Annotated in this window: 52 protein-coding genes (1 of these 52 only partly in view); 36 read left to right on the forward strand and 16 right to left on the reverse strand. The window is 71.9% G+C overall.

Annotated features, from left to right (window positions below):
* Positions 1-1,476 carry the beginning of a type VII secretion protein EccCa gene (gene eccCa, locus ACIBK9_RS45915; protein WP_397165323.1) on the reverse strand. 2,517 nt of this gene lie to the left of the window's left edge, so 1,476 of the gene's 3,993 nt are visible here — the first part of the coding sequence; its start codon is at positions 1,474-1,476; its stop codon lies beyond the left edge, outside the window.
* 183 nt (positions 1,477-1,659) lie between these two features.
* Between eccCa and eccD the strand changes: the two genes are divergently transcribed.
* The 8 genes from eccD (at position 1,660) to ACIBK9_RS45955 (ending at position 7,966) form a co-directional block, all read left to right on the forward strand.
* Positions 1,660-3,015 (forward strand): type VII secretion integral membrane protein EccD, encoded by a 1,356-nt coding sequence (gene eccD / locus ACIBK9_RS45920; protein WP_397165325.1) that lies wholly within the window; start codon positions 1,660-1,662, stop codon positions 3,013-3,015.
* A 74-nt stretch (positions 3,016-3,089) separates the two neighbouring features.
* A complete protein-coding gene (locus ACIBK9_RS45925) occupies positions 3,090-3,542 on the forward strand; it encodes a YbaB/EbfC family nucleoid-associated protein (RefSeq protein ID WP_397165326.1) in 453 nt (150 codons plus the stop codon).
* Positions 3,543-3,668: 126 nt separating this feature from the next.
* Positions 3,669-3,995 (forward strand): WXG100 family type VII secretion target, encoded by a 327-nt coding sequence (locus ACIBK9_RS45930; RefSeq protein ID WP_358282492.1) that lies wholly within the window; start codon positions 3,669-3,671, stop codon positions 3,993-3,995.
* Positions 3,996-4,008: 13 nt separating this feature from the next.
* Entirely contained in the window at positions 4,009-4,323 is a 315-nt protein-coding gene (locus ACIBK9_RS45935; RefSeq protein ID WP_357994585.1) for a WXG100 family type VII secretion target, read from the forward strand.
* 52 nt (positions 4,324-4,375) lie between these two features.
* Positions 4,376-4,780, forward strand: coding sequence for a hypothetical protein (locus ACIBK9_RS45940; RefSeq protein WP_397165328.1), 405 nt, complete (start codon positions 4,376-4,378; stop codon positions 4,778-4,780).
* Positions 4,781-4,786: 6 nt separating this feature from the next.
* Positions 4,787-6,220, forward strand: a complete 1,434-nt coding sequence (locus ACIBK9_RS45945; RefSeq protein WP_397165330.1) for a hypothetical protein — start codon at positions 4,787-4,789, stop codon at positions 6,218-6,220.
* Positions 6,221-6,230: 10 nt separating this feature from the next.
* Entirely contained in the window at positions 6,231-6,689 is a 459-nt protein-coding gene (locus ACIBK9_RS45950) for a hypothetical protein (protein ID WP_397165331.1), read from the forward strand.
* A 5-nt stretch (positions 6,690-6,694) separates the two neighbouring features.
* Positions 6,695-7,966: a hypothetical protein gene (locus ACIBK9_RS45955; protein ID WP_397165333.1), complete on the forward strand. Its 1,272-nt coding sequence runs from the start codon at positions 6,695-6,697 to the stop codon at positions 7,964-7,966.
* A 181-nt stretch (positions 7,967-8,147) separates the two neighbouring features.
* Here the strand turns inward: ACIBK9_RS45955 and ACIBK9_RS45960 are convergent, their stop codons facing one another.
* Positions 8,148-9,068, reverse strand: coding sequence for a M23 family metallopeptidase (locus ACIBK9_RS45960; RefSeq protein WP_397165335.1), 921 nt, complete (start codon positions 9,066-9,068; stop codon positions 8,148-8,150).
* A 130-nt stretch (positions 9,069-9,198) separates the two neighbouring features.
* On the opposite strand from ACIBK9_RS45960, the gene ACIBK9_RS45965 reads away from it, so the two are divergent.
* Entirely contained in the window at positions 9,199-10,266 is a 1,068-nt protein-coding gene (locus ACIBK9_RS45965; RefSeq protein ID WP_397165336.1) for a hypothetical protein, read from the forward strand.
* A 13-nt stretch (positions 10,267-10,279) separates the two neighbouring features.
* Entirely contained in the window at positions 10,280-11,038 is a 759-nt protein-coding gene (locus ACIBK9_RS45970) for a hypothetical protein (protein ID WP_397165338.1), read from the forward strand.
* Positions 11,039-11,097: 59 nt separating this feature from the next.
* Here ACIBK9_RS45970 and eccB read toward each other — a convergent pair whose 3' ends face one another.
* From eccB to ACIBK9_RS45985, 3 genes are all read right to left on the reverse strand, one after another.
* Positions 11,098-12,504 carry a type VII secretion protein EccB gene (gene eccB, locus ACIBK9_RS45975; RefSeq protein ID WP_397165340.1) on the reverse strand — a complete coding sequence of 469 codons (1,407 nt, stop codon included), beginning with the start codon at positions 12,502-12,504 and terminating at the stop codon, positions 11,098-11,100.
* 55 nt (positions 12,505-12,559) lie between these two features.
* On the reverse strand, positions 12,560-13,888 hold the full coding sequence (locus ACIBK9_RS45980; protein ID WP_397165341.1) for an alpha/beta hydrolase family protein: 1,329 nt from the start codon (positions 13,886-13,888) through the stop codon (positions 12,560-12,562).
* Positions 13,889-14,286: 398 nt separating this feature from the next.
* Positions 14,287-14,451 (reverse strand): hypothetical protein, encoded by a 165-nt coding sequence (locus ACIBK9_RS45985; protein ID WP_397165342.1) that lies wholly within the window; start codon positions 14,449-14,451, stop codon positions 14,287-14,289.
* 242 nt (positions 14,452-14,693) lie between these two features.
* On the opposite strand from ACIBK9_RS45985, the gene ACIBK9_RS45990 reads away from it, so the two are divergent.
* Both ACIBK9_RS45990 and ACIBK9_RS45995 read left to right on the forward strand, forming a co-directional pair.
* A complete protein-coding gene (locus tag ACIBK9_RS45990) occupies positions 14,694-15,257 on the forward strand; it encodes an ArsR/SmtB family transcription factor (RefSeq protein WP_397165344.1) in 564 nt (187 codons plus the stop codon).
* A gap of 138 nt (positions 15,258-15,395) precedes the next feature.
* Positions 15,396-15,908, forward strand: coding sequence for a hypothetical protein (locus ACIBK9_RS45995; RefSeq protein ID WP_397165346.1), 513 nt, complete (start codon positions 15,396-15,398; stop codon positions 15,906-15,908).
* Positions 15,909-16,438: 530 nt separating this feature from the next.
* Here ACIBK9_RS45995 and ACIBK9_RS46000 read toward each other — a convergent pair.
* Positions 16,439-21,181 (reverse strand): FtsK/SpoIIIE domain-containing protein, encoded by a 4,743-nt coding sequence (locus ACIBK9_RS46000; RefSeq protein ID WP_397165347.1) that lies wholly within the window; start codon positions 21,179-21,181, stop codon positions 16,439-16,441.
* Between the two features lie 351 nt (positions 21,182-21,532).
* Between ACIBK9_RS46000 and ACIBK9_RS46005 the strand changes: the two genes are divergently transcribed.
* The 12 genes from ACIBK9_RS46005 to ACIBK9_RS46060 all read left to right on the forward strand — a co-directional run bounded on the left by ACIBK9_RS46005 (position 21,533) and on the right by ACIBK9_RS46060 (position 31,777).
* Entirely contained in the window at positions 21,533-22,210 is a 678-nt protein-coding gene (locus ACIBK9_RS46005) for a hypothetical protein (RefSeq protein WP_387668954.1), read from the forward strand.
* A gap of 1 nt (position 22,211) precedes the next feature.
* Complete coding sequence (locus ACIBK9_RS46010; RefSeq protein ID WP_352361875.1) at positions 22,212-22,928, forward strand: hypothetical protein; 717 nt, start codon at positions 22,212-22,214, stop codon at positions 22,926-22,928.
* Positions 22,925-24,220 carry a CpaF family protein gene (locus ACIBK9_RS46015; protein ID WP_397165348.1) on the forward strand — a complete coding sequence of 432 codons (1,296 nt, stop codon included), beginning with the start codon at positions 22,925-22,927 and terminating at the stop codon, positions 24,218-24,220. Before ACIBK9_RS46010 ends, ACIBK9_RS46015 begins: the two co-directional genes overlap by 4 nt.
* A 2-nt stretch (positions 24,221-24,222) precedes the next feature.
* Positions 24,223-25,071 (forward strand): type II secretion system F family protein, encoded by an 849-nt coding sequence (locus tag ACIBK9_RS46020; RefSeq protein WP_397165349.1) that lies wholly within the window; start codon positions 24,223-24,225, stop codon positions 25,069-25,071.
* A complete protein-coding gene (locus ACIBK9_RS46025) occupies positions 25,064-25,984 on the forward strand; it encodes a type II secretion system F family protein (protein WP_397165351.1) in 921 nt (306 codons plus the stop codon). The genes ACIBK9_RS46020 and ACIBK9_RS46025 overlap by 8 nt, the downstream gene beginning before the upstream one ends.
* Positions 25,984-26,217 (forward strand): hypothetical protein, encoded by a 234-nt coding sequence (locus tag ACIBK9_RS46030; RefSeq protein WP_357969997.1) that lies wholly within the window; start codon positions 25,984-25,986, stop codon positions 26,215-26,217. Before ACIBK9_RS46025 ends, ACIBK9_RS46030 begins: the two co-directional genes overlap by 1 nt.
* A complete protein-coding gene (locus tag ACIBK9_RS46035; RefSeq protein WP_357969999.1) occupies positions 26,201-26,623 on the forward strand; it encodes a TadE/TadG family type IV pilus assembly protein in 423 nt (140 codons plus the stop codon). The genes ACIBK9_RS46030 and ACIBK9_RS46035 overlap by 17 nt, the downstream gene beginning before the upstream one ends.
* Positions 26,620-27,015, forward strand: coding sequence for a TadE family protein (locus tag ACIBK9_RS46040; protein WP_397165353.1), 396 nt, complete (start codon positions 26,620-26,622; stop codon positions 27,013-27,015). Before ACIBK9_RS46035 ends, ACIBK9_RS46040 begins: the two co-directional genes overlap by 4 nt.
* A 20-nt stretch (positions 27,016-27,035) precedes the next feature.
* A complete protein-coding gene (locus tag ACIBK9_RS46045) occupies positions 27,036-27,422 on the forward strand; it encodes a pilus assembly protein TadG-related protein (protein ID WP_397165354.1) in 387 nt (128 codons plus the stop codon).
* A gap of 70 nt (positions 27,423-27,492) precedes the next feature.
* A complete protein-coding gene (locus tag ACIBK9_RS46050) occupies positions 27,493-30,231 on the forward strand; it encodes a BTAD domain-containing putative transcriptional regulator (RefSeq protein ID WP_397165356.1) in 2,739 nt (912 codons plus the stop codon).
* Positions 30,228-30,848, forward strand: coding sequence for a hypothetical protein (locus ACIBK9_RS46055; RefSeq protein WP_397165358.1), 621 nt, complete (start codon positions 30,228-30,230; stop codon positions 30,846-30,848). The genes ACIBK9_RS46050 and ACIBK9_RS46055 overlap by 4 nt, the downstream gene beginning before the upstream one ends.
* The gene (locus ACIBK9_RS46060) at positions 30,845-31,777 is read left to right on the forward strand and encodes a hypothetical protein (protein WP_397165360.1); all 933 of its coding nucleotides are present in this window, start codon (positions 30,845-30,847) and stop codon (positions 31,775-31,777) included. Before ACIBK9_RS46055 ends, ACIBK9_RS46060 begins: the two co-directional genes overlap by 4 nt.
* 63 nt (positions 31,778-31,840) lie before the next feature.
* Here the strand turns inward: ACIBK9_RS46060 and ACIBK9_RS46065 are convergent, their stop codons facing one another.
* From ACIBK9_RS46065 to ACIBK9_RS46080, 4 genes are all read right to left on the reverse strand, one after another.
* Positions 31,841-32,272: a MarR family transcriptional regulator gene (locus ACIBK9_RS46065; protein WP_352361855.1), complete on the reverse strand. Its 432-nt coding sequence runs from the start codon at positions 32,270-32,272 to the stop codon at positions 31,841-31,843.
* A gap of 433 nt (positions 32,273-32,705) precedes the next feature.
* Positions 32,706-33,218: a methylated-DNA--[protein]-cysteine S-methyltransferase gene (locus ACIBK9_RS46070; RefSeq protein ID WP_397165361.1), complete on the reverse strand. Its 513-nt coding sequence runs from the start codon at positions 33,216-33,218 to the stop codon at positions 32,706-32,708.
* Positions 33,215-34,618: an AlkA N-terminal domain-containing protein gene (locus ACIBK9_RS46075; RefSeq protein WP_397165362.1), complete on the reverse strand. Its 1,404-nt coding sequence runs from the start codon at positions 34,616-34,618 to the stop codon at positions 33,215-33,217. The genes ACIBK9_RS46070 and ACIBK9_RS46075 overlap by 4 nt, the downstream gene beginning before the upstream one ends.
* A gap of 77 nt (positions 34,619-34,695) precedes the next feature.
* Positions 34,696-35,937: an MFS transporter gene (locus ACIBK9_RS46080; RefSeq protein ID WP_397165363.1), complete on the reverse strand. Its 1,242-nt coding sequence runs from the start codon at positions 35,935-35,937 to the stop codon at positions 34,696-34,698.
* 75 nt (positions 35,938-36,012) lie between these two features.
* Here ACIBK9_RS46080 and ACIBK9_RS46085 point away from each other — a divergent pair, with 75 nt between their 5' ends.
* Positions 36,013-37,011: a DUF5937 family protein gene (locus ACIBK9_RS46085; protein ID WP_387668929.1), complete on the forward strand. Its 999-nt coding sequence runs from the start codon at positions 36,013-36,015 to the stop codon at positions 37,009-37,011.
* On the opposite strand, the gene ACIBK9_RS46090 is transcribed toward ACIBK9_RS46085, so the two are convergent.
* The 3 genes from ACIBK9_RS46090 to ACIBK9_RS46100 form a co-directional block, all read right to left on the reverse strand.
* Entirely contained in the window at positions 36,969-37,910 is a 942-nt protein-coding gene (locus ACIBK9_RS46090) for an NYN domain-containing protein (protein WP_352361843.1), read from the reverse strand. The genes ACIBK9_RS46085 and ACIBK9_RS46090 overlap by 43 nt on opposite strands.
* A 107-nt stretch (positions 37,911-38,017) precedes the next feature.
* Positions 38,018-38,218, reverse strand: a complete 201-nt coding sequence (locus ACIBK9_RS46095) for an acyl-CoA carboxylase subunit epsilon (protein WP_352361841.1) — start codon at positions 38,216-38,218, stop codon at positions 38,018-38,020.
* A complete protein-coding gene (locus tag ACIBK9_RS46100; RefSeq protein ID WP_364325929.1) occupies positions 38,215-39,804 on the reverse strand; it encodes an acyl-CoA carboxylase subunit beta in 1,590 nt (529 codons plus the stop codon). The genes ACIBK9_RS46095 and ACIBK9_RS46100 overlap by 4 nt, the downstream gene beginning before the upstream one ends.
* 36 nt (positions 39,805-39,840) lie before the next feature.
* On the opposite strand from ACIBK9_RS46100, the gene ACIBK9_RS46105 reads away from it, so the two are divergent.
* The 3 genes from ACIBK9_RS46105 to ACIBK9_RS46115 all read left to right on the forward strand — a co-directional run bounded on the left by ACIBK9_RS46105 (position 39,841) and on the right by ACIBK9_RS46115 (position 45,040).
* The gene (locus ACIBK9_RS46105; protein ID WP_397165366.1) at positions 39,841-40,698 is read left to right on the forward strand and encodes an ABC transporter ATP-binding protein; all 858 of its coding nucleotides are present in this window, start codon (positions 39,841-39,843) and stop codon (positions 40,696-40,698) included.
* Positions 40,695-42,350 carry a hypothetical protein gene (locus ACIBK9_RS46110; RefSeq protein WP_397165367.1) on the forward strand — a complete coding sequence of 552 codons (1,656 nt, stop codon included), beginning with the start codon at positions 40,695-40,697 and terminating at the stop codon, positions 42,348-42,350. The genes ACIBK9_RS46105 and ACIBK9_RS46110 overlap by 4 nt, the downstream gene beginning before the upstream one ends.
* A 113-nt stretch (positions 42,351-42,463) precedes the next feature.
* Positions 42,464-45,040, forward strand: coding sequence for a phosphoenolpyruvate carboxylase (locus tag ACIBK9_RS46115; RefSeq protein ID WP_387669271.1), 2,577 nt, complete (start codon positions 42,464-42,466; stop codon positions 45,038-45,040).
* 50 nt (positions 45,041-45,090) lie between these two features.
* Here ACIBK9_RS46115 and ACIBK9_RS46120 read toward each other — a convergent pair whose 3' ends face one another.
* Positions 45,091-46,170, reverse strand: a complete 1,080-nt coding sequence (locus ACIBK9_RS46120; RefSeq protein WP_397165368.1) for an epoxide hydrolase family protein — start codon at positions 46,168-46,170, stop codon at positions 45,091-45,093.
* 161 nt (positions 46,171-46,331) lie between these two features.
* Between ACIBK9_RS46120 and ACIBK9_RS46125 the strand changes: the two genes are divergently transcribed.
* Positions 46,332-48,131, forward strand: coding sequence for a hypothetical protein (locus ACIBK9_RS46125; protein ID WP_397165369.1), 1,800 nt, complete (start codon positions 46,332-46,334; stop codon positions 48,129-48,131).
* Between the two features lie 79 nt (positions 48,132-48,210).
* Here ACIBK9_RS46125 and fdhD read toward each other — a convergent pair whose 3' ends face one another.
* Both fdhD and ACIBK9_RS46135 read right to left on the reverse strand, forming a co-directional pair.
* On the reverse strand, positions 48,211-49,053 hold the full coding sequence (fdhD, locus tag ACIBK9_RS46130) for a formate dehydrogenase accessory sulfurtransferase FdhD (RefSeq protein WP_397165370.1): 843 nt from the start codon (positions 49,051-49,053) through the stop codon (positions 48,211-48,213).
* A complete protein-coding gene (locus tag ACIBK9_RS46135) occupies positions 49,050-51,254 on the reverse strand; it encodes an FdhF/YdeP family oxidoreductase (RefSeq protein WP_397165371.1) in 2,205 nt (734 codons plus the stop codon). The genes fdhD and ACIBK9_RS46135 overlap by 4 nt, the downstream gene beginning before the upstream one ends.
* An 85-nt stretch (positions 51,255-51,339) precedes the next feature.
* Between ACIBK9_RS46135 and ACIBK9_RS46140 the strand changes: the two genes are divergently transcribed.
* The 7 genes from ACIBK9_RS46140 (at position 51,340) to bfr (ending at position 56,257) form a co-directional block, all read left to right on the forward strand.
* Complete coding sequence (locus ACIBK9_RS46140) at positions 51,340-52,161, forward strand: biotin--[acetyl-CoA-carboxylase] ligase (protein ID WP_397165372.1); 822 nt, start codon at positions 51,340-51,342, stop codon at positions 52,159-52,161.
* 45 nt (positions 52,162-52,206) lie between these two features.
* Positions 52,207-52,725, forward strand: a complete 519-nt coding sequence (locus ACIBK9_RS46145; protein ID WP_397165373.1) for a PH domain-containing protein — start codon at positions 52,207-52,209, stop codon at positions 52,723-52,725.
* 21 nt (positions 52,726-52,746) lie between these two features.
* On the forward strand, positions 52,747-53,727 hold the full coding sequence (locus ACIBK9_RS46150; protein WP_397165374.1) for an adenylate/guanylate cyclase domain-containing protein: 981 nt from the start codon (positions 52,747-52,749) through the stop codon (positions 53,725-53,727).
* Between the two features lie 15 nt (positions 53,728-53,742).
* Positions 53,743-54,828 carry an S-(hydroxymethyl)mycothiol dehydrogenase gene (locus ACIBK9_RS46155; RefSeq protein WP_358282558.1) on the forward strand — a complete coding sequence of 362 codons (1,086 nt, stop codon included), beginning with the start codon at positions 53,743-53,745 and terminating at the stop codon, positions 54,826-54,828.
* Entirely contained in the window at positions 54,828-55,448 is a 621-nt protein-coding gene (locus tag ACIBK9_RS46160; protein WP_352361821.1) for an MBL fold metallo-hydrolase, read from the forward strand. Before ACIBK9_RS46155 ends, ACIBK9_RS46160 begins: the two co-directional genes overlap by 1 nt.
* Positions 55,449-55,569: 121 nt before the next feature.
* A complete protein-coding gene (locus ACIBK9_RS46165; RefSeq protein WP_125632481.1) occupies positions 55,570-55,746 on the forward strand; it encodes a bacterioferritin-associated ferredoxin in 177 nt (58 codons plus the stop codon).
* Between the two features lie 25 nt (positions 55,747-55,771).
* A complete protein-coding gene (gene bfr / locus ACIBK9_RS46170) occupies positions 55,772-56,257 on the forward strand; it encodes a bacterioferritin (RefSeq protein WP_352361818.1) in 486 nt (161 codons plus the stop codon).
* Positions 56,258-56,348 lie beyond the last annotated feature (91 nt).

The following is a 56,348-nucleotide window of genomic DNA, read 5'->3' on the forward strand; positions in this document are numbered from 1 at the left end:
CTCGCTCTTGCCCGAGCCGGTCGCGCCGATGACCAGGCCGTGCGGGCCCATGCCGCCCTGGGCGGACTCCTTGATGTCCAGCTCGACCAGCCGGCCGTCGGCGCCGAGGCCGATCGGCACCCGCAGCCGGTTCCGTCCCGCGCGGGGCCGCCAGGTCACCGACGGCTCCAGGCGGGTCGGGTCGCCGACGCCGAGCAGCTCGGTCAGCGTCGTGTTCACCGCCAGCACGTCCTGGGCGTCGCCGCCCTTGGCCGAGGAGGCGCGCAGCGGCGCGAGCTGGCGGGCCAGCCCCTCGGCGCGCAGGTAGTCCAGCGCGTCGGGGTCGCCGAGCCGGTTGGTGTTCTCGCGGCCCGCGTGGTCCAGCTTGACCATGTGGAAGCCGGCGGCGTCGATGCGCAGCCGCAGCGTGCTGCGCTCCTCGACGGTCCCGGCCGAGTTCGACAGGTCGATCACGGTGACGCCGTCGATGGCGTCCGCGCCGAGCTGGGAGTCCTGCGGCACGTGCCCGCCGTCCAGGATGAGCACGTGGTACGGCAGCGCGTCCGGCGAGGCGCCCGGCTTGAAGCGGGCCCGCTCCTTCAGCTCCGCGCCCACCAGGCGGTCGAGCTGGGCCAGGTTCTCGGCCATGAGCCTGACCTGGCCGGCGCCGTCGGTCTCCTCCGGGTGCAGCGCGTGCGGCAGCCACTTGACCCAGTCCCAGTGGCTCATCCACTCCTTGCTCGCGCACACCATGATCCGCATGTCGTCGGGGGAGTGGAAGACGGCCATCTGCGCGATCATGGCCCGGACCAGGTCGCGGACCAGGGCGGGGTCGCCGTCCAGCTTGATGCGGGAGAAGGAGTGCAGCGCGACGGCGACCGGGAGGCGTTCGACGGTCGAGTGGGTGCGGATGAAGCGGCGCAGCGCGCCGGCCGACAGGGCGTCCAGGTCCTCGACCGGCTTGGAGTCCGGGGGGATGAGCTGGACGGCCAGCTTCTGGATGCCGGTGCCGAGGCGTACCGTGCTGAAGTCCTCGTCGCGGGGGCGGCGCTCCCACAGGCGCGGGCCCATCGCGGTCCACCACAGGGTGTCGGGGGCCGGGCCGCTCCACTCCAGGGCCTCGCGCTGCTGGATGGCCGCCTTGCGCACCTTCTTGCGGATCTGCGCCAGGTAGCGGAAGTAGTCGCGGCGGGCGCCGTTGAGCCGGGCCTTGCGCTCGCCGGCCTGGCGGCCCATCTGGCCGACCGTCATGCCGACCATCGAGAACGCGAACAGGCCGCTGGCGACGTACATGATGGGGTTGGCGTTGGTGCCCCCGGCGGTGAACATCAGGCCCATCGCCGCCGCGCCCGCCACCATCGGCAGGTACGTCAGCACCGCCATCATGCCTTGCGACTGGACCTCTGGGATCTCCGGTGGGGACTCCAGCAGGATCTCACCGCGCGGCGGCTTCGGGCTGGGGCGGCGCTCCGGGCGCCGTACTACGACGATGCTCACCCTTGTGACAGGCCCTTCTGGTGCTCGGAAGAACCTTCTTACCAGATGTGCCTAACGTCCGAGTTGAGGTCTGAGTTAACTCTGTCTCGCTATGTTGTGTTTGTGACATCGCTGGCCGAAATCCCCCCTCCACAGCAGGGCGCGTTGCACCAGGTGCCCGCTCCGCTCCCGCCGCTGTGCCACGTGACGGTGGTAGGGCCGCGCAGGAAGGCCGACCTGGCACTGCCCGCCGACATCCCGCTGCCGCACGTCCTGCCGGGGCTGCTCAGAGCCATGGGCGAGCTGGGCGGCGACATCGCCACCGCGCCCGGCTGGACGCTTCAGCGGCTCGGCGGCCCGCCCTTCGACCTGGGACAGAGCCTCGGCGCGCTGGGCGTGCTGGACGGCGAGATCCTCTACCTGCGCCCGCGCGCGGTGTCGCTGCCGCCGGCCAGGTTCGACGACGTCGCCGACGTGGTCGCCACCGGCGTGCGCGAGGGCAAGGGCAAGTGGTCACCCGACCTGACCCGCGGGCTCGGCGGCGGGGCGGCCTGCGGGCTGCTCGTCGCCGGCGCCGTGGCGCTGGCCTTCGGCGGCCTGACCCCCATGGTGACCGCGATCGTGGCCGGGGCGCTCGCGCTGCTGATCGTCGGCGTGGGGATGGCCATCTCGCGCGCGGTCGGCGACTCCGGCTCCGGCGCGCTGATCGGGTACGCCGCCCTCCCGTACGCGTTCCTGGCCGGGCTGCTGGCCCCGGCGGCGGGCGGCGGGCTGATGACCGTCGGCTCGCCGCAACTGCTCGGGGCCCTGGCCTGCACCGCGCTGGTGGCCACGCTCGGCGGCACCGCGATCGCGGACGGCGTGCCGGGCTTCCTCGGCACGGCCATCGCCTCGATGACCGGCGCGGTCTGCGCGGCCGTCGTCATGGTGACGGGGGCGTCGCCCGCGGGCGTGGCGGCCGTGGGCGCGGCCGTCGTGATGGCGCTCAGCCCGCTGGTGCCCGTGTTGTCGTTCCGGCTGGCCCGCGTGCCGCTGCCGGTGATGCCCACCAACGCCGAGGAGCTGCGCGGCGACAACCAGCGGCTCGACAGCGCCTCGGTGCTGGAGCGCACCGGCGCGGCGCGGCGGTACGCCACCGGCATGGTCGTGGGCGTCGCGCTGGTCGGGGCCGGGGCGCACGCGCTGTTCGTCGCGGACGGCCGGTGGATCTCGGTGGCGATGTCCGTGGTGCTGGCGTTCACGCAGATCATGCGGGCCCGGGTGTTCCAGGGCGTCGGGCAGCGGCTCTGGCTGCTGCTGGTCGGGCTGGCCGCGCTCGGCGCGGTGGCCGTGTCCGTCGGGGTCGGCGTGGGCGGCGTGGCCTCGGTGGCCGTGGTGCTGGGGCTGCTGTGGGCGGCCATGGTGGTCGTCGGCATGGGCGTGTGGCTGCCCGGCGGCAGGCCGTCGCCGTTCTGGGGGAGGGCCGCCGACATCCTCGAATGGGCGCTGATCGTCGCGCTGGTGCCGCTGGCGCTCGGGGTGCTGGAGGTCTACGCCTGGGTACGCGGCCTGGCCGGTTAGCCGGCTCGTTCCCGAAGTGAACATCACGAAGCCCTGATTGTGGTTAACTCGCACCGATGTGCCCTATGGGAGGGATGGTGTCGGTGACGGATTTCGGGGACTTCGGCAACATCGACATGGACCGGCTCCTGAACAGCATGGACGAGCAGCTGAGCAAGTCCGAGGAGCTGCAGAAGGCCATGTCCGCCCTGGTGGGCAGGGGAGAGGACGAAGGGCACCTGGTCGTCGTCGAGTACGCCCAGGAGGGCCTGCGCACCCTGGACATCCACCCGAAGGCGATGCGGCTGAGCGCGGCCGAGCTGTCGGAGCGGATCAAGGAGGCCATCGCGGCGGCGACCGCCGACCTGCAACGCCAGGCCGACGAGCTGCTGACCGAGATCTTCGGCGTGCACGGCAACCCGATGCGCATGCTGGAGAACCCCGACCGGGCGCTGCGCGAGGTCCGCAAGGCCGAGGCCAGCTACGAGCGGGCGTTTGACGACGTAATGGGAGAACTCGACAGAATCCGCCGCGAACTGGACCTGTGATTGACCAGGGCGTTTGCTGACATGTCGAGAAGTTGTTACATCTTGGCCATTGGGTCTGCTGTTACTCATGGGCAGTTTGGTGCTTATATGGTTTAGCGACCGAAATGATCGTTACGGAGGTGACGAGTGTCCGAATTCTTTGGGGCAAGCCCGAGCCAGATCAAGGTGGCCTCTGGCCACGTGGTGGACACCGCCCAGTACATCGAGGGTCTGAGGACGGCGGTGGAGACGACCGCCAACGGTCTTCTCGCGACCGGCTGGCTCGGCCCGGCGGCGGCCCGGTTCAAGAACGCCATGACCAACTGGGACAACTCCATGCGGAACGTACGGACCGACCTGGAGGGGATCGCCGACAAGATGGGCGTCAACGCGGTCGTCTACTCCGCGGCCGACCAGGACGTCCAGGCCGGTATGGGCCGCGTCGAGTCCCTGATCAACGTCGACATCAAGTAGGAGGGGGACCGCGGTGTCCGCTGAGCTCGACTTCACCAAAGTCAACTTTGGGCACATGGAGCTCGCCCAGGGCGACTTCATCAAGATCCTCGGCTCCTTCGAGAAGGCCACCGACGACCTGATGGCCCGGCTGAAGAACGACCTGGCCGGCCATTGGGAGGGCCCGGACGGCGCCGAGACGTTCTTCCGGCAGCACGAGCAGAAGTGGCAGGCCGCGGCCGCCCAGATGCGCGGGCAGCTGGACGAGCTGCAGAAGGCCGTCCAGATCGCGAACGAGAACTACCGCGCGGCCGAGAACCGCAACAAGTCCATCTGGTACGACGGCTGACGTCTTCTGCTCGGCCACCCGCGCGGTGGCCGAGCCTGGTGATGGGAGGATCATGGCCGGGCTCGAACCCGAACCGTGGCCGGGGCTCGACGACACCGACGCCGAGCTCTACTACAACGTGGGCAAGATGCGGGCCATCGCCGACGACCTGGAGATCGCCCTGGCGCTCACGCAGGGCGCCGGCGGCAACAGGGACGGCGTCACCGGCTCGGTCGAGACCCTCACGAGGTACTTCGCGCTGGGCGAGGAGCACATCGGGCGGTGGCCGGCGGCCAGCGCCCTCGCGCACAGCGTGGGCAGCACCGGCGCGGACCCCGGCGGCCAGGTGTCGTTGGAGGGCCGCGGAGCGCTGCTGACCGCCCTGTACCAGGACTACGTCGAGTGCTGCCAGAAGCTGGTCAAGGCCATCAGGGACAGCGCCGACAGTTACGCCAAGACGAACCCGGGCCGAGAGTGAGCAGCGTTGGCTGAGCGCAAGGTCGACATCCGTGACAATTCCCGGCGGCCGAAGAGCGAGCCGGTCACCGCGTCGCGGGAGCAGATCGAGGGATGGCTCAAGGCCACCTCCGCCATGGAGGTGCACGACCGGGGCCTGTCCTACAAGCAGGTGGCCAAGGTCGTCCGCGGGGTGGCCGACGCGCTGCCGCAGATCGGCAAGGATCTGTCCGGCGCCTGGCGGTCGGACACCTCCGCCCAGGCGCAGCGGGCGCTCCAGCTGCTCCACGCCTCCGGGCGCGAGATCGCCGAGGCCATGGACAAGATGTCCGAGGCGCTGATCCTGTACGGGCGCGACTACCTGCCCAAGGCGATCGAGGAGGTCGAGGCCGCCAAGAACCAGAAGACGGCGGTCCCGGCGCCCTCGCCCGGCGCGGCGCCGAAGCCGCCGTCCGCGACGCCGTCGCCGTCGTACACGCCGCCGGTGCTCGGGCCCGTGACCTCGCACAACGTGCCGGAGCCCAAGCCGGGCCTCACCAAGTCGCCCACGGAGATGCAGGCCGACGTGGCCCGGCGGGCGCTGGAGAAGCTCAACAACCACATCGTCGACCTGTACGACTTCCGGATCCCGGAGAGCGTCGTCGTCGAGCTGCCCGAGGTGAAGCCCGCCGAGGCGCCGGCTCCCGAACGGGACATGCCGCTCACCGACCCCTCGCCGTACGGGAAGGGCTCGTACTGGACCGGCGGCGGCCATGACAGCGGCGGCACGGGCGGCTCGACCGGCTCCGGCACGCACGGCGGCTCCGGCGGATCGGGCGGATCAGGCGGTTCGGGCGGTTCCGGCGGTTCGGGCGGCACCGGCGGCCACGACGGCGGCACCGGCACCGACCCCCGCCCCGGGGACCAGACCCCCGGCGGCGACAACCCGGGCACCGACAACCCGGGCACCGACCGGCCGGACACCCCCGGGACGGACACCCCAGGCGCCGACCAGCCGGGCGGCCAGGGCGCCGGATCAGGGACCGGCGGCTCGGCCACCACCGGCGACGGCACCACGCCTCCCGTGCTCGACAACAACACCACCGGTGACCGCGCCACCCAGTCGCAGGACGTGGACGTCCGCGACCCGCGCGCCACCGAGACCGCCGGTTACCACCCGACCACCACCCCCGGGTACCCCGGCACCCCGAACCAGCCGTTCGTGACCCAGCCCGCCTACCCCTCGCCGTCCGCGGGGACGCCCGCGGTGATCGGCGGCCCCGGGTCGTACGTCCAGGGGAGTGCGCCCGCGGCGGCGGCCAGGACGGGCGCGACGGGCGGCGCCGGCATGCCGTTCATGCCGTTCGGCGGCAGCGGCGGGCCGGTCCCCGAGGAGGGACAGGTCGAGACCTCGACCCTCCTGAAGGAGGACAACGACGTGTGGAGCCACCACGAGGGCTCCATCTCACCGGTGATCGGCTAAGGAGGCGGCCATGGCACTCGAACTGGACCCCAACTGGCCAGGTCTCGACGGGGACAAGGACAACTACACCAACCGCACGGAGATCAAGCGCATCGCCGGCGAGCTGAGCGAGCTGCTCAAGAAGCTGAAGACACCCACGCTCCCGCCGGTGACGCAGTTCCTGACCGCGCCGGGGCAGCCGGCCCCCGGGCCGAAGCTGCCCGAGGGCGCCGGCTCGCTGCCCGATCTCCAGCGCTACTGTGCGCTCAGCCAGGACCAGATGGGCGAGTGGCCCGCCGCCATGCACTTCGGGCTGGCGGTCAACTCGGCCTACTCCCAGCTGATCGGCGAGCCGGGTTCCACCAGCGGCCTTTACGCCGCCATGGTCGGGCAGGGCGACAGCACGGTGGAGGCGCTGCTCGACATCTCCAAGACGTCCGACGGCGCCGAGCAGGCGACCGAGGAAGCCGCCGCGCGGCGGGAGGCCTGACACCCATGGCCGAGCCCAAGAAGCAGACGTACAAGCTCGTCTACAACACCGGCCCGGTCGACACCTCCACCCCGGACGTGTCGTTCATGGGCAGCCTGTTCAGCGACACGCTCGACAAGGTCAAGAACTGGATCGACGCCACCGACCCTGAGTCGATCAAGCTCGCCGGCCTCTACTACACGCGGGCCGAGACGCTGCTGAACGGCTTCGCCGGTGAACTGAAGGCCAAGGCGGCCGAGCTGGCCAAGAACTACACGGGCCCGGCCGCCGTCGAGACGCAGAAGCAGCTCCAGACCCTGCACGCCAGCGTGCGCGAGCTGGCCAGGAAACTCGGCGAGATGGGCCGCCCGGTCCATGCGTACGGCGAGACGCTGAACTGGGCGCAGGCCAACGTGGTCGAGTCGATGGACCACGACTCGCGCACGGACCGCGACGTCGACTGGGCCGGGCGGGTGCCGTTCTACCGGTTCTACCGGGGCGACAAACGGGCCGTCGAGCACCTGAAGAAGGTCAACGAGCGCATCGTCGAGCACTACAAGCAGCTGCCCGTCGAGGTCCAGACCGCGCTGCCGGACCCGAGCGTCCCGGAGCTGCCGGACTTCAACAACGGCGGCGGAAGCGTGCCGGGCGCGCCGGACCTGAGCGGCAAGGGCGGGGCGGGCAACATCCCCGTCTCCTCGATCGGGCCGGACGCCGTGCCGGGCGGTCCCGGGTACATCGACGGCAAGGTGCCGGGTGACGGGGGAACGGGCGCCTACCCGGCGGTCCACTATCCCGACGGCTCGGGCACGAACGGCTCCGGCGTGAACGTCGGCGGCGTCCAGGGCTACGACGCCGGGGACAACCCGTACGGCGGGGCCGACTCCTCGGCCCTGAACGGCGCCTCGCTGGGCTCCACGCCGCCGGTTTCGACCGCCGGCCTGCCGTCGGGCACCGGCGACGACACCGCGAACCTGGCCGGGTACGACCCGTCCATGTCGGGGATGCCCAACAGCGCCTTTCCCACGACGACGGGCGGCTCACCCTACGGCGGCGCGGGATCGGGAGCCGGAGGCGGCTTCGGAGCGGCGGGCGTGGGCGGGGGCGGGGCGGCGGGCGCCGCCATGTACGGCACCGGCGGCGGCTCCGGGTTCGTCGCTCCCGGCATGATGGGCGGAATGCCCGCTCGTGGCGGCGAGAGCGGCGAGAAGCACGACAGCGAGAACTCGACCTGGCTCGCCGAGGACGACGACGTGTGGGGCGGCCCGGAGGGCACCACGCCGAGCACGCTCACCTGAGGCCGCGCTGCGCGCTCGTCCGGCGCCCGGAGCCGCCGCACCACGCCTGCGGGCCGATCCTCGCGACCGGCCCGCCCCCGGCGCGCGGCCCACTGCCCGCCCGCAAGCCGCCCCCCGTGCGGGGAGCGGCGGTGCGGGGGGCGCCCGGAGGCGCCGCCCCGCTCATGGACGCGCGCTCGCGTCAGCCGCAGTGCTCGAAGGGGCTGTCGTACGCGGTCGAGCCGATCGCGCCGCCCCACTTGACGCAGGTACGCAGGGCCTTGGCCCGGACCGGACCGGCGTAGTACTGGTAGCTGCCCGCGTCGGTGCTCCTGGCCTTGCCCTTGACCTCCAGGTAGGCCCGCACGGCCGCCTTGCCCGAGCCGCTGTTGCGCAGCGTGGTGACGCAGTTCTGGCCGGTGGAGGCCGAGTACAGCAGGACGACCCGGCCCTGGTTGCCGAGCGGCGCGGAGTCGATCTGCTTGTAGCCAGCACCGCAGACCTGCTCGGCCGAGTACGGGTTGCCGCCGCCGGTGCTGGGCTTGCCCGGGTCGGCGGGCGCGGGCGTGCCGCCGCCGCCCTGGCAGTTGTTCGACTTCAGCGTCTGGTGGCTGTAGCCGAAGGTGGTGCCGTTGAACTTGGCCGGCACGATCTTGCCCGACGACGAGCGCTGCTCGTAGTGCAGGTGGGCGATGATGCCCTTGTACTTGGCCGAGGTGTTGCCCACCTGGCCGACCTGCTGGCCCTGCGCGACGTTCGCGCCCGGGGAGACCGTGCGCTTCTTCATGTGGGCGTACAGCGAGACGCTGCCGTCGGAGTGCCGGATCTTGACCACGTTGCCGAAGCCGTCGGCGGTCCGGTACTCCGACATGATCACCTTGCCGGCCGCCGAGGCCACCACGGTACGGCCCATGTCGGCGTTGCCGTCGCCGTACGAGCCGTTGAAGTCGATCTCGTAGCCACCGGTGTGCGCGCTGCTGTCGTTGCTGTCGCCGGTCCAGGTCTCGCCGCACGGGAACGGAAGCTGGTGGACGACGGCGGCGCTGGCGCTCGCCGCGCTCGTGCCGGTGAGGGGCAGCGCGGCGATGCCACACACACCCACGATCAGGGTCTTGATCCGCATGCGGGAAAGGCTGCCATCCTGATCAACGGTCAGTCTAGATCATTCGCAAAGTGTTCACGCTAAAAGTTGATATTTGTCGATATCGTAGCCAGGACTGTGCAAAACGCAGTTTTCGGACAGGGAGGGTCAGATGGGCGCAGGAGAGAACTCCGCCGCCAGCCTGGGACTATCCCCGGCGGGCCTCGGCGGGGCCACGATCCGGTTCACCGACAAGAAGATCAGCAAACTGGGCAGCGACATCGCCGACCAGGAACCGGGCATGGGCAAGATCGAGACGAACACGAAGGGGATCACCATCGAATCCCCCGGGTTCGGCATCGTCGGCCTCGGCCTCTCCTACGCCCACGAGCAGATCAAGAACGGCGCCGGCGACACGGTCGCCATGGCCAGGTCCGTCCTGAAGGACTACAAGACGGCGCTGGAGCAGCTGGAGAAGAACTACGAGAAGGTCGACAAGGACAACGACGGCCTGATCAAGGAGTACGGCGACGGCCCCGGCCCCGGCCCCGGTCCCGGCCCCGGCCCCGGCGGCATCGATCCGACCAAGCTGGGCGGTGGCGGTGGTGGCGGCCTGCCGCCGATGAACATGCCCGACGACAAGCTCCCGGACGACAAGCTCCTGGACAACAAGTTGCCCGACAACAAGCTGCCTGACGACAAGTTGCCGGACGACAAGTTCCCGGACGACAAGCTTCCTGACGACAAGCTGCCGGACAACAAGCTCCCGGACAACAAGCTCCCCGACAACAACCTGCCCGACCCCAACGCCATCAACGCGAACCTGCCCAAGACGCCGTCCATCGAGGATCAGCTCAACCACAACACCGACGTCCCGGACCTCAAGAGCGCGCTCCCGGACCCGTCCCAGACCAAGCTGTCCGGTCTGGACCCCAACGCCCTGAACTCCGCCATTCCCAGCACCGGCAACCTGACCGGCCGTCCCATCGATTTCCCCACGTCGGGCGGCTACGGCAGTTCGTCGGGCCCCGGCGGGACCACCACGGGCGCGGGCGCGGCCGCGGGCGGCCTGCGCGGCGCCGGCGCGGCCGGCATGTCGGGCATGCCGTTCATGCCCATGTCGGGCGGCGCGGCCGGCAACGAGCAGAACCGCGAGCGGGAGAAGCCGGAGTACGTGCGCGGCGACGAGAACGACTGGCTCGACGACATGGACATCGCACCGCCGGTCCTCGGCGAGTGAGAAGGAAGACGACATGGCATACGAAGAAGACCGCTGGCTGATCCTCGCCGCGGCCGGCGTGGCGACCGCGAACGCCGCGGTGCTCTTCGAGTACCCGCTGGCCAGGAACGTCGCGATCATGGTAGGCGCCCTCGTGTCCAACCCCGGCGCCGTGGCGAAGGCGGCCGTGGAGTGGTTGGCGCCCGTCGTCGGCGAGGACGGGTTGGACTTCCAGGCCATCGGCGGTGCGATCGTCAAGCTCTCCGAGGAGGTCGCCAGCAAGGAGTACTGGACGGGGCCGGCCTGGGAGGTGTTCAAGAAGTCCGCGGACGACTTCGCCCAGCAGGTGAAGGCGGCCTCGGCCTACTTCCAGAACGTCTCCAGCGGCATGGACACGATCGCCACGCTCTACCACTATGCCGTCTACGTCGCCTGTCTGGTGGCCGCGATCACGACGGCCCTCGCCGCCGCGAAATGGCTGACCTTCATCGTCCCCATCTTCGTCGCGGTGGTGATGCGGGGGCAGATCAACGGCATCCTGATCGCGCTCGCCCAGATCCTCAGGGGCATCGTCGGCAAGAACGTCAAGTCAGCCGCCATGCTCGCGGGCATCCTGGCCACGGTGAACGGCATGTGCGCCATGATGACCCAGGTCATCGACAAGGGCCGTCCGAAGGCCAACTTCGGGCCCAGCGACCTCGAGTACGTCGGCAACGGGGAGGAGAAGCCCGGCACCCTGCAGCGCAAGAACGGCGGCATGCCTGACCTGACGACGGCCGGCGGCCTCATCTGACCCCGACCCGCACCTCGTCCCGGCGCCCCGGCCCGGCTTCCGCCGGCCGGGTCCGTCGCTCACTGGGCCGTGACCTGCACCGGTGAGCGCGCCGCCGTCGGGTCGAGCGCCGGGCCCTCCGGGATCAGGTGGACGAGGTTGTAGGGCACCGGCGTGACGTCCTCGGCGCCGTACCCCAGCTTGTTGATCTGGTCCCCGGTCTGCAGCGGGAACCTCCTGCCCTGGTCGGTGAGCAGGAAGTAGGTCTGCACGAACGCCTTCTGGCCGTCCCCGGGCAGCAGGCCGCCCAGGGCCGCGCCGCCGGCGGGCAGCAGCACCTGGTCGAAGTGCTCCTGGTCGCTCCGGGACGTGGGCGCAGGGATGGTCATCGTCGCGCCGACCGTGATCTTCGCCTGCGCTGAGCCGTTCTGCGTGTCGGCGTACACCGCGCACAGCGCCGCCGAGGACGTGACCGTTCTGGGCAGGCTCGTCGGCAGGCCGCCGACCGTGAGGGTCTGGCGGGAGGTCCTGCCGTTCGCGGTGGCGGCGTCGATCTCCAGTGGGACGGCGGCGCGCCTGCCGTACGCGGCCTTGGTCTTCGGGTCGGCGAGCAGCAGCGTCGCCTGGGTGAGGTTGACGGGGGCGAGCCCGTCGGCGAGCAGCACGTACCAGCGGTCGGGAGCCCCGCCCATGCCCTTCACGGTGTAGACCTGACCGACCGCCCCCTTGCCGCCCCCGGGGGCGACGGCGCGCCGGCCCAGGCCGGTGATGGGCGGCGGCATGAAGTCGGGGCCGGGAGGGATCGCGTTGATCCAGGTCGAGGGCACTCTTCTGGGATGGGCGTTGAGCGCGCGCACACCCGTCTCGGTCACCTTCATGCGCCGGTCGTTCCAGACCACCCAGCCCTGCTGGCCGTCCGTGACGACCAGCGCGTCGCCGCCCACGGGTGTCCCGCCGACGTCCTGTCCGCCCACCAGCGTGACGTACGGCCCCCGCGCCCCGGCGGCCTGCGCCGGCTCGGTCACGCACGCCGACCACGGGCCCTTCACCAGCTTCTCGCGGGCCGGAAGGCTGTCCGGCGCGCCCGCGATGCCCACCAGCGGCCCGCGCGGCAGCGTCGCCAGCGACGCGGCGGAGACGTTGCGCACCTTGAAGTCGGTCGCGTCGAGCAGCAGCAGCGCCGAGACGTAGTTGGCGGTCGGCAGCAGCCGCCCCTGCTCCTGGCTGTAGACGTAGGTAGCGCCCGTCTCCTCCTCGACCAGGAGCTGGCCGGCCTCGGTCAGGTTCGTCGCCCCGCCGGGCTTGAGCAGCCCCCAGATCCCGAACACCGCCGCGATGAGCACGCCCACGAGCACGCCGCAGAACATCGCCACGTTGTGCCGCCGCATGGGCGTCTCCGGCACATCGGGCTCAGCCTGCAGCAACGCCATGCCCAGGCGCTGCTGCATCAGCCGATGAGCCTGGTAGAGGTCCTTCCGGGTCTGCATCTCACCTCTCCCGTATCGCAGGGATCAGCATAGAACGCTCTTGTGTCATGAACCCCTACGGAAGTAGCAAACCCCAATAGAACGCCCACGGAACGAAGGCCACACCCGCCGCGACGAGCAGGCCCAGCCGTACCCGCTCGCCGGTCGCGCGTTCCCGCCGCCACGTGCGCGCTGCCGGCGCCGTCGCCACGACGGTGGCCACCGCGACGGCCTGCAGCGCCAGCCAGACGAGCGGCCTGCCGAGGAGCATAGGACCGGGCGCGGCCAGCTTCCCGCCGGTGGACATCAGGTAGAACAGGTAGGCGAACCCGCCCAGCGCCGCCACGAGCCCTCCGGCGCTGCCCACCCGAGCCGCCGCCGTCCCCTTGACCGACGTGCCCCGGACTGCTGCCGTTTCCGCGGTCGGCGTGCCCCGGACCGCTGCCGTTTCATTGGTCGGCGTGGCTTGGGCGGCTGTCGTTTCTCTGGTCGGCGTGGGCCGGGCCGCGCCGCGGCCCCGGATCCGCCGGACCACGGCAACCGCCGGATATCCGGCGAACCCGGCCAGGAACAGCGCCAGGACCGCCGTCTGCGCGAAGGCCGACTCCCACCACGCTGGGGGCGGCGTCCCGACGGAGTCCTCTGCCTGGACGGGCGCGGGCCCCGACACCTCCGCGACCGGAGCCCGACCCGAGGTCGCCTTCGCCACCCAGCCGCCCACCAGCTCGGCGTAACCGGGAGCGAGCTCGGGCAGACGCGTGACGCCGCCGTCCGGGGTCACATGAGCCGCGTGATCGGCCTTCTCGAAGAACCGGAACGTGTACCGCCTGTTGCCGCCCTTCTCCAACGCCGCGCGGAAGATCGGCGGCGTCTCGCGAGGCGGGGTCAGCAGGTCGTGCACGCCCCAGATCGCCAGCACCGGCTGCCGCACCGCGGCCAGGACCGGCTCGGGATCGTAGTAGGGCTCCGGGAACATGCCCCCGTCCGCGATCACCCGGTACAGCTTCGGCTCGGCGTGCTCGACCAGCGACCCGCCGACCCCCGCCTTGCGCAACCCGGCCGCCACGGCCCACGTCTGCTGCCGCAGGGGCTGCAACGCGTTGGCCCCGACCACCACCACGAACGCGATGTCCTTGGACTTGGAGGCGGCGAGCGGCGCCACCCACCCGCCCTCGCTGAGCCCCCAGATGCCGACCTTGCCGGGATCGACCCCGGGCTCCTTGCGCAGCGTCGCGACCGCGCCGAGCGCGTCGTCGGCGAGTTGCGCGTACGACCGATGGAACAGCGAATAGTTCACCGAGCGCTTGTCGTAGATCAGCACGGTCAGGCCCTGCCGGGCGAAGGCGACTGCCTCACCCAGCAGCTTCTCCCGAGACGTCCCCGTCCCCGCCCCATGCACCAACACAACCCCAGCCCGCCCACCCCCACCACTCGCGCCCTCCCCGGCGAGGTCGTCCCAGCTCAGCAAGGCGGGGTTGTCCCGGCCTTGCCAGGCCTCGCCGCTCAGGCTCTGCCCGGCCGCGCGCCCGGCCTGGGACGCGCGCCCGACCCGGGCCATGTCTCCGGGCTGCCCCTTGGCCCCGACTTGGGCTGTACCCCCGACCTGGGTTGTGCCTCCGACCTGGGGCGTACTCCCGGCCTGTGCTGTACCCCCGACCCCGGCTGTACCTCCGACCTGTGCTGTGCCTCCGGACTGGGCCGCGCTGCCGGCGCTTGAGGAGCTGATCGCGCTGGCCGACGGGCTGATCACGCTGCCGTGCAGCTCCAGCCCGCCGCTGCCGCGGAACGTGACCTCATGGACCGTCAGGTCACCCGGAACCGCGAGGCCACCGGGAGCCGCCTGGCCACCGAGAGCGGCGAGGCCACCGGGAGCCGCCAAGCCGCCGGGAACGGCGAGGCCGCCCGGAACTGCCGGTCCCGCGCGATCGAGTTCGACCGCCCCGGCCCCAGCGCCGCGCCGTCCTTCACCGGTCATTGCGGCCTTCTGGCCGAGATCGGCCGTCGTTGCGGCGTTCGAGGTGACGTCGGTGGCGGGGGCGGCACGACCCAGTCCGGGTGTACTGAGCCATAACACGACGCCGGCGACGGCGCTGAGGGAGACGGCGGCAGAGGCCGTGAAAAGGTTTCGCATATTGCCGACAGTAGTCTGCAGAGACATCTCGGCAAAGACATGTCTGCAGATATCGTCCTCAAGGACTAGCCTGCTCCCCATGAAGGACGACGAGCCCCTGGTGCTCCACGATCCCGACCGGCTCAAAGCCCTGGCCCATCCCATGCGCCGCCGCATGCTGACCCACCTGAACATCCACGGCCCAGCCACCTCCACCACCCTCGGCGAGCTGCTCGGCGCCAAGACCGGCACCACCAGCTACCACCTGCGCCAACTGGAGAAGTACGGCTTCATCGAGGAGATCCCCGAACGCTCCTCCGGCCGCGAACGCTGGTGGCGCCGCGCCGAACTCCCCAGGGACATCCGCCTCCCCGAGCCCGGCGATCTCGGCCCGGAGGATCAGGCGGTCCTGATCGAGTTCCACCGGATCGGGCTGGAGGAGGACCGCGCCCTGCTGGACCGCCTCCCCACCGCCTTCCAGACCGACCCGGACTGGGTCAAGGGCTCCCGAGGCCTCGCCCGCATGACCAAGGACGAGCTCAGGGAGTTCCACGACGCCTACGTGGCCCTGCTCCTGAAATACAGCCACCCCGCGGACGAGGCCCCACCCGACGCCCGCCCCCTGTACGTCCGCATGTACACCCTCCCCGCCGACGACTCCTGACCCCCATGTGCGTTCCCGTCTGAAGTGGCGACCTCTCACGCGACCTGGCGAAGCATGTGGCGAGTTCTCACCTGATCTGGCGAGGATGTCACTGCGCCTGGAGTGGTTCCTGGGGCTGTCGGCCGCCTTGGAGGCGACGTGTCACCGTTGGTCATCGAGTTGGATCCGCTGAGGGCTGCCGGCCCGGTGCTGCTGGGGGCTTCGTTCGAGGAAACAGGACGGGTGCTGGCGGCGTGGGGCGCGCCGCAGCCGTACGCGCCGTATCCGGGTGCGGAGCCGCTGGATTGGCGGCTGATGGGATCGGGAGTTGACGTGCACGTATGCTGCGGGTCCGCAGGAGTGGTGCAGACGGTCGAGATCTACCGAGACTTCGACGTGGAGCCGCGGGCGCAGGTGTTCCTGCTTGGTGTGGATCTGTTTTCGACGCCTGCCGAGCAGGTGATCGCGGAACTGCGAGCCCGCTTCGACGTCGAGGTCGACCAGGGCGACTGCGGCTTGGTGGTGCCGGAGTTGTCCGTTGGGATGTCCCGATCGGGGGTCCCGTATCCGGGGGCGGATCAGGAGACCATCGACCGCTACACGTGTTTCGAGAGCGTCCTGATCGCGAGCCGGGGCTACTACGACCCGCCGCCTCGGAACGGGGCATCATGAGCACGGGGCTGGCTGCGATGGACGAGTTCTAGGCAACTGCACCTTGGCCATCGGCGTCCCGTTCCCCGAAATCACTTCAAATGAGAAGGCAAGTGGCGAACCGCAGGTCAACGACGCCACCACTCGACAGATCAACAGAGAAGTCACACCCCACACCGCCGCCGCCCGCACGCATCGGGCCCCGGGGAGGCCGACCGGCCGCGGTGTCGTGGGCCTGAACCCTCCTCCCCGTCCGACGAGCCCGACCCCGGACGCCAGACAAGGGCCACCGAAGGGCTCCCACGCGCTGGGAACTCGGAAACGCTGGCTCAGGGCGGGGACTCGGGAGGGTTGGCTCGGGGTGGGGACTCGGGAGGGCTGGGTCGGGGTGGGCAGGCGCGTACACCCTCCCGTCCGACGAGCCTGACCGCGGATGCCATGCCCGGGCCGCCCGGACTCGTGTGGTCCTCAAGGGTGGGCGACGTGGGATGGGTCGGGTGGCTACGGCTGAGTGGCTCTGGTGGCTCGCGGAACGAGGTTGGGCGCGTGGGTCAGGGGGTGTCGGGGAGGGCTGTTTGGATGGGGGTGATGTTGCCGGTGGTGACCAGGAGGCCGCGGCCAGGTGGGCCGCCCCCGGCCCCGCGGGGCAGGCGGATGCTGAACAGGTCGCCGTCGGTCGGGCCCTGGACCGACAGCAGCACGCCCGTACGGGACTTGCGGGTCTCGGCCACGAAGCCGCGGTAGGCGACCGCCAGGTCACCGGTGGAGCCGGCGATCAGCAGGCCGTGATCGCCGTCCCTGCCCGAGCGGAGCACCTCCTCCAGGGACGTGCCCAGCGGTGAGTCGGGGTTGACCAGTTCGGCGTCGTCCACGACCACGACGTACTGGCCCAGGTCGGCGACCAGTTCGGATAGGTCGGCGGCGTTCCCGTCGAGGACGGCCACCGCGTCCGCCAGATCGCGCAGCGGGCTGCGTCTGGGGGCGACGGCGACGACCGGCGTGCCCGCGGCGATGAGCGACCGCGCCGCCGTCACCAGGACGGACGACCGCCCTGACCGCGACGGCCCAGCGATCACCGCGCCCGGCCCGTGGGCCAGCAGGTCGACGCCGAGCGGGGTGAGCGCGTCCCCACCCGCCCCGACCAGCGCCCACAGCGGGGACGGCGGAGTGAACGCCGGATCGAGGTCCATCGTCTGGGACGCGGTGACCCGCATCGGCAGCGCGTCGACGCGCAGCGGCTGTTCGCCCTCCCCGGGGCGCCCCCCACGCCCGGCGGCCTGCGGGCTCGCGCTGCGGGCCAGGGCCTGGAGGGCGGCGACCTGGGCGGGGCCCGCGGGGTCGGCGGAGAGGAGGGCGATGTGGTGTTCGGTGATGCCGTGCTCGCCCAGCGACAGGGCACGGCCCGGAGGCATGGACGCGGGCAGCCCCTTGAGCGGGAACCCGGCCAGCCCGTAGTCGGCCGTGTCGGACAGGCGCAGCAGCAGGCGGTCGTCGAAGACCGTCGAGACCTGGCCGAGCAGGCCGGACCGGTCGCTGGTGACCACCGCGCGCAACCCCACCGCCGGGCCCTCGCGCAGGAGCTGGAGCAGGGCTTCGATCAGGCGGCCGTAGTCGTAGCTCTCGAACGCGGCGACGAAGCCCTCCCAGCGGTCGAGCATGAACACCAGCCACGGCAGGCGGTGACCGGCCTGGCGGTATTCGGCGAGCGAGGCGTGGCCCGCCTCGGCCAGCAGTTGCTGGCGGCGGCCCACCTCGGCGCGCAGCCGGCCGAGCAGCCGCTCCACCCGTTCGATCTGGTCGCGGGTGACGACGGCGCCGCAGTGGGGCATCGCCATGACGGGGAGCAGCGCGCCCGAGCCGCAGTCCACCGCATGGACGTGCACGTCGGCGGGCGACGTCCGGGCCGCGATGGCGCCGGCGATCGTCCGCAACGCCGTCGAGCGGCCGCTGCGCGGGGCGCCCGCGATCAGCAGGTGGCCGCCGTTGGCCAGGTCGAGCGCCAGCGGGCAACGATCCTGCCGCCACGGACGGTCGGTCACCCCGAACGCCAACGGCGCGACCTCCTCGAACCCGCCGCCGGCCCCCTCGTACGCCACCCCAGCCGCACCTTCCGGCACCCCAGCCCCCTCGTACGGCGACGCGGGACCGGCGTGCCCGGCTCCGAGCGGCCCCTCCGGTGAGGCGGGCACGGGCGGGGCGGCGGGCAGGTCGAGCACCAGGTGGGTGGGCAGCGGGTCGAGCCACGGGCTCGGCTGGGCCGGGACGCCCGCCAACCGGCCAGCCTCGACGAGCGCGTCCGCGACCAGGCCGAGATCGGTGACCGCCGACTCCTCGGCCGGCTCCGGAGGCGGCGGAAGCGGCCTGCCGAGCGAGCGCCAGTCGACGTCGAGCACCCGCACCCGCCCGGCCGGCCCCCCGGCGGACGGAACACGCGCGGGGCTGCGCCCGCCCACCCTGGCCGTCTGGACGGCGATCGCCGCCCCCACCCCCGACCGCACGTAACACCGGCCAGGGGCGGACTTGGAGATCGCGGCCGCGTCGGGCAGGTCGATGACGTCGGTGGACTCGGCGGGTTCGGTCACCCGCAGCGCGATCCGCAGCGAGGTGTTGGCCTGGATGTCGGCCGTGACCACGCCGGCCGGCCGTTGGGTGGCCAGGATCAGGTGGATGCCCAGCGAACGGCCCCGCCGCGCGATGTCCACCAGGCCGGCCACGAAGTCGGGCAGCTCGGCCACCAGCGCGGCGAACTCGTCGATGATCAGCACCAGGCGCGGCATGGGCGCCTGGCCGGCGTAGTCGTCGATGTCCTTGGCGCCCGCCGCCAGCAGCAGGCGTTCCCTGCGCCGGATCTCGGCCGCCAGCGAGTCGAGGGCCCGCTGGGTCAGGTGCCCGTCGAGGTCGCTGACCATGCCGACGGTGTGCGGCAGGCGTACGCACTCCTTGAAGGCCGCGCCGCCCTTGTAGTCGATCAGCACGAATGTGAGCTGGTCGGGCCGGTTGGCCACCGCCAGCGAGCAGATCAGCGTCTGCAGCAGCTCGGACTTGCCCGCCCCGGTGGTGCCGGCGATCAGCCCGTGGGGGCCGTCGAGCTTGAGGTCGACCGAGAACGGGCCGTCGGGGCCGACGCCGATCAGCGCCTCGGTGGTGCCGCGGGCCCGCCACCGGCCGGCCAGCTCCTTGCCGGACGGGTCGGGCATGCCCATCAGATCGAGCAGGCGGACGGCTCCGGGCAGATTGCCCGACGGATCGTCCCGGCTCACGTCGCGGATGGGGGACAGGGCCCTGGCCAGCCGGTCGCACCAGGCGGCCGAGACCAGGTCGCCCAGCACCGGCCCGATCACGTCGAGCCCGCCGCCGAGCAGGCGGACGAGTCCGTCGGAGCCGCAGGCCGCCACCGTCTGGCACTCCTCGGGCAGCAGCCGCTGGTCGTCGTCGATGGCGAGGGTGAACACCCCGGACCGGGGGCCCTGCCGCAGGACCTGGGGCATGTTGGGCAGGCCGCGCAGGATCTGGGCGCCGTCGAGGATCACCAGGACGTCGTGCGGACGGACGTCGTAGGAGGAGAAGCTGGGCTTCTCGGGGCCGCCCAGATCGTCCCAGCCTGTGGGGATCTTGCCGAACTCGGGGATGGCGGTGTTCTGGCGTTCGTCGATGAGCGCGGCCAGCTCGGCGACGCGGCGGGCGGCCGACTCGGGGTCGGTGCCGACCAGGGCCACGCAGTCTTCGCCCGCACGCGGGGCGCAGTGCGGCAGCCAGCGCGTCCAGCCCCAGCGGCGTTCGCCGTCAGCGCGCGCGGACACGACCACGATGGCCAGGTCGCGCGGGCTGTGCAGGGTGGCGGCCTGGGCGATCAGCCAGCCGGCCAGGCTGGTCGCGGCCCCGCGCGGGCCGGTGACGCCCGCGACGCCGAGCCGGCGCATGGCCAGCGCCACCGGCACGGCGCGGCAGAGCGGCGGCTCGATCGGACCGCCCTGCTCCTCCGACAGGTCGAGGTTGGCGGGCAGGTCGGCGAGGCCGACGCGCAGCCGCAGCGAGTCGGCGTCGTGGATGCGGCGCTCCCACAGACGCCTGCGCGGCCCGGTCGCCGTGAGCAGGACCTGGGCCGGGTCGGGCGCGTCGGACCTGCGCGCGGCCTCGTCGGCGGCCCTGGCCCGCTCGACCTCCTCGTCGTAGGCCTGGACGCGTTCGCCGAACTCCTTGAGCGCCTGCTTGTGCTTCTTCCTGCCGTGGCGGCGGTCGCTGACCCACTGGCCGATCATGATGATCGGCGTCATCAGGGCGACGAGCAGGTAGTAGGGGGCGTGCAGGGCGAACGCCAGCGTCACGCCGAGCACGGCGGGCAGGAGCGCGGCCAGCAACTGCAGCCGCATGCCCTCGGACCTGGTGGGCTCCTTGGGCTTGACGAACCTGCGCTCCGGCTCGGGACGGCGCAGCCTGGGCGGCCGGTTGTAGGCGAGCCCGCCCTCGCCCCTGGGCGCGAGGTGGGCGTCCTTCGGCTCGATGGAGGTGAGCACGAACACCGAGGACCCGCAGGTCAGCACCGCCTGGTCGGGCCACTCGGCGGGCCCGGTGAGCGCCCTGCCGTCGAGCTCGGGCACGTCGCCCTGCTCGGCGGCGAACTCGGCCGCCTCCCGCTCGGCGACCCGCGCGGTCAGCTCGGCCACCTCCTCGGCCCACCGTCCCTTCAGCTTCAGCCTGGAGGGCTGCCCGGAGCTCTGCCGGTGCGCCCGCTCGACGGTGATCGCGTCAGGCGTCACGCGCACGGCGACGGCCTCGGCGGCCAGGAGGGGATCGGCGACGGCCATCGCGCAGGTCGGGTCGGACCCGATGACGTGCACGCCCAGCCCCAGCCGGTGGACGGCCCCCGCCGCCGGGCCGCCGATCACGCGGATCTCGGCCACCCCGCCGGGCTCCTCGACCACGGTGGCGCGGGCCAGGCGCGGGTCGAGCGTGACCTTGTCGCCGTCGCGCAGGACGGCCGCCGCCGGCGCCCGCGGATCGAGCGGACGCCCGTCACGCCAGAGCAGCGCGCCGGAATCGGCGGGCACGTCGGCGGGGACGTCGAGCCGGTCGGGGACGCGCGGACGGGGGATGCGCCCCTCGGCCCCGCCCCGCCGCCCGGCCTCGGGCGCCAGGCCGTAGGGCGCGCGCGTCCGCGGCAGCTGGACGACCTTCGCCATGGACGTGCGCCCGCTCAGCGCCTCGGTCACCCCGGCCACCGTGGCGCCGCCGTCGCCGTCGATCACGACGTCACGGTCGCCCTGCTCGCCGAGCACGGTGAGCATGATCCGCATGTGCCGTCTCCTCGCTCGACCTCGGGCGCCAAGGTAGCGCCAGAAGCGAGAGTAGGTGTCCCGGTTGACGCCACCGGCATGAGAACGCGGTTCTGTGGATAACTCGCGCGCCCAGCGTCACGATCAAGCCTGAAAAAGTTGTGATTACTGCGACTCAAGATAAAACTGTGGCCAGCATGCCGATAAATCGGTATTCGTCAACTTGGTAGAGACAATAGGCATCGATTATTCCGGGTTGACATCGCGCCACCTGCGAAACAAGCATGGGTCCTCGCATTCCGCCCACGCCCCACCCGGGCGCCCCACATAATGGGCGTGAATTCCGCATTTCACAATGGGAGCCCCCCACCCATGAGGACCAGTGAAAAACCTGTCGCCGACAACGCGGCGGCGGGGTTGTCCGGCCCGGCCTCGCGCAAGCTCCCCGTGCCCCCACGCGAACGCAAGCCGGCCCTCGCCGCGCTGGCGGTCCTGCTCATACTCGGCGGGGCGCTGGCCACCACGCTGCTCGTGCTGCGCAGCGGCGACCGCGTCTCCGCCATCAGGATCACCCAGCAGGTCGGCGCGGGCCAGAAGTTCGTGGACGGCATGCTCGAAGAGGTGAAGATCGCCTCGGACACGGGCGTCGACTACGTCCCCTGGTCCCGGCGGTCGGAGGTGACCAAGAGCTTCGCCGCGGTCACGATCCTGCCGGGCACCCTGCTGACCAACCAGATGGGCAGCAAGGCCAGCGACGAACTCGGCCCGGGAAAGGCGACCGTCGGCCTCGCCCTCAAACCCGGCCAAATGCCCGCCGGCATTCAACAGGGCGACCGCGTCCAGGTCGTGTACGTGCCGAACCGGACGGCTCAGGGGCAAAGTCGCGTACTGGCCGAGAGCGCGCTCGTGTTCAGCACGGGCGACAAGAACCGGACCGGCGGTAATTCCGGCCAGATCACCGTGATCGTCGATTCGTCGGACTCACCGCAAATACTCGCCTATGCCTCCAGCGGAGAGATCGCGGTGGCCGAGCTCCCGGGAGCGCGCTGACGTGGCGCTGATCGTTCTGGCCGCCGACAAGGGCGCGCCCGGCGTGACCACCGCGGCCACCGCCCTCGCGGCGGTGTGGCCGCGGCCCGTGCTGCTGGCCGAGTGCGACCCGGCCGGCGGCGACCTCGCCTACCGGCTGCCCGCCGCCGACGGCGGCGTGCTCAACCCGGGCAAGGGCCTGCTCACGCTCGGCGCGACCGCCCGCAGGGGCCTCGAACCCGCCCAGATCCACCAGCACACACAGAAGATCATCGGTGGGCTCGACGTGCTGGCCGGGCTCACCCACGGCGAGCAGGCGGCCGGGCTCACCTGGCTGTGGGGCCCGCTGGGCAGGTCGCTGGCCGCCATCCCCGACGCCGACGTGATCGCCGACTGCGGCCGCCTGGGCTCCCATCCGCAGATCGCCGACCTGCTCGCCGAGGCCGAGCAGGTGCTCCTGCTCACCAGGGCGACCCTCGACCACGTCGCCCACCTGCGCGAACGCCTCCAGATCACCAAGGCGCACGGCGTCGTCGTGATCGCCGACCCGCGCAACTACCGGGCCTCGATCGAAGACGTGCGCAGGATCGTCGGGCCCATCGTCCAGTTCGTCCACGGGCTGGCCCACGACCCCAAGGGCGCCGAGCTGCTGCGCGGGCAGTGGGGCGGCCGGCTCGACCGGTCCCTGCTCATCCGCACGGCCCGGGACCTCGCCGCGAGGCTGGTGAGCCACCGATGATCGACCACTCGCTCGTCAAACGTTTCCGCCAGGAGGTCGGCGACCGGCTGGCCCAGCAGCGCCGGATCGACCAGGCGAGCGGCGTCCCGCCGATGTCCGGCGAGGACGAGCGCCAGTTCGCCAGGGCGCTGATCTCCCAGGTGCTGGAGGAGCACGCGCGCAACGAGATCGGCCTCGGCCGCACGCCGCCCACCATCGAGGAGGAGGAGGCCCTGGCGGCCGGCATCCACGCCGCGCTGTTCGGCGTGGGCCGACTCCAGCCGCTGCTCGACGACCCCGAGGTCGAGAACATCGACATCAACGGCTGCGACCGCGTGTTCGTCAGCTACGCCGACGGCCAGGAGCTCATGCAGGACCCGGTCGCCGAGTCCGACGACGAGCTGGTCGAGCTGATCCAGATCCTGGCGGCGTACTCGGGGCTGTCCAGCAGGCCGTTCGACACCGCCAACCCCCAGCTCGACCTGCGGCTGCCCGACGGCTCCCGGCTGAGCGCGGTCATGGACGTCACCGTGCGCCCGGCCGTGTCGATCCGCCGCTCCCGCCTCGGCAAGGTCTTCCTGTCCGACCTGACCGGCAACGGCACGATCAGTCCGGAGGTCGGCAGGTTCCTGACGGCCGCCGTCGCCGCCCGCAAGAACCTCATGATCGCCGGGTCCACCAACGCCGGCAAGACCACCCTGCTGCGGGCGCTGGCCAACGAGATCCCGCCCAGCGAGCGCCTGATCACCGTCGAACGCGCCCTTGAGCTGGGCCTCGACCAGTTCCCCGAGCTCCACCCCAACGTGGTCGCCTTCGAGCAGCGCCTGCCCAACTCCGAGGGCCAGGGCGAGATCTCCATGGCCGAGCTGGTCAGGCGCTCGCTGCGGATGAACCCCAGCCGCGTCATCGTCGGCGAGGTGCTGGGCGACGAGATCGTCACCATGCTCAACGCGATGACCCAGGGCAACGACGGCTCGTTGTCGACGATCCACGCCAACTCCAGCATGGAGGTCTTCAACCGCATCGCCACCTACGCCCTGCAGGCCGGCGAGCGCCTGCCCATCGACGCCACCCACATGCTCATCGCGGGCGCGATCGACTTCGTCGTCTTCATCGAGAAGCGCAACGACTACCACGTCGGCGGCACCCTGCGCCGCTACGTCTCCAGCATCCGCGAGGTCAACGGCTGCGACGGCCGCGTGTTGTCGAGCGAGGTGTTCGTGCCCGGTCCCGACGGCACGGCCGTCCCGCACGCGCCGGTCTCGTGCCTGGAGGAGCTCGTCGCCCACGGCTACAACCCGGGAGGCTGGTGAGGATGGCGTTCGACCTCGACCCGCTCGCGATGGTGGCGGGCGCGGCCGCCGGCGGCGGCCTCTTCCTGTTCCTCCTCGCCCTGTACGGCCTGCGCCGCCGCCCGTCCCAGCCCAGACGCCCGCTCGTCAAGATGCTGACCACCCGCACCGCCGTCGCCGCGGTGGCCGCCGGCCTGGTCCTGGTGGTCACGGGCTGGCCGGTCATGGCGGTGGGCACGGTGCTGCTGGTGTTCGCCTGGCGCGGCCTGTCCGGCGGCGCGGCCGAGGAACGCGCCGCCATGCGCCGCCTGGAAGGGCTGGCCGCCTGGACCGAGTCGCTGCGCGACACCATCGCCGGGGCGGCCGGGCTGGAGCAGGCCATCCCGTCCTCGATCAGGGCCGCCGCGCCCACGCTCCGGCCCCACCTGCGGGCCATGGTCGACCGCCTGCACACCCGGATGGCGCTGCCGGAGGCGCTGTCCCGCTTCGCCGACGAGCTCGACGACCCCTCGGCCGACCTGGTGATCGCCGCGCTCATCCTCAACTCCCGGCTGCGCGGCCCCGGCCTGCGCGACGTGCTCGGCGCGCTCGCCGTCTCGGCCCGCGAGGAGCTCGACATGCGCCGCCGCGTCGAGGCCGAACGCCGCTCGACCAGGCGCAGCGTGCAGATCGTGGTGATCACGGCACTGGTCTTCGCCGGTCTGCTCATCCTGTTCAACCCCGCCTACGTCAGCGAGTACGGCTCCACCCTCGGCCAGGCCGTGCTCGTGGTCGTCGGCGGCCTGTTCGGCGCCGGGTTCGCGTGGATGCGGCGGCTGGCCAGGTTCGACAAGCCGACCCGGCTGCTGATGGGGGGAGGCGGCCATGGTTGAGGGCGTGCTGGCCGGGGCGGTGCTCGGCCTCGGCCTGTTCGTGCTGGTACGCGCGTTGTTCCCGGCCCGTCCCGGGCTGGTGGCGCGGCTGCTGGCGCTCGACGCCGTGCGCGAGGACGCCGACGCCCCGCGCATCCAGCTCCTGCTGCCCGACGAGGAGGTCAGCGCGTTCCGCCGCGGCCTCGGCGCCCGCCTGGCCCGCCTCTACGGCGCCCGCGGCTGGGAGGTCCGCTCGGTCAAGTCCGACCTGGCCCTGCTCGGACGCTCGTTCGAGGCGTTCCTGGCCACCAAGGTGCTGCTCGCCGCGAGCGGCCTGCTGGCCTTCCCGATCCTGCTCGGCTGGCTGGCGCTCATGGGGTGGGGCGTGTCGTTCACGGTGCCGTTCTGGTCGGCCGTGCTCGTGGCGCTGCTCTTCTTCTTCCTGCCCGACCTGCAGATCCGCAAGGAGGCCGCGGCCATGCGACGCGACTTCCGGCACGTCGTGGGCGCCTTCCTCGACCTGGTCTCGATGAACCTGGCGGGCGGGCGCGGCGTGCCCGAGGCGCTGATGATGGCCGTGTCGGTCAGCGGCGAGCAGCCCAACTGGGCGATGGGCCGCATCCGCGACGCGCTCGGCGGCGCCCGGATCGTCGGCATCACCCCGTGGCAGGCGCTCGGCCAGCTCGGCGAGGAGATCAACGTCGACGAGCTGCGCGACCTGTCGGCCGCGCTCGGACTGGTGGCCGACGACGGCGCCAAGGTGCGCGCCTCGCTCACCGCCAGGGCCGCCACCCTGCGCCGGCGCGAGCTGGCCGAGATCGAGGGACGCGCGGGCGAACGTTCGCAGTCGATGCTCGTGGCCCAGCTCCTCCTGTGCGCCGGTTTCGTGATCTTTCTCAGTTTTCCCGCCGCGATGAAGATGTTGGGGGCCTGATGAACCATCCCTGGATCGTCTATCTCACCGCCTACCTGGGGGTGCGGATCCAGCGCGCCCGCACCGCGCCCAGCAGGGGCGCCTCCGCCGTCGAATGGGTGATCATCACGGCCATCATCGCGGGCGTCGCGCTCGGGCTGGCCACGCTGATCAAGACCCTGGTCGAGCAGAAGTCCAGCGAGATCCAGGGCACGTTCGGCGGTGGCGGCGGCGGTGGTGGCGGAGACTCGTGAGCGGGGCGCGACCGTGATCGAGCTGGCGTTGCTGATGCCGGTCATCCTCGCGGTCGCGCTCCTCGTCGTGCAGGTCGCGCTCTGGTTCCACGGTCGCCAGATCGCCGAGGCGGCGGCCAGGGAAGGCGCGCGGGTGGCCAGGTCGGCGCCGTTCGACTCGGGCGACTGGCAGGGCGCGGCCACGGCGAAGGCCACCGACATCGTCAAGGCGGTCGGCCCGCGGCTGCTGGAGAACGCCGCGGCCACCACCTCCGAGCGCGACCCCGACCAGCGCTTCGTCACGGTCACGGGCAGCGCCGTGCAGGTCGTGCCGCTGCTGCCGCCGCTCACCTTCACGATCACGGCGACGGCGGGCGGGCCGATCGAGTGCTTCCGTCCCGACAACGGCGGTGATGACTGCCGATGAAGCCGGGCGAGCGCGGCTCGATGGCCGTGGAGACGGTGATGCTCGCCCCCGTCTTCCTGCTGTTCCTCATGTTCCTGGTCGGGGCGGGGGTGCTGGTGGAGACGCAGGGGCGGGTCAACGGCGCGGCCAGGGACGCCGCGCGGGCCGCGTCCGTGCAGCGGAGCTTCGACGACGCCGGCGCCGCGGCGGAGAGCACCGCTAAAGCCGCGCTGGACGACAAGTGCGGCGCCAGCACGGTGAACCTGGACGGATCCACCTGGGAGGCGGGCGGCCAGGTGCAGGCGGAGGTGACCTGCGAGCTCGACCTCGGCTTCCTCGGGTTCGGCGGCACCAAGCGGCTGACGGGCACCGCCGTGGTGCCCCTTGAGCAGCTCGTCAGGAGGGAGCCGTGAAGGCGGGGGAGCGGGGGTCCATGTCGGTCTTCACCGTGCTCTTCTCGGTCGTGGTGTTCCTCCTGGCCGGGCTGCTGGTCGACGGCGGCGCGGCGATCAACGCCCGGCTGCGCGCCGCCGACGTCGCCGAGCAGGCCGCGCGGGCGGGCGCGGACGAGATCGACGTCGACCGCCTGCGCACCGGCGGCGAGGTCGCCCTGCTGGACGAGGGCCAGGTCTGCGCCAGGGCCGACGAGATCGTCGCGGCCCAGGGCGGCGACGGCGTGGCCCGCGGCTCCTGCTCGGTCCAGCAGGACCAGGTGACGGTCAGCGTCTCGGTGCGGTGGGAGGCGTTCTTCCTCGGGGCCCTCGGGTTCCCGGGCTCGGAGATGAACGGCGAGGCCACGGCCGCCCCGGAAGCCAGGTAGACCGATTCCCGCCACTCGGTGGCCGGGGCAACGCACGAGGCAGGACGCTGGACGGAGGAAGGGAGCGGCGATGCCGACGCGAGAGCCGACGCGAGAGCCGGCGCGCCCCCCGGGGCGGCACCAGCCCAGGCGGCCGCCTGCGCGCATCCCGGCCAGGCGGACCTTCGGCGACGTGCTCGCCGGGCTCGCGGCGCTGGTGGCGCTGGTGGCGTTGGTGGGCGGGGTGCCGTACGCGCTGCTCAGGTTCGCCGGGCCGCCGGTCACGTCCGAGATGCTCGATCTGCGGTTCTTCACCGCCGAGGCCGGGCCGAGCACGATCCAGGCCGTCCTGGTGCTGCTGGTGTGGCTGGCCTGGTTCCAGCTCTTCGTGTGCGTGCTGGTCGAGGTGTACGCCGGTGTCCGAAGAGTCGGGATGCCTGCCCGCGTACCGCTGTCGGGCGGCACGCAGGCGCTGGCCAACAAGCTCGTCGGCGCGGTGCTGCTGCTGTTCACGGCCGGGGCCATGATCGCGCCCATCGCGCGGATGGCCGCGCCGCCCGCCGCGCCGCCGGTCACCGCGGTCGCCTACTCCGCGCCGATCGTCGAGCAGACGCTGGAGACCCACAAGACCAAGAAGGTGTACGTCGTGCAGCCCCCGCACGGAAGGCACCACGAGAGCCTGTGGGAGATCGCGGAGAAGTGCCTGGGAGACGGCCGCCGATATCCCGAAATTTACCGACTCAACCAGGCCAAGGAGCAGCCGGACGGCACCCGCCTGCGCATGGCCGACCTGATCAGGCCCGGCTGGGTGCTCGACATGCCGGACGACGCCAGGAACGTGCACATCGTCCCCGCCGGCCAGTCCCGCGAGCAGACGCTGCGCGAGCACCCCGGCGTGGCCCACACCCGCGCCCAGCCCGACGCCCGGCACCACGCCGCCAAGAAGGCCACGGAAGGCAAGACCACCGAGAAGAGCGACAAGGACCAGGCCAGGCACCGCAAGCCCGACGTCCGGCAGGACCAGCCCGAGATCACCATCAGGGAGGCGCAGAGCCTCGACCTGATCGACTACCTGGCCGGAGCCTCGCTGGCCGCCGCCGGGCTGCTGGCCCTGCTGGCCAGGAGGCGGCGGGAGCAGTTGTGGCGCAGGGTGTTCGGGCGCCGGATCATCCGGCCGCGCGACGACGCCGCCCAGGCCGAGGTCGCGCTCAGGCTGGGCGGCGACGCGCCGGGCGCGCGCATCCTCGACATCGGGCTGCGGCTGCTCGGCGCCGAGCTGGCCGCCCAGCACCGCACCCCGCCCACCGTCTACGGCGCCCACCTGTCCCCGCGCACGCTCGACCTGTGGATCCACCCGCCGGACGACGACCCGCCCGAGCCGTGGACGGCCCAGGACGGCGGCCAGGTCTGGCGCCTGCCCGCCCACGAAGGCCGCCTGCTGGAGGAGCAGCCGGGCGGCGCGCCGTACCCGGGGCTGGTCTCGATCGGCACGGACGCGAGCGGCCGGGTGCTGATCGACCTGGAGGCCGCGCAGGGCCTGATCAACGTCCGCGGCCCGCAGACCACCGCGGCGCTGGCCGCGCTCGCCGTCGAGCTGGCCACCAACCGCTGGTCCGACCGCATGCGCATCACGCTCGTCGGGTTCGGCGAGGAGCTGACCGTGATCGCCCCCGACCGGATCAGGGCCGTCGGCAGCCTGGCCGAGGTGCTGCCCGAGCTGGAGGCGACCGCCGCGCCGCGCCGGGAGGTGCTCACCGGACGCGTCTCCGGCAGCCCGCGCGACGCCCACTACCTGCTGTCGGCCGTGGCGCCCACGCACGAGGAGGCCCGCCGCCTGGCGCTGCTGGCCCGCCGGGACACCGCCGGGTACGTCCTGGCCGGCGACGTCCCGCACGCCACCTGGACGCTGGAGATCGGCGACGACGGCAAGGCGCGCATCGCCGAGCTGGGCTTCGAGGTCGAGGCCCAGCTCCTGCCGCGGCGCCACTACAAGGCGCTGATCGACCTCTTCCGCACCGCCGGACGGCTCGACGGCGAGGCCTACCCCGAGGCCGAGCCGCTGGAGGGCCTGCACCCGCCCGCCGTCGAGATCAGGATGCTCGGCCCGATCGAGATCGCCGGGCTCGCGCCCCTCGAAGAGGGCCGCATGGCGCTGGCCACCGAGCTGCTGATCTACCTGGCCACGCATCCCGGCGGCGTGCACCCCGTCGTGCTCGGGGGCGTGTTGTGGCCGCGCGGGGTCCAGACCATGGTCAGGGACGCCACCATCGCCCGCGTCGCCGACTGGCTCGGCCCCGAGCACCTGCACGTCGACGAGGCTGGGCGGCTCAGGCTCGGCCCTGAGGTCCGTACGGACTGGGCCCTGTTCCGCGAGCTGGTCCGCCGCTCCCAGCACGACCCGACGGCCCGCACCGTCCTGCTGGAGAAGGCGCTCGGCCTGGTACGCGGTCCGCTCCTGGCCAATCGCCCGTCCGGCCGGTACGCCTGGCTGGCGGCCGACGACCTGGAGTACGACGTCGCGGCCGGCGTGGCCGACGCGGCCCACCGGCTGTGCGAGCTGCGGCTGGCCCAGGACGAGCCGGACGCGGCGGTGGCTGCCGTCCGGGCGGCGTTGCTGCTGGCGACCGACGACGAGGGGCTCTGGCGCGACCTGCTGCGGGCCACCCACGCCACCGGGGACGCCGTCCGCATGCGGGCCGTGGTCGAGGTCCTGACCCGCAGGGCCGCCTCCCACCCGTACGGCGGCGGGATGGCCCCGGAGACCGAGGCGTTGATCGAGGAACTGCTGCCCTCGTGGCGCATCCATGTGGTGAGGGAGTCGTCCGCATGAGACGTATGACGGTGATCGCGCTCGTCCTGCTGGTGGCGGGGTGCGGGCAGGCCGAGCGGCCGTACACGCCGCAGCCGGGCCCGTCAGGGACCGCCTCGGCGACGGCGCCCACGACGGGAGGCTCGGCGCGGCCCTCCGCGGACGCGCCCGGCGTCGAGACGGTCGAGGTCGGCGGCGGGAAGCTGCGGGTCGACATCGACTGGCCCGCCCGGCGCGACCCGCTCATGCGCGTCATCACCGACTGGTACCTCGCCTCCCGCAAGGTGATGGTCTCGGGAAGCGATCGATACCTGAAGGATCTGGATCTCGAACTCCAGGCGGTGCGCCAGGCGTATGACGGAGTACGCCGGTACACCGAGGAGGACAGAAGGGTGAAGGGCGTCGCCAGACTGTACGGCCTGCGGGTCACGAAGGTGCTGGACAAGGGCGCGCAGATCGACACCTGCGTGGACGAGTCGAAGGCACGCGTGGTCAGCGCGAGCAGCGGCGAGGCCGTCTCGCCCCAGCCCTCCATCATGCGCGCCCCCTACCTCCAGAGGGCCCTCGCGCACCGCGGCGACGACGGCGTGTGGCGGATCCGGGAATTCCTCTATGACAAGGAAGGATGCGCGCGATGAACCGCGTGATCTCGCTGGCCACCGCGGCCCTCATGCTGCTGGGCCAGCTCGACGACCCCGGCGAGACGGCCGGCAGCCCCATCGAGCACGGCCGGACCAGAGGGATCGAGCTGCGCAACTCTCGGATCGTCATCTCCGGCAACGGCGCCAAGGGCGGCAACACTGACGGATACGTCCTCAAACGCCCCTGCTGGTACGAGCCCGGCATGACGGGCGCCGAGATGCTGAAGTCGCAGGAGGCCCTGCGCGACTACTGGTTCAGGTACACCAAGGACGCGTCCGAGGAGGGCTTCCAGGAGTTCCTCAAGCAGTTCAAGGACAAGGTCGGCAAGGACGGACGCTGGTGGGGCCCGGCGTACGACGCCTCCGACCCGAGGGGCCAGGTCTGCTTCGCGGCGCTCGACCCGTTCGTGTTCGTGCCGCCGGGCACGACGCCGCCCGCCGGGATCACGATCCGGGAGCTCGCCGAGATCGCCAGGGCGTCCCTGACCGTGCCCGAGCCCACGATCAAGCTGAGCCCCGACGCCAAGAGCTTCGTCAACCTGCCCACCTGGGTCTGGCTGGAGGGCCTGGGCGAGCGGCGCAGATCGGTGACCGCGGAGATTCCGGGCGTCATGAGCGTGACCGTGGTGGCCACGCTGAAGAGCATCAAGATCGACCCGGGCACCGCGAAGGACCGGGCGGAGGTGCACGAGGAGGGCTGCGGGGCGGCCGGACGTCCGTACGCCAAGGGGGCCGCGTTCACCTGCGGCGTGCGTTACCTGCGGGCCTCGATCGACCAGCCGCGCGAGGCGTACCGGCTCACCGTCACCACGTCGTGGCCGGTGGAGACGACGGGTGACGCGGTGCCGTTCCAGTTCGCGCCGGTCGAGGCGGGGGCGACCCGGGACGTGCCGGTCGGCGAGATCCAGAGCAACGTGAAGCCGTAAGGGGCCGAGCTGGGCGATCCCTGGGGCCGGCGGGCCTGGGCGATCAACCGCAGCCGGGCGGGCCTAGGCGATCACCGCTGCCAGCGGTGCCAGCTCGGGCTGCTCGGCCGCCTCCGCCAGCACCTCCTTCAGCACGGTGTCGTGCGTCGGGCCCGCCGCGGTCAGCAGGTCGCGGCCGTCGGGGGTGACCTCGGAGTAGATGCCGCGCCGGTCGTCCTCGCACAGGTAGCGCTTGAGCAGGCCGCGCTTCTCCAGCCGGGTGACCAGCCGGGTCGTGGCGCTCTGGCTGAGCACGACCGCGCGGGCGAGCTGCTGCATGCGCATGTGCCAGCCGTCCTGGCGGGCCAGGGCGTCGAGCACCGTGTACTCGCTCACGCTCAGGCCGTGCGCCTTCTGCAGCGCCTTCTCCAGCCTGTCCTCGATCTTCGCGTGCAGGGCGGCGAGGGTGCGCCACCCCTGGGCACGCGCCTCCACGGCGTCGTCGGCCAGAGGCATGTGAACCCCCTCCTCGTGCTCGTGTCAACGATTAGCAAGCGCATGCAAATGATGCCTACGCCGTCTAACGTCGCATGAGCCCCATTCTATGCCGCGGCTCAGTTGGTGGGCCGTCATCACCGAGACAGGGGGCGAGGAGTTCAGGGTCGGGGCACTGCAGGATCCGCTCGGCCGCGTCCTCGGGCACGGGGATGCCCCTTGCCATCAGGATCCGAACGATCGCCTCGGCCATGCCCTTGGCTCTGCTGGACCTGCACAAGGCCCTGATCTGGGCCCTGTGCAAGGCCTGGTCGAAGGTCAGGCCTTCGGCTCTCCCTTCCGTGAACCATGCGACACGCCTCGGGAAACTGGGATCACGGCGCCCGTCCGTCGTCACGGGGGCGGATTCCGGCGGCGGCGACATGCGAACACATTACCGAACGCCGTCGTATCGTCACTGATGGTTGAGGGTTTGTCCGCTTTCGTGGGCGAGGAGCCATTCCTTGACCGGGACGCCGTAGTAGTAGCCGCCGTAGCCGCCCGTGCTGGGCAGGACGCGGTGGCAGGGGACGAAGGGGGCGATGAGGTTCTGCGCGCAGGCGGAGCCGGCGGCACGGGCGGCGGTACGGGGGAGGCCGGCGGCCTGGGCCAGCTCGGCGTACGAGACCGTCGTCCCCGCGCGGACCTCGCGCAGCGCTTCGTGCAGGCGCTTGCGGGTGGGGGAGCCGGGCTGCGAGACCGGGACGGCGTCCAGGGCGTCGAGGTCGCCGTCGAAGTAGGCCCGGACGGCTTCGGCGGGGGCGCCGAGGTCGTCCACCACGTCGAGACCCTCCGCCTGCAGGGCCGGGGTGAGGCGGACGAACATCTCCGCAGGGTCGGCCGTGAAGCCGCCCGCGACGAGGACGCCCTCGCGGGTGAGCAGCGAGAGCGAGCCGATCGGCGTCGGCAGGACCTGGGCGGTGATCATGAAGAGCTCCAGAGGTGCAGGGCGGCGTAGGCCCGCCAGGGCCGCCACCGTTCGATGTGGTCGTCGGGGATGCCCAGGGCGGCCATGCGCTTGTTCAGCACGAGGTCGCCCGTGGGCCAGGCGTCGGGGTCGCGCAGCGCGCGCAGCGCGATGTAGCTGGCCGTCCAGGGGCCGATGCCGGGCACCTTCAGCAGCTCGGACCCGGCCTCGGCCGGGTCCTGGCCGCCGTCGAGGTCGATGTCGCCGTCGGCGACCCGGCCCGCCAGGTCGGCGAGGGTGGCGATCCTGCGGTTGGTCAGGCCGAGGTCCGTCAGGTCCGCCTCCCGCAGCTCGGCCGCGGTGGGGAAGAGCGGGCCGCCGGTCCTGGCGACGATGCGGCCGAGCAGCGTACGGGCTCCGGCGACCGAGATCTGCTGGCCGACCACCGCGCGTACGGCCAGCTCGAAGCCGTCGAACGTGCCCGGCACCCGCAGTCCGGGCCGGGCCTGGACGAGCGGGGCCAGCGAGGTCTGGCCGAGCGCCTCGGCGATGGCGTCGGGGTCGGCGTCCAGGTCGAGCAGGCGGCGGCAGCGGGCGACGATGCGGGCGAGCTGCCGGGTGTCGGCCAGGGCCACGTCGAGCGCGATGTGGTCCGGCCGGGGGGTGAGCGTGATCGTCCCGCCCGGCACGGCCCTGGAGTACGACTCCGGGCCCGCGACCTCAAGGCCGGGGATGGCGCGGGAGGTCAGGAACCCGAACACGCCCGCCACGTCGTACGGCTCGCGGCGGTGCAGCCGCAGCCTCAGTGTGACCGGCCCGGCGGCCTCGGGCTCGGGCGGCGCCGCCGGACGTCCGGCCGTGGCGCGCAGCTCGCTGGGCGTGAAGCCGTACGTCTCCCGCATCGTGGCGTTGAACTGCCGCACGCTGCCGAACCCGGCGGCGAAGGCCACCTCGGTGACCGGCAGCCCGGTCTCCGTCAGCAGCTGCTTGGCCAGCAGGAGCCGCTTGGTGCGGGCCACGGCCAGCGGCCCGACGCCCAGCTCGGCCACGAACAGCCGGTGCAGGTGGCGTTCGGTGATGTGCAGCCGCCGGGCCAGCCCGGCCACGCCGCGCTCGTCGGCGGCTCCGTCGTCGATCAGCCGCAGGGCCCGGCCGATGAGGTCGCCGCGCAGGTCCCAGCCGGGATCGCCGGGCGACAGCTCGGGACGGCAGCGTTTGCACGGCCGGAACCCGGCCGCCTCGGCCGAGGCCGCGTGCCGGTAGAAGCGCACGTTCCTGGAGGAGGGGGTACGCGCCGGGCAGATCGGCCGGCAGTAGATGCGCGTGGTCGTCACCGCGGTGTAGAAGCGCCCGTCGAACCGGGAGTCCCTGGCGGAGACCGCCCGGTAACAGGAGTCGAAGTCGAGCTCTAGGGGTGACATGCCTCCGAGACTATGCGCGGGCCGCGGGTGCCGACCGGCGGAAATCGGACCTCACCATGAAAACGCAGGTCAGCAGGTCAGTGCGGTCGATCGGCGGTATTCGGACCTGATCGGCGAAGGGCTGAGAAGTGGATCGGCAGCCAGCTCACGGCCATGATCACCGCACCCGCCCAGAGCGGCGCGCGCACCCCCCACAGCTCGCCGAGCAGCCCGGCCAGCAGCCCGCCGAGGCCGACCGCGCCCATCAGCAGCAGCCGCATGGTGGCCGTCATCCGGCCGAGCAGGTGGTCCGGCGTGACCCGCTGCCGCATGCTGACCAGCAGCACGTTGTTCACCCCGGTGCGGAACGTCAGCACGAACCACGCCGCCGCCGCGGCCCACAACCACGGCCCGGCGTCGAGGAACGGGATCACCAGCGCGGCCGGGGCGGTGGCCAGGCTGACCAGCCACACCGCACGGCCCGTGCCGAAGCGCCGGCCGAGCAGATGGGCCGACGACGACCCGGCGAGCACACCGAGCCCGCCCACCGCCAGGTACGCCCCGAACACCCACTCCGGATAGCCGAGCCGCCCGACGATGAGCACCGGCAGCAGGACCGAGCAGAGCGGGAACGCCAGGTTCGCCATCGTGCCCTGGACCAGGGCCGCGACCAGCACCCGGTTGCCGAGGATGAACCGCACGCCCGCCGCGATCCGGGCCCGCAGGGACTCCGCGGCCTCCGGCGAGCCGTCCGCGGGGATTGCCGGTTCGGGGACGCCGCGCAGCCAGGCCGCCGACCACAGGTAGCTCAGCGCGTCCAGCAGCACGGCCAGCGGCGCGCCCACGACCTGGGCCAGCACCCCGGCGAGGCTGCGTCCGGCGACGTCCATGCCCGCGGCCGTGCCCACCAGCAGCGAGTTGGCCGACGTCAGCCGCTCGCGCCCGACCAGCCCCGGCACGATGCTCATGGACGCCACGTCGAACAGCAGCGACCCGGCCCCCACGAGCACCGTCACCACGTAGAGCTGCGCCATGGACAACGTCCCGGCCCACCAGGCCACCGGCACCGACAGCAGCGCCACGGCCCGTGCGGCGTCCATCGCGATCATCAGGCGGCGCCGCCGGACGCGGTCCACCCACGCCCCGGCGGGCAGCCCGATCACCAGGGCCGTGAGCGTGGCGAGCGCCGAGAGCAGCCCGACCTCGCCCGCGCCCGCCCCGAGGGCGGTCACGGCGAGCAGGGGGAGGGCGACGTAGGTGATCTGGCTGCCGAGCTGGCTGACCGCGCCGGCGACGAACAGGTTGCGGAACGCGCGAAGCCGCAGAAGCGGAGCTTCCACCAAGGTTGCTGACATATCGGCAGGATGCTGAAATGTCGGGCAAGGCCGCTATCGATTAAGTGACAAGCAAATTCAATGACCCTCGACCTGACGTTCACCGCCCACGACCTCGCCAACATCCGCTTCGCCGTCTCCCCGCTCGGCGAGGTCGTGGCCAGCGCGCGCGTGGTGAAGAACCCGGCCGCGCACCCGCTCCTGCGGCCCTGGGCCGACCAGGTGCGCCGCCGCCTCCAGGACGTGGACTGGCGGCTGCTGTCCGACCTGGTCCCGGTGCCGACCATCTCGATCGCGGGCTTCACCTGCACGCCGCCCTCGACGTCCATGCCGGACCTGGAGCTGGAACTCGCCACGATGCGGGGCGCGGCCGCCCGGGTCCGCACGGATCTGGACCACATCGGCGGTCCCCGGACGAAACGGGTGCAGGCTCTCTACGACGACCCGGAGCAGGGCCTCGAACGCCTGGCCACCGAGGTGGCCGGCTACTGGGAGGCGGCGATGGCGCCGTACTGGCCGCGGATCAGGTCGCTGCTGGAGGGCGAGATCCTGCACCGCGCCCGGCTGCTGGCCGAGGGCGGCGCCCAGCGCATGCTGGCCGACCTCGACGACACCGTCACCTGGGACGACGGCACGCTGCGGCTGGAGCACCGGTACGTGTCCGGCCGCCGGTCACTGAGAGGGCTCGGGCTGCTGCTGGTGCCGTGCGTGTTCGCCTGGCCGCGGGTCCTGTCGGTCACGACGCCGCCGTACCAGCCGACCGTGCGCTACGCGCCGCGCGGCATCGCGACGCTCTGGGAGCGCCGCGAGGTGGACCCGCCCGAGGCGCTGGCCGCCGTGCTCGGCAGGACGCGCGCCCGGCTGCTGGCCGAACTGGACCAGCCCGCCTCGACGCGCGACCTCGCCCAGCGCGCCGGGCTCTCCGAGCCCGGCGTCAACCAGCACCTGACGGCGCTGCGCAAGGCCGGCCTGTGCACCGCGCACCGCACCGGCCGGTACGTGCTCTACGCCCGCACGGCGGTCGCCGAGACGCTGCTCTACTTGGAGGAGACCCCCACCCCCAGGTCGAACTCCCGGTAGACGCGCGCCCAGAACCCGTCGCGCAGCCAGACCCGGGCCTCCGGGTAGGGTCGCAGCGAGTGCCCGAGCTCCTTCTCCGCCTCGATCAGCAGCTCGGTGTCGATCACCGTCGGCAGGATCGGGCCGGGCAGCAGGTCGCGGATGTTGTCGCGGCCGCGGGTGAGTATCCACTTCTGGGCGACGTGCTCGCCGACGTCCTCCACGCGCGGACGGCTGGGCCCCAGCTTGGCGACCTGGCCGGGCTTGGCGTGCGGCTTGACCGGCGCGCGCCCGGCGAACACCTGGGCGGGCGAGGGAGCCGTGACGGGCGGGGTGACGGCGACCGGCTGCGGAGCGCGACTGAAAAAGGGTCTCAGGAAATCGGCGGAGATCACTTCCACCGTGTCGGACTCCCACACCAGGCGCTCGGCCTGGTTGGTGCCGTAGGGCGGCTCGACGCCCCACAGGTGGATGCGCACGCCGTACGCCTGCGCCGCTTCGACCGCCGGAACCATGTCCTCATCGCCCGCCAGCAGGATCGTGTCGGTCACCGCGTGATGCCGGGCGAGCGCCTCCAGATCGCTCCTGATCTGCGCGTCGACGCCCTTCTGCTGGCCGCGGGCGTTGAGGTTGCCGAGGCGCACCTTGACCCACGGAAGCTGGGCGATGACACGCTGATCGACGGTCGGCACACGGTCGCGGGCGGCGTCATACCAATAGATCCGCAGAAGTTCGCCGGAAATACGTTCCTCTGCATGTTTCTGTAGACTCTGGATGAGCTCATCGGCGGCCACCCGATATTCCTTGCGTTCCTTCGCGCCGAGCAGCACCTCACCTGCCGCAGCGTAGAGATAACCGACATCCACTAGGACGGCGTACTTGGCTGCCACAGGATGCGGCATGAGGTCTGGGATGGCCATGTCGTCCTCCAGGCCGCGGTGTTAGTTGATCGGCTGACTATATACGCCTACTTTCTCTAGATAGTCCCAACTCCCGGGGAACTTGACACCCGATTCCCGGGATCTATCTAGGGTAGTGCGCTCATCCGCCAAGCCGCCTTCCCCGGCAGGCCAGGGTTACGCATACCTCTGGCGGGGTTTCGCCATGTTTGTCTACGGGGTCTCTCGGGTTCGGCGTACGAGCTCCGCCGCGTGGCGAGCACGGCCACCACGGCCGCGATCTCCTCGGGCGTGGCGTCGCCGCGGACTATGCGCAGGTGGTCGCTCATAGAGGAATGTTCCCATGCTTCTTCGGCGGCAGCGAGGCTCTCTTGTTACGCAACGCGCGAAGTGCCCGGACAACTTGCGGCCGGGTTTCGGACGGCCGAATCACCGAGTCCACATAGCCGCGTTCGGCCGCGATGTACGGATTGGCCAAAGTGTCCTCGTACTCGGTGACGAGCCGGGCGCGCTCGGCGTCGGGGTCGTCGGAGGCCGCCAGTTCGCGCCGGTAGAGGATGTTGACCGCGCCCTGCGCGCCCATGACCGCGATCTGGGCGGTGGGCCAGGCAAGGTTGACGTCCGCGCCGAGGTGCTTGGAGCCCATGACGTCGTACGCGCCGCCGTAGGCCTTGCGGGTGATGACCGTGACCAGCGGGACCGTGGCCTCGGCGTAGGCGTACAGGAGCTTGGCGCCGCGGCGGATGATTCCGTTCCATTCCTGATCGGTGCCGGGGAGGAATCCCGGTACATCAACAAAAGTCAGGATCGGAATATTAAAGGCATCACAAGTTCGAATAAATCTGGCGGCCTTCTCGGAGGCGTCGATATCCAGACATCCGGCGAAATGCATCGGTTGGTTGGCGACGACCCCGACCGGCTGGCCGTCCACGCGGCCGTAGCCGACCACGATGTTCGGCGCGAACAGCGCGTGGACCTCCAGGAACTCCCCGTCGTCGAGCACGTGCTCGATCACCTGGTGCATGTCGTACGGCTGGTTGGGGGAGTCGGGGATCACCAGGTCGAGCTCGGGGTCGGGCTCCAGGTCGGCGGCGGCGGCGAAGGCCGGTGGCTCGTCCAGGTTGTTGGAGGGCAGGTAGGACAGCAGCGCCTTGACGTAGTCGAGGGCGTCCTCCTCGTCGGCGGCCTGGTAGTGGGCCACGCCGGACTTCGTGTTGTGCGCGCGGGCCCCGCCCAGCTCCTCGAACGTGACCTCCTCGCCGGTCACCGTCTTGATCACGTCAGGACCCGTGATGAACATGTGGGACGTCTGGTCCACCATCACCACGAAGTCGGTCAGGGCGGGCGAGTAGACGTGTCCGCCGGCCGCGGCGCCCATGATGAGCGAGATCTGCGGGATCACGCCGGAGGCGTGCACGTTCCGCTTGAAGATCTCCGCGTAGAGGCCGAGCGCGACCACGCCCTCCTGGATGCGCGCGCCGCCGCCCTCGTTGATGCCGATGATCGGGCAGCCGGTCTTGAGCGCCAGGTCGATCACCTTGACGATCTTCTCGCCGTACACCTCGCCGAGGGAGCCGCCGAAGACGGTGACGTCCTGGGAGAACACGCAGACCTGACGGCCGTCGATCGTGCCGTGGCCGGTGATGACGCCGTCGCCGTACGGACGCCGCTTCTCCAGCCCGAACATCGTGGACCGGTGGCGGGCGAACTCGTCGAACTCCACGAACGAGCCCTCGTCGAGCAGCGCGAGCACCCGCTCGCGCGCGGTCATCTTGCCCTTGGCGTGCTGTTTGTCCACCGCCGACGACGAGCCGGCGTGCACGGCCTCGTCGAGCCTTCGCTCCAAGTCGGCGATCTTGCCCGCGGTGGTGTGGATGTCCGGCATCTCCGGCATGGGATCGGCGGCTGCGCTCATGCGCGTTAGGCTAACCCGTCCTCCTAGAGTGGATCCATGACGGATGCGGTTCGCTCCCACGGCCTGTACAAGCGCTACGGCGCGCAGGTCGCGGTGGCCGGGGTCGACCTCGTGGTCCCGGCGGGCAGCTTCGCGGGCCTGGTCGGTCCCAACGGGGCCGGCAAGACCACCACGCTGAGCATGATCACGGGCCTGCTGCGGCCCGACGGCGGCCAGGCCGCGATCGACGGGTTCGACGTCTGGCGCGACCCGGTCGCCGTCAAGGCGCGCATCGGCGTGCTGCCCGAGGGGCTGCGGCTGTTCGAGCGGCTGTCGGGCCGCGAGCTGCTGCTCTACAACGGCCGGCTGCGCGGCATCCCCAAGGCCGACGTCGAGCAGCGCGCGGGCGAGCTGCTCGACGTCATGGACCTGACCGGCGCCGCCGACAAGCTCGTCGTCGACTACTCCACCGGCATGCGCAAGAAGATCGGGCTGGCCGCCGCGCTGCTGCACAACCCGTCCGTGCTCTTCCTCGACGAGCCGTTCGAGGGGGTCGACCCGGTCAGCTCCAACACCCTGACCGAGGTGCTGCGGCGTTTCACCGCCTCCGGCTCGACGGTCATCTTCTCCAGCCACGTCATGGACCTCGTCGAGCGGTTGTGCGACTGGGTGTCGGTGATGAGCGGCGGCCACATCGTCGCCCAGGGGCCGCTGGAGCAGGTGCGCGGCGGCTCCAGCCTCAACGAGGCGTTCATGCGGCTGGTCGGCGGCGGCTCCCGCGCCCACGGCGAGGCCGGGCTGAGCTGGCTCGGCGCCCGCCCCGGCAACCAGCCCCCGACCGCACCCCCGACCGTGCCCCCTGCCGTGCCCCCGACCGTGCCCCCGGCCGCCGCCGCGCCCCAGGACACGCCGTGAGCGCCGCCGGGGAGGCGCCGGGGAGCCGCCCCGCCGGGGCCGTCCCGGACAGAGCCGCCGGGGCGTCCGCCGTCACGGGGTCGCCCATGGCGACGGCCGCGCTGTTCGCGCGGCTCAAGCTGCGCCTGATGGCCGGCAACCTGCGCGGCGACGTGCAGCGCAAGCTCGGCTTCGTCTTCACCCTGCTCGCCGCGGCCGGCCTGGCCGTGCTCGGGTTCCTGCTGATGAGCCTGCTCAGGCTGGCGCCCTCCGACGTCGCCGCCGAGCTGGTGATCGTCGCGTTCGCGTTCTTCCTGGTGAGCTGGATGATCGTGCCGCTGCTGGCGTTCGGGCTCGACGACACGCTCGACCCGGCGCGGCTGTCGCTGTTCCCGCTGCGTACGCGCGAGCTGGCCGTCGGGCTGTTCACCGCGTCCGCGACGGGCGCGTGGCCGCTGGCGATGCTGATCGTCACGGCCGGCGCGCTGGTCGGGCTGCCCACGGGCATCGGGGGCGTGCTGCTCGGCGTGCCCGCGGTGCTGCTGCAGTTCGCGCTCTGTGTGGTCACCTCGCGGCTGATCACCACCGCGCTGTCCGGGGCGCTGCGAAGCCGGCGCGGGCGCGACGTGCTGGCCGTGGCCGCCCTGTTCGTGGTGCTGCTGGCCCAGCTGCCCAACCTGCTGATGAACCGCGGCCTCGGCGACCCCGCCGCGATCCTCCACCGGCTGGCCGGCGTCCTGCGCTGGACGCCGCCGGGCATGGCCGCGCACGCCATGGCCGACGGCGGCCTGGTCGGCGTGGCGGAGCTGGCCGCCGTCGCGGTGCTGGTCGTGGTGGTCGCCTGGCTGTGGATCAAATCGCTCGGCCGGGCCCTGGTCTCGCCGGACGCCTCGACGCAGGCGGCCTCCGTCCGCCGGGAGCGCGGCCTGGCCGACCGGCTCCTGCCCGACGGGCCGCTGGCGGCCGTGGTGACCAAGGAGCTGAAGTACATCAGGCGGGAGCCGAGGTTCCGCGTGGGCTGGTTCTCGTCGGTCGTGGTGACCGTCGTCCTGGCGTTCTCGCTGAACAACAGCACCGAAGGGCAGGCAGGGGCGGTGCTGCCGGTGCTGATCACCGGCATGGGCGCGCTGATGATCTCGTTGCAGTCGGGCAACGCGTTCGGCATCGACGGGCGTTCCCTGTGGATGAACGCCGTGGCCTTCGGCTCGGAGGAGGACCTGCGCCGTGACCTGGCGGGCCGCCACCTGGCCAACATCCTGGTCGCCGCGCCGCTGCTGCTGCTCGTGGCGGTGGCGGCGGCGTTCCTCACCGGCAGTCAGGAGGCCGTCGTGCCGGCGTTCCTGACCGGGCTGGGGGCCCTCGGCGTCGGGCTCGGGGTCGGCTCGGTGACCAGCGTGACGATCCCGTACACGCTGCCCGAGCGGATGAACGCCTTCAGCGGCGCCGCGCCCGGCCAGGGCGGTCAGGCGTTCGCGTCGTCGATCGGGGCGATGCTCGGGATCGCGCTGATGTCGCTGCCGATCGTGCTGCCGCTGGCGTTCGGGCTGATGTGGGTGTCGGTGCTCGCGCCCTTCTACGGCCTGCTGATCGAGGTGCTCGGCAGACGCCTCGCCGGCAAGATCGGCTTCCCCCGCCTCCCCGAGCTGCTGGCGGCGGTGTCCAAGGCGAGCTAGGGACTGGTCTAGTCCAATGGGCGAGACCGCCATGCGGTCGCCGAAAGTGAGTCGATACCCTTCGAAGCATGATTGACCAGGGGCTCGAGCGTCGTAGTGCCGCCGTGACCGAGATGCCTGACGAGCTGCGCCACGACGTGCGCATGCTCGGCAAGCTGCTCGGCCAGGTGATCGCCGAACAAGGTGGCGAAGACCTGCTGGCCGACGTCGAACGGTTGCGCAAAGCCGTCATCGCGGCGCGCAGAGGCGAGATTTCCGCCGACGAGATCACCGAAATGGTCGCCGGATGGGAGATCGAGCGGGCGGTCGCGGTCGCCCGCGCGTTCACCTGCTACTTCCACCTGGCGAACCTGGCCGAGGAGCACTACCGGATCCGCACGCTGCGCGAGCGCGACGCCGAGGGGAGGGTGCAGCGGGAGTCGCTGGCGCAGGCCGTCCACGAGCTCGGCGAGGAGCGCGTGAGCGAGCTGTTGCAGGGGCTGGAGCTGCACCCGGTGCTGACCGCGCACCCCACCGAGGCGCGCAGGCGCGCGGTCGTCACCGCCATCCAGCGCATCAGCGGCCAGCTCACCGAGTACAACGCGCCCGGGCGCGGCGCGTCCGAGCGCGCCGAGAGCAGGCGCCGCCTGCTGGAGGAGATCGACCTGCTGTGGCGGACGGCCCAGCTGCGCTCCACCAAGCTCGACCCGCTCGACGAGGTGCGCACCGCCATGGCCGCCTTCGACGAGACGCTGTTCCGCATGGTGCCCCAGGTCTACCGCTCGCTCGACGCGGCGCTCGACGCGGGCACCGGCACCCGTCCGCCGCTGGCCAGGCCCTTCATCCGCTACGGAAGCTGGATCGGCGGCGACCGCGACGGCAACCCCAACGTCACCGCCAAGGTCACCCGCGACACGATCCAGATCCAGTCCGAGCACGTGCTGACCGCCCTGGAGACGGCCTGCACGCGCATCGCCCGCACGCTGACCGCCTCCGCCCAGTTCTCGCCCTGCTCGGCCGAGCTGAAGGGCGCGCTGGCCGCGGCCGTCGACGCGCACCCCGAGCTGGTCTCCGAGCTGGCCACCCGCTCGCCGCGCGAGCCGCACCGCCAGTGGCTGCTGTACGTGGCCGCCCGCATCGCCGCCACCCGCCGCCGCGACCTCGACCTCGCCTACCGCGCGCCCGCCGAGCTGCTGGCCGACCTGCGCCTGGTGCAGGAGTCGCTGGCGGGCAGCGCGCCGCGGCAGGCGTACGGGGAGCTGCAGCACCTCGTCTGGCAGGTCGAGACGTTCGGCTTCCACCTGGCCGAGCTGGAGGTGCGCCAGCACTCGCAGGTGCACGCGGCGGCCCTGGAGGAGATCAGGGCCGGCGGCGAGCTGTCGGAGCGCACCGAGGAGGTGCTGGCCACGATCCGGGTGATCGCCTGGATCCAGGAGCGGTTCGGCGTCACGGCCTGCTCCCGCTACGTGGTCTCCTTCACCCGCTCGGCCGACGACATCGCGGCCGTCTACGAGCTGGCCGGGCACGCCCTGGGCGACCGGGCGCCGGTGCTCGACGTGGTGCCGCTGTTCGAGTCCGGCCAGGACCTGGCGAACTCGCCGCGCGTGCTGAGCGGCATGCTGGAGATCCCGCAGATCCAGGACCGCCTGGCCGCGACCGGCCGGCGCATGGAGATCATGCTCGGCTACTCCGACTCGGCCAAGGAGCTGGGCCCGGCGGCCGCCACCCTCCGCCTCTACGAGGCGCAGGAGGAGCTGACCGTGTGGGCCCACGAGCACGACGTCAAGCTGCGCATGTTCCACGGCCGCGGCGGCGCGCTCGGCCGCGGCGGCGGCCCGGCCAACCGGGCGGTGCTGGCGCAGGCGCCGGGCTCGGTCGCGGGCCGCTTCAAGGTCACCGAGCAGGGCGAGGTCATCTTCGCTCGTTACGGGCACATCGCCATCGCCCGCCGCCATCTGGAGCAGGTCACCAACGCCGTGCTGCTGGCCTCCTCGCCCACGGTCGGCGCCCGCACGGCGGCCGCCGCCGAGCGGTTCCGCGGCCTGGCCCAGCAGGTGGCCACGGCCTCGGAGGAGGCCTACCGGGCGCTCACCGAGGCCCCCGGGTTCCCCGAGTGGTTCGCGCTGGTCAGCCCGCTGGAGGAGATCGGCTCGCTGCGGCTCGGCTCCCGTCCGGCCCGCCGCGGCCTTGGGGCGCCGCGCTCGCTGGACGACCTGCGGGCCATCCCGTGGGTGTTCGCCTGGGCCCAGACCCGCGTCAACCTGCCCGGCTGGTACGGCCTGGGCACCGGCCTGGCCGCCGTCGGCTCCCTCGACGAGCTGCGCGCGGCCTACGCCGAATGGCCGCTGTTCAACGCGATGCTGGACAACGCCGAGATGTCGCTGGCCAAGACCGACCGGTCGATCGCCAAGCGCTACCTGGCCCTCGGCGGCCGCGACGACTTCGCCCGCCAGGTGCTGGAGGAGTACGACCGCACCCGCGAGCTGGTGCTGCGGGTGACCGGCCACACGCGGCTGCTGGAGAACCGCAAGGTGCTCTCGCGGGCCGTGCAGCTGCGCGACCCGTACGTCGACGCGCTGTCGCACCTGCAGCTGCGGGCGCTGCGCGCGATGCGCACCGAGGACCTGTCGGAGCAGGAGCGTGAGCGGCTGTCCACGTTGCTGCTGCTGTCGGTCAACGGCGTGGCCGCCGGCCTGCAGAACACGGGCTGAACACGCGCGGACGGCCCGGCGGGTGGCCGGGCCGTCCGAAGCGCGCGGAATCAGCGCAGGCTGTCGAAGAAGGCCGTGATGTCGGAGGTGAGCGCCTCCGTGGCGGTGTGGGCCGTGTAGTGGCCGCGGGCGGGGGCGGGCAGGGTCTTCCACGAGATGATGCCGTGGTGGTCGCGCTCGGCGAAGCGGCGGATCGACTTGAAGTCGCCCTCACCCATGGCCAGCGCGGTCGGGGTGGTCGTCGGCTCCTGCGGCTGCTCCATGCGGGCGTTCTCCCAGTAGAGCCGCAGGGCCGAGCCGGCGGTGCCGGTGAACCAGTGGATCGAGGCGTTGGTCAGCACGAAGTCGTCGTCCAGGTCCTCGTCGAAGAGCTGGGCGAGCCAGCCGACGAGCCCGGCGGGGGAGTCGATGATGGCGTGCGCGAGCGTCTGCGGCTGCTGCGACTGCAGGACGTTGAACGCGCCCTTCTCCTTCCAGAACCAGTCGAGCACGGCCAGCCCGGCCTGGTCCTCCTCGCTCAGGTCGGCGAACTCGGCCGGGTCGCCGGAGGGGAAGGAGAACAGCTGGGTGACGTGCACGCCGACGACGTGCTCGGCGTCGATCCGGCCCAGCTCGGGGGAGATCATCGAACCGCCGTCGTTGCCGACGGCGCCGTAGCGCTCGTAGCCGAGGCGGGCCATCAGCTCGGCCCACGCCCCGGCGATGCGCCGGTTGTTCCAGCCGAGCTCCTTGGTCGGGCCGGAGAAGCCGAAGCCGGGCAGCGACGGGACGACCACGTGGAAGTGGCGCGACAGCGGCTCGATCGCGTCGAGGTACTCGGCGACGGTGCCGGGCCAGCCGTGGGTGAGGATCAGCGGCAGGGCGTCGGGGTTGTCGGAGCGTACGTGGATGAAGTGGATGTTCTGCCCGTCGATCTCCGTGGTGAACTGCGGGTAGGCGTTGAGCCGGGCCTCCTGGGCGCGCCAGTCGAAGCCGGACTGCCAGTGGGCCACCAGGCGCTTGACCCGCTCGACGCCCACGCCCTGGTCGGCGCCCGGGATCTCGTCGGCGAAGCGGGTCAGCGCGAGCCGGGCCCGCAGGTCGTCGAGGTCGGCCTGGGAGATCTCGATGCGGAACGGGCGGATGCTCATGAGGGGTCCTCTCGACCGAAGAAGCGGAACGGCTTGTTCTGTTCCAACTGTAGCAGAACGGAACGCTTCATTCCACAACCTTCTCAAGGCGGTTCCAAGTGACTTCCAAGGATCACTGAGCAGCATGGGGGCTTTGACGAGCGCAGAAAGGGACCCCCCTCATGAAAAGGACAGCCTTGCTGCTGGGCGCGGTGATGCTCGGCAGCCTGCTGGCCGCTCCTCCGGCCCTGGCCGCCGCCGCCCCGGCGACCTCGGTGACCCGGGTCAGGGCCGTTCCCGCCGGTCAGGCGGGCGAGTGCCCCACGACCGTGGCCTTCTCCGCCACCGTGGCCGCCAAGGGCAAGGGCACCGTGCGGTACCGCTGGGTACGCGGTGACCGCAGCAAGAGCGCCATCAGGAGCTTCCGCGTCAACGGCGCGCGCAAGGTCGTCGTGAGGGACCGCCAGACCTTCGACCGCGACACGACCGGCTGGCAGGCCGTCGAGGTGCTCGGCCGGCGCGGCCTGTCGGCCAAGGCCCGCTTCCGCGTCGCCTGCGCCGGAGCCCCGCAGCGGTACGACGTGGTCAACCCGCTGCCCGCCCAGCCGGACGGACCGCTTGAGGCGGCCGCGAGCGTGCAGGCGAGCCCGCCCCGCCAGGACGGCCACTGCCCGGCCGCCGTGACGTTCACCGCGACCATCCAGGTCTCGCGCACCCCCGCCAAGGTCGGCTACCAGTGGATCGACAGCGCCACGGGCGAGGGCGCGGTGGAGTCGCTGTACTTCGCCGCCGGCGCCCCGCGCAGCAGGCAGGTCACGCTGCCGCTGTCCGTGGGCACCTCCACCGCGGGCTGGAAGTCGGTACGGATCCTCAACGCCGGCGGGCACGACTCCGCGCGGGCGTCGTACGAGGTGACCTGCCGCGCCACGCCGGGCCCCAAGCCCACCACGACGCCCACCAGCACGCCCACCCCGACGCCGACGACCTCCCCGACGCCCAAGCCGACCACGACCACGGAGCCCCCGGCGCAGCAGCCGCAGGCGGCGATCAGCGCCCTGACGCCCGGCGACTACGAGGGCTACTGCGACGAGCCCATCGCCTACCAGGCCACCGGCCGCATCACCCTCCCGGCGGGCCCGGCCGCCAGCGTCGGCTACTGGTGGACGCTCGACGGCACCGAGTGGCAGCACCAGACCGTCAGCTTCCCGGCCGGCACCCAGCCCAGGTCGCAGGACGTCACCGCCGCCTGGAGCCTCGACCAGTCGAAGACCGGCTCCCACAAGCTGGCCCTGACCACCCAGCCCGCCGCGGCCCAGGCCGCCGAGCGCACGTTCGCCCTGTCCTGCACGACCGACCCCGACCCGGCCAAGCTGGCCATCCCCTACATGCTGACGCCCGTCTACCAGGGCGACTGCACCGGCTCCATCGGCATGCGGGCCGACGCCCGGATCACCACCGACCGCCAGGCCGAGGTCCGCTACCGCGTCGTCGTGGACGGCAAGCCCGGCCCGGTAAGGACGCAGGAGGCCAAGCCCGACAGGGCCCAGATGATCGGCGACCTGTTCTACATCTCCCCGAAGGCCAGCGGAAGCGGTGTGATCCGCATCGAAGTGCTGAACCACAACAAGCTGGTCAAGGAGAGGCCGTACACGGTGACCTGCGTGCCGGTGGACCCGTCGCCGGGCACGGTGCGGATCAGCGAGTTCCGGCCGGTCCACTACTTCGGCGACTGCGCCGAGGCCCCGTACGTGACCGCCCACGGCGCCTTCCGCGCCGCGCCGGACACCGAGATCACCTGGCGCTGGGTCATCGACGGCAAGCCCACGGAGCCGGCCACGTACAAGACCAACTCCGGCGGTCTGCTCCAGGTGCAGGCGGCCAACTGGCACCGGGACACGAAGACCTCCGGCGTGGTCCGGCTGGAGGTGCTGAACCACAACAAGCCGGCCGTCGAAGGCACCTATCCGGTGACCTGCGAATAAGCCTCACACGGCACATCCGACCCGGACACCAGCCGCCTTGATCATCCTGACCTCGACCCGGCGCGTGGTCCGCCGCTGACTAGGACGTGACGACGCGCTCCTGCCCGGCGTAGACGTTGCAGCGCTCGCCGCGCAGGAACCCCACCAGCGTCAACCCGAACTCCCTGGCCAGATCGACGGCCAGGGACGAGGGCGCCGACACCGCGCAGACCGCAGGGACGCCGGCCGCCAGCGCCTTCTGCATGATCTCGTAGCTGGCCCTGCCGCTGACCATGAGCACGTGCTCGGCCAGCGGCAGCCGGTCCGCCAGCGCCGCCCAGCCGACCAGCTTGTCCACGGCGTTGTGCCGGCCGACGTCCTCGCGCAACGCCAGCAGCGTGCCCGTCGCCGAGAACAGGCCCGCCGCGTGCAGCCCGCCGGTCTTGCCGAACACGCCCTGGGCCGCGCGCAGCGCGCCCGGAAGGCTGTAGAGGACCTCGGGGGTGAGTTCGAGCGAGCCCCTGGGGATCGGCTTGCACCGGCCGTGCAGCGCGTCGAGCCCGGCCGAGCCGCAGACGCCGCACGCGCTGGAGGTGACGAAGTGCCGGTCGAGCGCGGGCAGGTCGGGCACCGGGCCGTGCAGGCGGACGGTGACGGTGTTGTAGCGGGCCTCGGGCGGCAGGTCGTCGTCCGTGCAGTACGCGATGGCCGCGATGTCGTCCGGCCCGGCCAGGCCCTCGCCGCTCAGGAACCCGGCGGCCAGCTCGAAGTCGTGCCCCGGGGTGCGCATGGTGATGGCGACCGTCTTGCGGGTGCCGTCGCCGCCGGTGAGGCGGATCTCCAGCGGCTCCTCCGTGGCCAGGTCGTCGCGCCGGTCGCGGGCCCCGGAGCCGGCCAGCTCCCGGATGCGGACGCGGGTGGTGGGCCCGGGACGCGCCTTCACAGCGGCCGCACGGTGACGAGCGCGTTGTAGTCGGGGATGCGCGCCTGTGGCGAGCGCCGGGCCTCGTCGAGCAGGACGTTCCCCTCCGGCCAGTGGATCTGCAGGTTGCCCGGCATGAGCGGGGCGCGCAGCACCTTGCCCTGGTAGGAGCGCTCGCCCGCGCGCAGCTCGACCGGGGCGCCGTCGGCCAGCCCGAGCCGGTCGGCGTCGTACGGGCTCATCAGCACGGCCTCGCGCGCCGCGCCGTTGAAGCCGTCGAGCCGCTCGTGGACCATGCTGTTGAACTGCTTGCCGCGCCTGGTCGCGACCTTGAACGTGCCGTCGGGGCGCTCAAGGGCGGGCGGCTCGACCACGGAGAAGACGGCCAGCCCGTCGGGCGTCTGGAAACGGCCGTCGGCGAACAAATGGCGGCCGCCGTACTGGACGTTGTCCCCGAACTTCCGCAACCCGGAGATGCCCTGGTAGAACGGCACGACCTGCTCGATCTCCGCACGGATCTGCGGAGTGCCGGTGAACCGCACATGGTCGGCGATCTCCGGACGGGTACGGGCGGCCAGCTCGGCGAAGATCTTCCACTCCGGCCACGCCTCGCCCACGCGCGGCCCCTCGACCTCGGGCGAGAAGATGATCCGCCGCTCGGTGGAGGTCTCGGTCACGCCGCCGACCATCTCGTAACGCGTCTGGGCGGGCAGCAGCAGCACGTCGCCCTCGCCCGGCACGAGCATCTGCGAGGACAGCACGATGTCGATGTGCACCCGCAGCCCCAGCCTGGACAGCGCCTCCCGGCAGTAAGCGGGGTCGGGCAGCACCTCCAGGAAGTTGCCGCCGGAGGAGACGAGCGCGTCGAGCTCGCCCCGGTGGGCCGCGTCGATCATGTCGGTGGCGGTCAGCCCGGCCGTGTCGGGCACCTGGAAGCCCCACAGGTCGGTGAACTTGGCGGCGTTGGCGGACGTGATCGGCAGGCCGCCGGGGAAGCCGGTCGCGTACGCGCCCATCTCGGCCCCGCCCTGCACCCCGCTGTGCCCCCGGATCGGCATCAGCCCGCACTTGTCACGCCCGAGGAAGCCGCGCGCGAGCGCCAGGTTGACGATCGCCCGGACGTTGTCCTCCCCGTAGGTGTGCTGGGTGATGCCCATCGACCAGACCAGCACCGCCGAGCGCGCCCGGCCGAGCAGCTCGGCCAGCCGGAACATCTGCTCCTTGGTCGCCCCCGAGAGCGCTTCGAGCTCGGCCCACGACTGGGCCTCGACGGCCTTGCGCGCCTCCTCGAACCCGGACGTGCGCCCGGTCACGAACGCCTTGTCCACCCAGTCGTTCTCGATGAGATGCTTGAGCACGCCGTTGAGGAAGCCGATGTCGCCGCCGACGTTCACGCCGAAGAACTCGTCGGTGATCTTCGTGCCGAACAGCGCGGACTCGGCGTTGGAGGGCACCCAGTACTTGTCCATGCCCGGCTCGCGGTAGGCGTTGACCATGGCGATCCGGGTGCCGGCCTTCTTGGCGTGGTAGAGGTACTTCATCGCGACCGGCTGGTTGTTCGACGGGTTCGAGCCGATGAAGACGATCAGGTCCGAGCCGATCCAGTCGGTGTAGGAGCAGGTCGTGGCCGCCGCGCCGATGGTCTGCTTGAGCGCGACCGTCGAGGGCGAGTGGCAGATGCGGGCGGCGTTGTCGACGTTGTTCGTGCCGAGCGCCCGCACCGCCTTCTGCGCCGCGTAGTAGTTCTCGTTGGGCACCCCGCGGCTGGTCAGGTACGTGCCGAAGCGCGCGCCGCGCAGCCGGTCGGCCGCCACCCGCAGCGCCTCGTCCCACGTCACGCGGGTGAAGCCGGGCTCGCCGGCCCGCCGCAGCATCGGGTACGGCAGTCGCCCCAGCTCCCGCAGCTCCGCGCTCTTGCGCCCGGCCAGCCCCGAGACGTCGCGCAGCAGCGACACGTCGAGCGCGGGCATGGTGTTGAGCGGCAGCAGGCGCAACCTGATGTTGCACAGGTGGATCTCGTCCATCGTCCAGTCGCGCATGCCGTGCGTGCCGAGCGCGCAGCCGTCGCAGGTGCCCTGGTTGAGTATGCGCCAGGCGTAACGCCTGTTCCCTTTGACCGACCTGAACGCCTTCCACAGCTCCAGGTAGTTGTTCGGCTTGCGCAACCCGAGGCCGAAGGGCCGCCACGATGCCCAGTTGCGAGGGTCAGGACGTCTGCTCATCCCCCCATCTTTACCCCTCATGCGGACTTCGAGACCAGCCGGTGCGGTGCGACGACCTCGGCGCGGGTTCGGCCAAGATAGGGGGATGGCCTCCTCGCGCTACTCCGACCTCGACCGTCCGCCGCTCTCGGAGGCCGCGCTCAACCGCGCGCTCGTGCGTCCGGGCGGCCTGTGGACGGGCGTCACCGTCGTCGAGACCACCGGCTCGACCAACGCCGACCTCGCCCTGGCCGCCCAGGCCGGGGCCGAGCAGGGCCGGGTGCTGGTGGCCGAGTCGCAGGTCGCCGGCCGGGGCCGGCTCGACCGTGCCTGGTCGGCGCCGCCGCGGTCGGGGCTGACGTTCTCCGTCCTGCTCAGGCCCACGACGCCGGTTCCGACCCAGGGGTGGCTGCCGCTGCTGTACGGCGTGGCCGCCGCCTCGGCCGTGCGCCGGCTGGCCGAGGTCGACGTGCGCCTGAAGTGGCCCAACGACCTGCTGGTGGGCGAGCGCAAGCTGGCCGGGGTGCTGGCCGAGCGGGTCGACGACGCCGTCGTCATCGGCATGGGGCTCAACGTCTCGCTGCGCGCGGAGGAGGCCCCGGTCGAGACGGCCACGTCGCTGGCCATCGAGGAGGCGGCCTGCGTCGACCGCGACCCGCTGCTGCGGGCCGTGCTGCGCGAGGTCGAGAGCCACTACCGCGAGTGGCAGGCGGCCGGCGGCGACGCCGAGGCCGCCGGGCTGCGCGCCGCCTACCTCGCCGTCAGCGCCACGGTCGGCCGCGACGTCCGGGTGGAGCTGCCGGGCGAGCAGGTGCTGACCGGGCGGGCCACCGGCATCGACGGGTCCGGCCACCTCCAGGTGGAGTCCGGCGGCGAGCGCTACACGCTGGGCGCCGGAGACGTCGTGCACGTGCGGGCCGCCCGATGAGCAAGGGCGTAGCCGCTCGGCCGGGTTGGTGGCAGCATGTGCGGCATGACCCTTCCCGACCACCATCTGACGCAGGGTGAGCAGCGCGTCCGATCCTTCCATCCCCACTGGAAGCGCCTTGTCGGCCCGTTCTTCGCGCTGGTCCTCATCGCCGCGGCAGCGGGTGCGGCCCTCTACTTCTTCCCCACCGCGTGGGGGGAGAGCGTCACCTCCTACGGCAGGATCGCCGTCGTCGTCATCGCCGTGATCCTGCTGACGATCTTCTCGTTCGTGCCCTACCTGCAGTGGAAGAACACCGGGTACGTCCTGACCACCCACCGGTTCACGATCAGCATGGGCGTGCTCAACAAGTCCACCGACGAGATCCCGATGGCCAAGGTCAACACCGTCAGCTCCGACCAGACGTTCATGGAGCGCATGCTCGGCTGCGGCACGCTGACCGTCGAGTCCGCGGGCGAGCGCGGCCAGATCGTCCTGCGCGACATCCCGCGCATCCAGGACGTGCGCATGGACCTGTTCAAGCTGGTCGAGGACGCGTCCGACGGAGAGATCGACGGCCACTGAGGTTGGCGTAGCCTGCTGATCGTGAACGCCACCCAACCGCCCGGCAGGCCGACCGCCGAGCAGATCGAGCGCACGCTCGTCGGCATGCCGGCCCGCCACACCCGCGCGCAGGTCGCGGCCGGGGCCGGGGTGTCGCAGGAGCTCGCCCAGCGCATCTGGCGGGCGCTCGGCTTCGCCCAGTTCCCCGACGACGCCGTGGCGTTCAGCGACGCCGACGTGGCCGCGCTGCGCCGGGTGCGCAGCCTGATCGACGGCGGCCTGCTCGACGAGCAGACCGTCATCCGCATGGCCCGCGCGCTCGGCCAGACCACCGCCCGGCTGGCGCAGTGGCAGGCCGAGATCGTGATCGGCACGATGGTCCCGGACTCGCGCACCGACGCCGACCTGAACGGCGTCCTCGACACGGCCAAGGCCCTCCTGCCCGACTTCGAGCACCTGCTGGTGCACGTCTGGCGGGCCCAGCTCGCCGCCGCCGGCACCCGCCTGCTGGCCGTCGCCGACGACCAGGACGAGCGGGGGCCGGCCCGCGTGTCGATCGCCGTCGGCTTCGCCGACCTGGTCTCCTTCACCCGGCGTTCGCGCGAGCTGGACGAGCGGGCGCTGGCCTCGCTGGTCGAGGGCTTCGAGTCGCGCGCCGCCGACGTGGTGGCCGCGCACGGCGCGCGGCTGGTCAAGACGCTCGGCGACGAGGTGCTGTTCACCGCGCCCGCCCCGGCCCAGGCCGCGGCGATCGCCCTCGACCTCGCCGACAGCCTGGAGCTGCGCATCGGCATGGCGTACGGGCCGGTCGTGCCCATGATGGGCGACGTGTTCGGCACCACCGTCAACCTGGCCGCCCGGCTCACGGCCATCGCCCGGCCGGGCACGATCCTGGTCGACTCCGAGCTGGCCGAGGGCCTGGCCGGAGCGCCGGACGGGATCGAGGTGCACAAGATCAGGAGGCGGCCGGCAAGAGGGCTCGGCGTGGTCCAGCCCTATGTCTTGCGGAGATCATCCTCCTGACACAAGATGGCTGCCATGCCGTACGAAGTGCAGGGCGTGATCGCCCGCGGTAAGGGCCAGGAAGTTTCGCTGGAGACGGTGGTCGTCCCCGACCCCGGGCCGGGCGAGGCGGTGGTGAACGTGCAGGCCTGCGGGGTCTGCCACACCGACCTGCACTATCGCGAGGGCGGGATCAACGACGACTTCCCCTTCCTGCTGGGCCACGAGGCCGCGGGCACGGTCGAGGCCGTCGGCGAGGGGGTCACCGGGCTGGCGCCCGGCGACTTCGTGATCCTCAACTGGCGTGCGGTGTGCGGCCAGTGCCGCGCCTGCCTGCGCGGCCGGCCGTGGTACTGCTTCGCCACCCACAACGCCACCCAGAAGATGACGCTCAAGGACGGCACCGAGCTGTCGCCCGCGCTCGGCATCGGCGCGTTCCTGGAGAAGACGCTGGTGGCCGCCGGCCAGTGCACCAAGGTGTCGGCCGAGGCGCCGGCCCAGGTCGCGGGCCTGCTGGGCTGCGGCGTGATGGCCGGCATCGGCGCGGCGATCAACACCGGCGGCGTGACGCGCGGCGACAGCGTGGCCGTGATCGGCTGCGGCGGGGTCGGCGACGCGGCGGTCCTGGGGGCGTCGCTGGCCGGGGCGTCCCGGATCATCGCCGTCGACGTGGACGACCGCAAGCTGGAGTGGGCCCGCGGGTTCGGCGCCACGCACACGGTCAACTCGCGGGAGAACGACCCGGTCGAGGCGATCCGCGACCTGACCGGCGGGTTCGGCGCGGACGTGGTGATCGAGGCGGTCGGCCGGCCGGAGACGTACGAGCAGGCGTTCTACGCCCGCGACCTGGCCGGCACGGTGGTCCTGGTGGGCGTGCCGACGCCGGAGATGCGGCTGGAGCTGCCGCTGCTCGACGTGTTCGGCCGCGGCGGCGCGCTGAAGTCGTCCTGGTACGGCGACTGCCTGCCCTCGCGGGACTTCCCGATGCTGATCGACCTGTTCCTGCAGAACCGGCTGCCGCTCGACCGGTTCGTCACCGAGACGATCGGGCTCGACCAGGTCGAGGAGGCGTTCGCCAAGATGCACCGCGGCGAGGTGCTGCGCTCGGTGGTGGTGCTCTGATGATCGACCGCGTCATCACCTCCGGCACGTTCTCGCTCGACGGCGGCACCTGGGAGGTCGACAACAACGTCTGGCTGGTCGGCGACGCGCGCGAGGTCGTGATCATCGACGCCGCGCACGACGCGGACGCCATCGCCGCGCGGGCCGGCGGCCGCCGGGTCAAGGCCATCGTGTGCACCCACGCCCACAACGACCACGTCAACGCCGCCGCCCGGCTGGCCGAGCTGACCGGCGCGCCGATCCTGCTGCACCCGGCCGACCAGGTGCTCTGGGAGCAGGTGTACGGGCCGGAGGTGGCGTACACGCCGCTGGCCGACGGCGAGAAGATCACGGTGGGCGGGGTGGCCCTGGAGGTGCTGCACACGCCGGGCCACTCGCCGGGCGCGGTCTGCCTGCACGTGCCGGACGCGGGCGTGCTGTTCAGCGGCGACACGCTGTTCAAGGGCGGGCCGGGGGCGACCGGGCGGTCGTACTCGTCGTTCGACACGATCATCGAGTCGATCGCCGGGCGGCTGCTGTCCCTGCCGCCCGAGACGGTCGTGCACACCGGCCACGGGGACTCCACGTCCATCGGGGCGGAGGCGCCGCACCTGGAGGAGTGGCGGGCGAGGGGCCACTGACCTGCGGGGTCAGGTGAATGTGACGCCTCTAACATAGGCAAGCCTTACCGAAGTGAGCTATCTTAGGTGTGCCTAACCTAAAGGCGTCCCCTTCCTGCTCGCTTGAGAGGCCTGTCCCCGGATGTATGTATGCATTTGTCGTGCTGTGACCGAGAACGAGGTCCACGACTGCATCGCCTCCGGGGCGAAGAGCGCGAAACAGATTCGCGACACCACTGGGGCCGGTGGGGACTGTGCCCGTTGTGTACGGAAGATCTGTGCGATCCTGAAGCAGTCTGAAGAACTGACGACCGCATAGCCGCACCGTGACGAGGGGCCCGTTCATGCAGGGCGACAAGCAGATCATCGAACTCCTCAACGAACAGCTGACCGCCGAGCTCACGGCGATCAACCAGTACTTCCTGCACGCGAAGATGCAGGAGAACTGGGGATACACCAAGCTGGCCAAGCACACGCGCGACGAGTCCTTCGAGGAGATGCGCCACGCCGAACGGCTGACCGACCGCATCCTGTTCCTCGAAGGGCTGCCCAACTACCAGCGCCTCGGCACGCTGCACATCGGCCAGACCGTCGAGGAGCAGCTCAAGGCCGACCTGGAGGTCGAGCTGGCAGTGGTCGAACGGCTGCGCCCGGCGATCCAGCTGATGAGGGAGAAGGGCGACATCACCTCCGCCCGCATCTTCGAGGACATCCTCGAGGACGAGGAGGAGCACATCGACTACCTGGAGACCGAGCTGGGCCTGATGCGCAGCCTGGGCGAGCAGCTCTACCTCGCCCGCTACGCCGAGCCCCAGTCCGTCGACGACTAGACGAGTAAGTCCTAAGTCGTTCGGAGTGCAGGCACGACGAAGGGTGTCGAGGATCGATGTGTGACGAACGACCTCAACACCCTTCTGACCG

It is taken from the genome of Nonomuraea sp. NPDC050227, from assembly GCF_044459705.1.
Classification (GTDB): Bacteria; Actinomycetota; Actinomycetes; order Streptosporangiales; family Streptosporangiaceae; genus Nonomuraea.

What these genes read in the sequence shown, in the direction of transcription:
- ACIBK9_RS45925 (WP_397165326.1), top strand. Translation starts at nt 3,090, where the DNA reads ATGGTGTCGGTGACGGATTTCGGGGACTTCGGCAACATCGACATGGAC.
- ACIBK9_RS45940 (WP_397165328.1), top strand. Translation starts at nt 4,376, where the DNA reads ATGGCCGGGCTCGAACCCGAACCGTGGCCGGGGCTCGACGACACCGAC.
- ACIBK9_RS45950 (WP_397165331.1), top strand. Translation starts at nt 6,231, where the DNA reads ATGGCACTCGAACTGGACCCCAACTGGCCAGGTCTCGACGGGGACAAG.
- ACIBK9_RS45955 (WP_397165333.1), top strand. Translation starts at nt 6,695, where the DNA reads ATGGCCGAGCCCAAGAAGCAGACGTACAAGCTCGTCTACAACACCGGC.
- ACIBK9_RS45960 (WP_397165335.1), bottom strand. Translation starts at nt 9,068, where the DNA reads ATGCGGATCAAGACCCTGATCGTGGGTGTGTGTGGCATCGCCGCGCTG.
- ACIBK9_RS45965 (WP_397165336.1), top strand. Translation starts at nt 9,199, where the DNA reads ATGGGCGCAGGAGAGAACTCCGCCGCCAGCCTGGGACTATCCCCGGCG.
- ACIBK9_RS45970 (WP_397165338.1), top strand. Translation starts at nt 10,280, where the DNA reads ATGGCATACGAAGAAGACCGCTGGCTGATCCTCGCCGCGGCCGGCGTG.
- eccB (WP_397165340.1), bottom strand. Translation starts at nt 12,504, where the DNA reads ATGCAGACCCGGAAGGACCTCTACCAGGCTCATCGGCTGATGCAGCAG.
- ACIBK9_RS45990 (WP_397165344.1), top strand. Translation starts at nt 14,694, where the DNA reads ATGAAGGACGACGAGCCCCTGGTGCTCCACGATCCCGACCGGCTCAAA.
- ACIBK9_RS46000 (WP_397165347.1), bottom strand. Translation starts at nt 21,181, where the DNA reads ATGCGGATCATGCTCACCGTGCTCGGCGAGCAGGGCGACCGTGACGTC.
- ACIBK9_RS46005 (WP_387668954.1), top strand. Translation starts at nt 21,533, where the DNA reads ATGAGGACCAGTGAAAAACCTGTCGCCGACAACGCGGCGGCGGGGTTG.
- ACIBK9_RS46015 (WP_397165348.1), top strand. Translation starts at nt 22,925, where the DNA reads ATGATCGACCACTCGCTCGTCAAACGTTTCCGCCAGGAGGTCGGCGAC.
- ACIBK9_RS46020 (WP_397165349.1), top strand. Translation starts at nt 24,223, where the DNA reads ATGGCGTTCGACCTCGACCCGCTCGCGATGGTGGCGGGCGCGGCCGCC.
- ACIBK9_RS46025 (WP_397165351.1), top strand. Translation starts at nt 25,064, where the DNA reads ATGGTTGAGGGCGTGCTGGCCGGGGCGGTGCTCGGCCTCGGCCTGTTC.
- ACIBK9_RS46030 (WP_357969997.1), top strand. Translation starts at nt 25,984, where the DNA reads ATGAACCATCCCTGGATCGTCTATCTCACCGCCTACCTGGGGGTGCGG.
- ACIBK9_RS46040 (WP_397165353.1), top strand. Translation starts at nt 26,620, where the DNA reads ATGAAGCCGGGCGAGCGCGGCTCGATGGCCGTGGAGACGGTGATGCTC.
- ACIBK9_RS46045 (WP_397165354.1), top strand. Translation starts at nt 27,036, where the DNA reads ATGTCGGTCTTCACCGTGCTCTTCTCGGTCGTGGTGTTCCTCCTGGCC.
- ACIBK9_RS46050 (WP_397165356.1), top strand. Translation starts at nt 27,493, where the DNA reads ATGCCGACGCGAGAGCCGACGCGAGAGCCGGCGCGCCCCCCGGGGCGG.
- ACIBK9_RS46055 (WP_397165358.1), top strand. Translation starts at nt 30,228, where the DNA reads ATGAGACGTATGACGGTGATCGCGCTCGTCCTGCTGGTGGCGGGGTGC.
- ACIBK9_RS46060 (WP_397165360.1), top strand. Translation starts at nt 30,845, where the DNA reads ATGAACCGCGTGATCTCGCTGGCCACCGCGGCCCTCATGCTGCTGGGC.
- ACIBK9_RS46065 (WP_352361855.1), bottom strand. Translation starts at nt 32,272, where the DNA reads ATGCCTCTGGCCGACGACGCCGTGGAGGCGCGTGCCCAGGGGTGGCGC.
- ACIBK9_RS46070 (WP_397165361.1), bottom strand. Translation starts at nt 33,218, where the DNA reads ATGATCACCGCCCAGGTCCTGCCGACGCCGATCGGCTCGCTCTCGCTG.
- ACIBK9_RS46075 (WP_397165362.1), bottom strand. Translation starts at nt 34,618, where the DNA reads ATGTCACCCCTAGAGCTCGACTTCGACTCCTGTTACCGGGCGGTCTCC.
- ACIBK9_RS46085 (WP_387668929.1), top strand. Translation starts at nt 36,013, where the DNA reads ATGACCCTCGACCTGACGTTCACCGCCCACGACCTCGCCAACATCCGC.
- ACIBK9_RS46090 (WP_352361843.1), bottom strand. Translation starts at nt 37,910, where the DNA reads ATGGCCATCCCAGACCTCATGCCGCATCCTGTGGCAGCCAAGTACGCC.
- ACIBK9_RS46095 (WP_352361841.1), bottom strand. Translation starts at nt 38,218, where the DNA reads ATGAGCGACCACCTGCGCATAGTCCGCGGCGACGCCACGCCCGAGGAG.
- ACIBK9_RS46100 (WP_364325929.1), bottom strand. Translation starts at nt 39,804, where the DNA reads ATGAGCGCAGCCGCCGATCCCATGCCGGAGATGCCGGACATCCACACC.
- ACIBK9_RS46105 (WP_397165366.1), top strand. Translation starts at nt 39,841, where the DNA reads ATGACGGATGCGGTTCGCTCCCACGGCCTGTACAAGCGCTACGGCGCG.
- ACIBK9_RS46115 (WP_387669271.1), top strand. Translation starts at nt 42,464, where the DNA reads ATGCCTGACGAGCTGCGCCACGACGTGCGCATGCTCGGCAAGCTGCTC.
- ACIBK9_RS46120 (WP_397165368.1), bottom strand. Translation starts at nt 46,170, where the DNA reads ATGAGCATCCGCCCGTTCCGCATCGAGATCTCCCAGGCCGACCTCGAC.
- ACIBK9_RS46125 (WP_397165369.1), top strand. Translation starts at nt 46,332, where the DNA reads ATGAAAAGGACAGCCTTGCTGCTGGGCGCGGTGATGCTCGGCAGCCTG.
- ACIBK9_RS46135 (WP_397165371.1), bottom strand. Translation starts at nt 51,254, where the DNA reads ATGAGCAGACGTCCTGACCCTCGCAACTGGGCATCGTGGCGGCCCTTC.
- ACIBK9_RS46140 (WP_397165372.1), top strand. Translation starts at nt 51,340, where the DNA reads ATGGCCTCCTCGCGCTACTCCGACCTCGACCGTCCGCCGCTCTCGGAG.
- ACIBK9_RS46145 (WP_397165373.1), top strand. Translation starts at nt 52,207, where the DNA reads ATGACCCTTCCCGACCACCATCTGACGCAGGGTGAGCAGCGCGTCCGA.
- ACIBK9_RS46155 (WP_358282558.1), top strand. Translation starts at nt 53,743, where the DNA reads ATGCCGTACGAAGTGCAGGGCGTGATCGCCCGCGGTAAGGGCCAGGAA.
- ACIBK9_RS46160 (WP_352361821.1), top strand. Translation starts at nt 54,828, where the DNA reads ATGATCGACCGCGTCATCACCTCCGGCACGTTCTCGCTCGACGGCGGC.
- ACIBK9_RS46165 (WP_125632481.1), top strand. Translation starts at nt 55,570, where the DNA reads ATGTATGTATGCATTTGTCGTGCTGTGACCGAGAACGAGGTCCACGAC.
- bfr (WP_352361818.1), top strand. Translation starts at nt 55,772, where the DNA reads ATGCAGGGCGACAAGCAGATCATCGAACTCCTCAACGAACAGCTGACC.